This window comes from Mesorhizobium carmichaelinearum, assembly GCF_900199455.1.
Lineage (GTDB): Bacteria > Pseudomonadota > Alphaproteobacteria > Rhizobiales > Rhizobiaceae > Mesorhizobium > Mesorhizobium carmichaelinearum.
The window spans coordinates 1-43,128 of sequence record NZ_FZQR01000035.1 but is presented as its reverse complement, the minus strand read 5'-3'; the positions used below and the strand labels follow the sequence as shown (position 1 = coordinate 43,128).

Genomic DNA, 43,128 nt, shown 5'->3' with positions numbered 1-43,128 from the left:
CAAACCGGCCGACCTCAACCCGCAAACCCCCGCCTTCCATCACGACGGATCATCGCCGGCGCCCGACGAGGCTTGTCAAAATGCACTCCGAGGGCGGCCAGATCGCCGATGCAGGCCGCCGAAAGCCGATCGCCGTGCATCAAGCGGGCTAGGTGCATATGCTGTCTACAGTAGCGTCGTGTCCAATACCTTCAGCAACGTCACCGGCGTTGGCTTCAACGCCCAGCCCAGCAAGTCCAATCAGGTGGTTCTGGGCGATGGCAACATCGTCGAAGTCTCCACCACCGGCATTTGCATGTCGGCGCAGGCGTCTCCACCACCGGTGCAATCTCCGCCACCAACGGTTACATCAGCAACAAGCTTGGCATCGGCACCTCAAGCCCCAGCGGCACCCTGCACGTCTATGGTGCCACCAGTAGCAGCATTTACATTGGTCGCGCCGGGGCACCCAATACCTACGGCGTCATCGACTACCCGGGCTCAGCCATGGTCGTGGGCACCAACGGCGCCGATGGCTTGGTCTTGCGCACGAACGGCACCACGCGCCTAAGCGTCGATGCCACCGGCTACTTCAGCGCGAACGGCAACATGGGTATCGGCGGCATGATCGGCTACATCCCGTCGACCACCCTCCACGTCTCCGGCACCATCCGCATCGCCAACGGCGGAGAAACCTGCGACACCAACCGTTCCGGCGCCATCCGCTACAACGGCACCGCCTTCCAGGTCTGCTACGGCACCGGCGGCTGGGCCAACCTCGCCGATGCTTCCTCCACCGTCGCCACCGCCGACCGTATCACCTCCGGCACCGCCCAGGTCATTGCCAACGGCAACAGCGGATATGTCTCCCTCACAAACGGCGCCAGCACCTGGGGTTACCTGGGCGTCAGCCAGACCTATTTGGGCGCCGCCAATTTCGGCGGCAAGGTGGGCATAGGGACCGTTACTCCCGCGGTTGCTCTGGAAATCTCCGGCACCGTCTCCGCCACCGTCCTGCAACTGGCGGATGGCCCCGCCATCACCTGCGGCCCATCCACCTACGGCACCATGAAGATGGTCAACGGCCGTCCTTATTACTGCCGCCAGTAGAACAGTTTTAGGCGACTTTCCACTTATTCTGTGAATAAGCGGCTCATGGCTTGCCGACCACGCCGAACGAACGTAAAGACGCGCGTGCGGCAATCCGACGTTACTCGTCCATGGGTGTTTTATGCGCAGCGGTGAAGACTTGCGAAAACAGCGGCGTCGGCGTGTTCTCAAAGGGGCGACGATACTGACAGGTATATCAAAATCAGAGGTCAAGTGCACTGTTCGAAACATGCATTCCAAAGGTGCGGAGTTGCAGGTGTCAATCGAAGCGCGCGTTCCGGATGAATTCCTTCTCTACATCCCGATTGACGGCATAGGCTATAAGTCTGTTGTTAAGTGGCGACGAGCAGACAAGATCGGTGTGATGTTTTTGAGCACAGAACCGAAGCCGCATTGGCACTACGGTTAAGTATAGGTTTTCGAACCAGCCTTAGCTCCATTTTAAAGAGAGTAGTACACCGAGAGTCGTTTGCCCGCTCTTAGCCTTGCAATCGCTCACGAAGGTGCGGTCCATGGCAGTTCCATTGGTTTCGGATTTTGGTAATTGTCGGTTGCGAGGAAGCAGGTCGATGGAACGTTTCAAAGTCGAAGAGATGGACGGCTCAAAGATCGTCCGTAGCGTGTCAGTCGCGGCACAAAGCCATGTTCACGCAGTGGTGAAGGCGATACCGCGCCCCCTCAAGCCTGGTCGCGTACCTGGTGAGCCGTGGATACGCGTTACCGACCCCAGTGGTTCGTCCAGAGAGTTTTCTAGCGGATGCTAGCCCAACCCATGTCACTGCCCTCGCTCGCGAGCAGCTTGATAGTGTTCCTGTTGTGGTATGGAATGCTTACCGTTGGAGGAATGGGAGGTTACGACGTGTTCGAAGATGGCGAATCTGGCCGAAACGGAGACCAGACGTGTATGTTCTGGATCGTCGTAACCGTTTTCGCGATAGCATTCGCCACTTGGTGGACGGTGTAAGGAAAGAAGCCACGTGGGTGGACTGAGCGCACCTTTCCCTACTGTGTTCTCTGATGTTCTGACCAATGCGTCGCTGGCGAGTGGGGTTTTATGTACCGACCAATCGAGCGCAGGTAGGCAATGATCTCCGGTAGCAAAAAGTCACGATCGCCAAACTCTTTGCCTATGCGCTCGAGATTCCCCGGCGGCTGCCACCATCATCGACCATTGGGACACCACCAATCAACTCCCGCAGATGTCTTCCAGTGGCCAAGCTCCGCGGCCGCGCCCGAAGCAAAGCAGCAAGAGTGCAATAGTAAAGGTGCGTCACTCTATAAGGGCATCAAACAACGCGGTCTGTCGTGCATCTGTCACACACCACCCCTACACGCACACTGAGGCGTCCCGCAACTGACATTTCGGGGCAGCCAGTTGGGGTATGAAAAAATGCAAGACAGCTGCCTGTCAGGTCGCTGTGTCTATGGTCGTTACCATTCCGTCTGCCTGCTGTAGCCTTTCAACCGGCTACAGTTGGGGACGAGCGCGCGTGGCCGGCAAGTGAGATACATGACCAGATTTCCAAATCCGATGGTTGGGATATCCCACGAAGCCTTGGCGGGTCTGGTGGGCGAGGCGGTGCAACAGGCATTGACGCAGCATGGTGTCCTGCTTGACGCCGAGGCGCTCGTTTCCGTCAGCGCGATTGCGGGCAGTGTGGCCGCCGCCCTGCCCTTCCTGCCGCAGGCACAGTCGCTCGCGATCGGCTCTTTCAAGGGCGACTTGACTGCGCTCGCCTCCGAGTTCTTCCGCACGATGGCAAACAAGATCGCGCACAGCCACCCCGCCGAAGCGGACTACGCTTCGGGGAGGCCAGCGCCGGCGGCCGGACCCGGCCAGCCTGCGTTCCAACACGTTGCCGAGGGAGCCGCAGAGCTCCAATCGATGGTGATCGAGGACTGGGCGGGCGGAGTTGCCGGATCGACCTATTTGGAAGAGAAGCTCCGCATCCCGCGCTCCACGCTTCATCGCTGGCAAAGGCGCAACGAAGTCATTGCCTTGCGCAAGGGCGGCCGCAAGCATGTCTTCCCGCTGGCCCAGTTCATCGATGGCAGGCCGGCGCTAGGGATCAGTGAGGTGCTGTCCCTCATTCCCAATCCAAGGCTGGCCTGGTTTTGGTTGGCCCGCCCTTCGCCAGATCTCGACGGTCGCATTCCCATTGAAATGCTCAAGCACGACATGGTGCACGAGGTCATACTGGCCGCACGCGACTGTTCATCGACCGGCAGTATCAACTCTTCAGTTTGACGTTCTGATTTTCAAATCGATTAGATTGCAATTGTAATACCGGTTTACTTGGCGAGTAACATCTCGTTGTAAAACAGTCATAAATAGAATCAACTCAGGCTAGTCCACGTTTCGTTTGTACATCTTGTGCAATATGTGCCGAATTATGGCATATATTCGTGATATTCCTGCAACAATACTTCTTAAAAAGCCAAAGAGCCGCTTTCCAGTTTCAATCTCCGTTTGTGCACTGCAGCGAAGTCGGCCATGTCGAGCGCGAAGAAGCCGCACGGTGCGCGACTTTTTCAACGATGAGGACGGGGGTGGCAGGAAAGCCCAAGTGACCTGCCGAAGCCTGTCCTGAACCTTTGACTGGAGATTCAAGAAAATGAACATCAAGAGCCTTCTTCTCGGCTCCGCTGCGACCCTGATCGCAGTTTCCGGCGCCCGCGCCGCCGATGCGGTCGTCGTCGCCGAGCCGGAACCGGCCGAATACGTCAAGATCTGCGACGTCTATGGCGCAGGTTACTTCTACATTCCCGGCACCGAGACCTGCCTGCGCATCGGCGGCTATATCCGCTATGACGCCGGCGTGGGCGACATCGGCACGTTCGATGGCGCTAAGACCACCGACGTGCAAAACGGCAGCGAGAACAGCACCTGGTTTAAGAACACCCGCTTCACGTTGAAGACCTGGACCGGCCAGGAAACCGAGCTCGGCACGTTGAAGACCTACACCGAAACGCGCTTTAATTTCGGTGACAAAAACCTTGTCACTGATGCGCGCGGTAACGTCGACAGCAATCCCGCCGCCAACAAGCCGGTCGACCTGCATTTCGCGTGGATCCAGCTCGGCGGCCTGCGCGTCGGTAAGGATGAGACACCCTACGACGCGTTCATCGGCTATGCCGGCAATGTCATCCAGGACACGATCATCCCGTACGGGATCAAGGACACCAACGTCGTCAGCTACTACTTCGACGCTGGCAGCGGCTTCTCGGGCGTTGTCTCGCTGGAAGAAGGCTCCGGCGCCAACACGATCGACAGCTATGTTCCGCATGTCGTCGGCGGCTTGAAGTACAAGGCCGACTGGGGTGCGATCACCGGCGTTGTCGCCTATGACAGCAACTACGAGGAAGTGGCCGGCAAGGTTCGTTTGGACGTCAACGTCAGCAAGGAACTGTCGCTGTTCGTCATGGGCGGCTACGGCACCGACAACAACCTCACCGACCCCACCAACGCCGTCAACGCTCATGGCCGCGGCTTCTACAAGCCGTGGGGCGGCAACTGGGCCGTCTGGGGCGGTGGCACCTACAAGTTCAATGCCAAGACAGCGTTCAACGTCCAGGCTTCGGCCGATGACGACAAGAACATCGCTCTGGCTGCGAATGTCGCCTACACCATCGTTCCGGGCTTCACGATCACGACCGAAGTCGACTGGGACCATTTCGGTCACTTCGACGATGGCACTCCGTTCGGCAACTTCACCAAGGCCGACAAGAAGGATAGCGTTGGCGGCATCGTCCGTTTCCAGCGCAACTTCTGATCGAACCCCAGCCGATCAGAAGGGAAAGGCCCGCGACGTCGTCGCGGGCCTTTTTGTTTCGCCGAAAGCTGCCGTACCGACGCGAATGTGCCCTCCCGTAAGAAGCAACGCTCAGCCGGCTGGGAACGGGGCGAAGTGACCCGAGCCACGAAGCCTCGCGAGCAGGGTGATGGCCGTTCCGCGGTGGTCACCCCTCGCCTGCTCACTTAGCGGCGACGCATCCCAGGCAGCCAATTCTGCCACCAAAAGGGCTGTGTCTCCGTTGATCGAGGCGCATCTAAGCTGTCCGCTCTTCTCCATTACGATTATCGCTGTGCCGGTTTCGCCATACCCAATCCCAGCCATCCGCTGAACGCAGATATCACCGTCGACACGTACATCGAATAGAACCGCTCCTGCGGTTTTCTCCGCAGCGTCAGCCACACGATCACCGAACGGTTGATGCAGGCCCTCGCGATTGCCGAACGACTGCTCAAACAACGCCAATTCAACATGCTCCGCCACCATGGTAGCCAGGGTGCGCGCCGGCTGGCGTAATCCGCAATAGGCCAGGCCCAATTATCCACATCCCAGCCGCCGTCCCGCAGCCGCTGCGACCTCGCAGCTGCGCTCCTGGCCGGCGCCACCTTCGCCTGTCCGCCTCATGCCAAGCGCCTTATCATCGCTAAAGTAGCCGAAGTTAAATTTAGAGCGTTTCGGCTTGCCGGAAATTAGGGTCTCCGAGGATAGACCAGCATGGCTTTTGGGGTGCTGCAGGGAAGACTAATGCGTGGACGTGGATTGATTAGAGCGTTGCGCCAGGACGACGCTCGACAGGTGCGCGCGCGCATTGCCGAACTGGAGCTCGACCTCATGACGACCGCACCTTTGGGACGCCATCGACGTTTCGAAGCCGGACATGAACTTCGCAGGGCGAAGCTTCGCCTGGAGAAGCTCGAGGAATGCATGGGCGAACTATCGGAGAGCTCCGGACGATAGCGGAAGCTTCACCGCTCTTCGTCCGAGCCCCCGTCCGCGCATTTGGGTCGATCAACTGGCAAAGAATTCGTGCCGATTCTAGGAGTACTTTTGCGGCAAGGATTTCAAAAGCCGCTTGGATCCCGTAGAGTCAGCAGCCACACCACACGATCGAGATGGCAGCGAACCGCGTCGCGGGCGCGAACTGGCTCGTCCCACGGGTCGATTCCCAATATCTCCACCATCTCTTCTATGCTGGCTTCGTCGAACCACGCCCCCAGGAGCTTCAAATAGATGGGCTGATGCTCTCGACCGTAAGCAGTTAGGTGGTCCGACCAAAGGATATAGATAGAAACAGCAGACGCTTTATTAGGAATTTGCAATCTATACTCCGTGATATCTCGCTTTGCATAACCTCAGACCCCGCCTTTGACGCCCTTAGCCTATCGTCAATTGAGGCAAGTGCAACATTCTTTGGTCCCGCACTAACCGGGAGGTTGGTTTGGCGTGGCTACGCTTTGCCACCAAACGAAAGTTCGCTTTTCCCCTGCGTCATACAGAAAAGCCAAATATCCGACTTGATTGGAGAAAATCCAAATGGCATAGGTTGGGCGCATATCGTCTCTTTGACGGATATGAGAATATGGTGATTGAAGGAGCACGTCGATGCCCGGGGAACCAAACAATAATATGATTGAACTTACTGCCGATATCGTTGCCGCCTATGTCCAAAAGAACGCTGTTCCAGTGTCCGGATTGTCGGATTTGATCGCGAGCGTGAATTCGGCATTGTCGAATATTAGCCCGCCATCTCCCATAGTAGAACCCCCGCCCAAGCCGGCAGTTAACCCCAAAAGGTCGGTGTTTCCGGACTACATCATCAGCCTCGAGGACGGTAAGAAATACAAGTCGCTTAAACGCCATCTTGCGACCAGTCATGGGCTGACGCCTGATGAATACCGGGCGAAATGGGGATTGGCGAAGGACTATCCAATGGTGGCGCCGAGTTATTCGGCGACCCGTTCGGCTTTGGCCAAGTCGCTAGGCTTGGGAAGGAAGCCGTTTCCAGCCAAGAAACCTGCGACGAAACGTAAGGCCAGGGCCTGAGGTCTAGCCGCTATCGCATTCGGCACTCAACGCCACCCGTAAGGATGGCGTTGAGCATCGTGACGAACGTCACACCTGGATGCGGCCGAGGCGATGGAGCCCCGCTGGCATAGGCCGACAGCGGCCTGTCCGGCCTGAAATACAGGTCACGCTCGAACTAGGCGGCCACGAACGGCAGCGAGCTCTGAGAGGCTCAGACTACCGATCTCCGGGCCGCTAAGCCAAGGTCACAAAGACCAAATGCGTGGTCCGGGTCATCCGGATCGATTTCGGTCAGAAGCCAGGTCGCGCCGGCATCCCGCGTGAACAGTTTGACCACGGGGACGAAGTCGATTTCGTTGCCGGAGCCGCGGAGGCAGTTCGAAGTATCTCGCCTTTGATTTTGATTCACTCGACGCGTTGATTTGCGCGGAGGCAGTGGATGCGGGGACAGGCTGGTCTCTGGGACATTGACGAGCGATATGTCCGGCTGAGCGAGGCCGGCGATCCGCTGGAGAAGCTGAATGCGGTGGTGCCGTGGGAGGTTTTCCCGCAAGCCGCTCGGCAAGGCGCTGAAGCGCTCCGATGGCGCGAAGGGTGGCCAGCCGCCTTACGATCCGGTGATGATGTTCAAGATCATGGTTCTGCAGGCGCTCTACGGCCTGTCTAACGACCAGGCCGAGTTCCAGATCCAGGACCGACAATCCTTCATGCGCTTCCTCGGGCTGGGTCTCGGAGACAGGGTGCCGACGCCAAAACGATCTGGCTGTTCCGGGAGCATCTCACACAGCCGGCGCGGGGGACAACCTGTTCGCCCGTTTCGACAAGCGCCTCAGCAAGGCCGGCTACCTGGAGATGGGCGGGCATTTCGTCGATGCCACCATCGTGGCGGCCCGGAGCGCGCCCGGGAAATTCAAGGCCGGCGCCGGGCCGATGTGAAACCGTTCTCGGCAAAGGCGAGGTCGGCACGCGCCATGACGGCACGTCATGACCCGTAACCCATTCGATCACTGGCACGTCCGCGCGAAGCCGATCTGGAGCGGCCGAGCCGGCACGCCGCACCAGATTGTTGCAGTGCACATACCACTGTCACACATCAGCCCCAATGTGCTGTCGCGGGCGGGAAACATCTTCAAGCGGAGGTTCAAGAAATGTCCAAACCCACTGACAAGTCCAGCGCAACCGAGGCCACCGAATTTGCGGCCTTCGATCCCGGCAAGGCTACCGATCAACTTCGCGCCGTCGCAGACAAGGGCATGGAGCAAACGAACGAGGTGCTTCAAAAATTCAAGTCAGGCGCTGAAGAGACCCAGAAGGCGCTCGAGTCGAGCGCCGAAACGGCGAAGTCGGCCGGCAACGAGCTATCGCTGAAGATGATCGCGGCATTGCGCGCGAACGCCGAAGCTGACTTCTCGCACCTTGAGGCTCTGGCCCGTGTGAAGTCGCTGTCCGAAGTTTTTGAGTTGCACAGGATCTTTCTGCGCAAGCGCCTTGAAATGGGTGTCGAGCAAGTCAAGGACATCCAGGCGCTCACCGCTAGGGCGGCGGCCGACGTATCCAAGCCGGTCAAGGACGCCTTCGCGAAGGCGCTGAAGGGCCTCGAGGCCGCCTAGTTTTCTAGATGATCCAATCAATGTGGGAGCGCTCCTCGATTTCGGGGAGCATCCTGTGTTTTTTACCCATCATTTTGCCGGTCTGGGTCCGATGCGGACCACCTTCCGGCAGGTGTCGCCAAATTCGTTCCTGCCCTCGATCGTGATCGTCCATTCCACTGCCATCGCTGCCTCCTTGAAGAAGCGAAATGCAGCTTGTTGAGTCCAGTGCCGCCTCGGAAGCGTAGCTCTTCGCGGAGAACCGGGTCCGAGAAGATTTCGACGATCGCGCGGCTAATGATCAGATCCTGTTCGATCTGACGCTGATCGGCCCACGGAACGACGTTACCCCATGCAACAATATTTTGAGTCGGAATCACTCGTCCACCTCCGGCCTGCGGCGGACAATGACATGCCATTTGGAATTGCGCTCAATCGGCACTGGCGCAAAATCCGAATCGCGGGCCTCTTTTCTATAATAGACACGCTCACGATATACGCCGTCACCGCCATCAAAGGGCAGGTAGAAATATTCTGGCGGGACCGCAGCCGTTGCGATAGCGAGAATGTTCGGGAACTGTTCCATTGACCCCCCATGTGGCAACGAGAATAACTCTGACAGAGCCTGAGCGGAATGGATTTCGCCTGGTGGCGAAACCATGAAGCGGCCCCAGCGCCGACTTCGGAGATGGGGCTACGGCAGTCGAGGAAGGTTGCCCACCACCCCCGGTAAACGGTCATGGGCCGGTGCCGGAGGCTGCCCCTTCGGTGTTCGAGGCCGGAGATATGCTTATGCCGCCGCCCGAGGTGCCTGTGGCTGATGCCGGGCCATTCGAGCCAATCCATCCAGGCTCGGCATCGGATTGATCTGCAGAAGTGCGAAGCGAGATCCAGTTTAGCATTGATCCCTTGCGCCAGCAGGAATGGGGGATTAAGCGCTGCCAATGACCCGTAATTTCATCGCTCGGGTCTCGAGCAGATATGTTTCGACCCCTGCCACAAGATGCAGGCCTTCTTCAGTGATGGCTGCCCGCGAAAGACCCGGCTGGACGATGCGGACATCGAACTCATATCGGTAGTCCTGCCAGCCCGCCTTTAGCTTCTTGAGGAAAAGCTCGTCGAATCCTCATTATCGCTCAAACTTCGCTAAAGTCGTAGCGAAACCCACGAATATCCCAGAGCTCCGCTAAGGTGGGAGTTTCTTTCAAAAATCGCAGCACCTTCCTGGCTGCGATTATGTTGTAAGGGAAAATCCCAACAGACGAATGTCCACAATTGAGACGCAGGACCTCTGGCGAACGATTGCATTTCGTCAATGTCTCTATCACGCGATCCGTAGCTTCTGGACGTGCGATCGTATCGTTCTTGCCAAGCACGAACATCATATCCAGGTGAGGACGTGTGAGACCCCACGTGTGCATCTCTAGGTTAATTCGATCCCAAGCGGTTCTCAAATCCTCGAGTGACATGACTGGTTCAATACGACCACGTAACGACTTCATGGTCTCCGCAGTCCAAACAAGATCAGCAGGGCTCATTGGCGATACCATGAGAACCGCTTTATCAACCTTCTCTTCCTGGCTAGCGATCAGACCAGCAACCGTGCCACCTAAGCACATGCCCACAACGGAGATTTTATAATACCCCTTACTACAAAGCCAACGAACAATCTTACGGCCATCCAATACCGCCTGTCTCATCGACCGGACGGTACGTCCCAAACTCGCATTAAAAAAATTTTCCTCGGAATAGTCGTCGGAACCGCGGCTAAAGTGATAGGGAAGGGTCGCCTCAATAACTGTTATGCCTCTTGCAGCAAAGAACTTGGCGAATGCAGTGTAACGGTTACGCGCGTACCAATGATGAAACACAACAAGTGCATGACCTTTCGAGCCGCTGTCGGTAACTAGGCATTCAAATGTATTGTTTTCTCCATCTGCAGTTGTAATATCAGACTGAAAAGTAACACTATTTTCTTCTTCTCTTAACGGCTTAGGAGGCAAGATCGGGGAGAAAAACAGTTCCCCCTCGGAAATCTCCCTGAACGCCAATTCACCACCGCTAGCATATTTGTCCTCTGCCTCGTTAACTGCGAACGCCAAAGAGGTGTCATAACCAAACCCTATGGACCTGTGATCGATACGCTTCTGGCGTTGTAGTGACCTCAAGATGTGCTTGCGATCATGACGGCGCGCTAGATAACGAAACATATTTCTCTCCCATTTCTTGCAGATTGGAAACAGAATTTCATCATAAAATCAATGCTGAAGTCCCACTGCCGTACTATCCTGCCTCTACCGTAAGACCGTAAGCGACCGCCGGCAGCCATTCCCAAAGATCGCCGGGATTGCCCGTTGTGTGATCAGCCCATTTTCCCTGAGCTTCATCCACTCGACAAAGGCGCGGCTGGACATCTCTCCACGCGGCGGACAACGCCCGCAGAACGCTTCCCAACCTCACCATCGCGTGGTGCAGAGGAAAGGAGCGTTGGTCACGGCTTCAGCCTGGCCCCTTCCGTTTGCCGTGCGGACAGACGTTCCGTTTCGGCCTGTCGCGCATGTTCGCGTTCGCCCTCGCGCGCTGTCGCGTAAAGCTTGCCGGCAACGTCCAGCGCGCTTTGTTGCGTCTTTGGAACGGAAGCATGCTCAACGGCGGCGCCAGCGGTCGAGGCGCGCAGCAATGCGCGCGCTCCATCGACCGGTTGCCGGAAAATTTGCAACAGGAAACATGAGTATCAGCGCCAAGCCAGAGGCGCCTGATCGGCCAGACGCATTCCAGCTACCAGCACTGCCGGGGCTAGACGCCCCTTTTGTTGCCCCAGAGCAGAACATGAAGCTGCGGCAGGACGCGCGCCTCAAACCATCTGTCGCGGATCACCGTTTCCACCAGCCATTCCATGCGTTTCATGATGCCATCCATGTCAATGAACGCTTCTTCGTCGTCAGGGCGCGGCGGCGTGTGATTGCCAGGCTGCAGATACACGGGCAGTTGCGGATAACGCGCGGCGGCATCCTTGGCATAGGCATAGTCTCTTTCGTCGAACACGACGAGCTTGAGCACGATTTGCGGCTTATCCCGCGCCGCCTCGACGCACGCCTCGAACGCAGCCCAATCGGTCGTCATTTCGCTTGATGGCGGCTTTGGGCTTAGAACCAGGACATCGAGCTCGGCAAACCAGTTCCTGGCGACGGAACCTTGGGTTTCCAATGCAAAGCGGTAGCCTTTACGATGTCCGTATTCGATCAGCGCGCCGAGCGGCTGGATGGCCGGATTGCCGCCTGACAGCGACACCATCACCGGTCTGCCACCCGACAGCGCATTGACTTCTTGCCAGATCGCGTCTGTGGACATGGTCTTCCATTCATGGCGGAAGCGATTTTCCACGGCATGCAGGCTGTCGCACCAGGAACAGCGATAATCGCATCCGCCCGTTCGAACGAAAACCGTCGGCAAGCCGACCAGCACGCCTTCGCCCTGGATGGTCGGGCCGAAGATTTCGCTCACGCGGATTCCGGAATCCAACGTTGAGCTCATGGCCGGTATTCCGCCCAGGTTTTCGGTGTCTCGCTCACCCGCACAGCGGAAGTTTCCGGTAGCAGTCTCTTGCACCACTCGTAGAAGTGTTTGGCGAGACATTCCGCTGTGGCTTGGTCATGCCCCAGCACGTCGTTCAGATGACGATGGTCGAATGTCTCGTCAATGTAATGCTTGAGTACGGCGAGGTCATGATAGTCGCGCACAAAGCCATGTTCGTCCAGTTCGCCACCTGAAAGCTCCACCACGACGATATAGTTGTGGCCATGTAGACGCGCGCACTGATGACCAGGTGGCAGGGAGGTGAGCTGATGCGAGGCCGAGAAGTGGAACTCTTTGGTAATGCGGAACATCACGCGCTCCTTGTCTGGATGGCGTTGAGCCAGAAGTCCGCATCCTCATAGTCTGTCGGGTCGGCAATGCCGGCCAAATTGAATGCTTCACGCCGTTCGACGCATGTGCCGCAGCGACCGCAGTGACGTTCGCCGCCCTTATAGCAGGACCACGTCGCCTCGAACGGCGTATCGTACCTTGCCCCCTCGCTGACGATGTCGGCCTTCGACATATTCACATAGGGAGCGTAAAGGCGGATATCGGCGTAGCCGGCGAGCGCCTGGTTCTGCATCGTCTGAAAGGCATCGACAAAAGCGGGCCGGCAATCGGGATAGATGAAATGATCTCCGCCGTGGACGGCAATGGCCACCGCGTCGGCCTGCTGCACGGCGGCAACCCCGAAGGCGATAGCCAACATAATGGCGTTCCTGTTCGGCACCACGGTGATCCTCATGGAGTCTTCGGCATAATGTCCGTCGGGCACGTCCACAGTGTCAGTCAGCGCCGAGCCGCTCAGGTTGCGGCCGACATCGCCGATATCGACGATCTGGTGCCGAACACCCAGCCGTTTGGCGCACATAGAGGCAAAGCCGAGTTCCTTTTTGTGCCTCTGGCCGTAATCGAACGAAAGCAGGCCAATGAGTTTCTGCTCGGTTGCCACCCTGTGAGCGAGCGAAACAGAGTCCAATCCGCCGGAGCAGATGACGAGGGCATTCATGGTTTGGGTCCTTGTTTTGACCGGGTAAGGCTGCGACCGGAGATTTCTCTGCGCTCCCAGTACTCCAAGGGGTCGGCTTTGTGAATGGGAAGGGATTCGATTTAACGCAATGATTGTGCCGCTCGAGCCCAAACGGTAGTGCTGCGCAAATTGTCCTTTATGCGCGGTTGGGTGGCCGACAAGCGCAAGCAGCTGGGATTGACGGTGTCCCCGTTACCGTTGATAGCGCGGCAGAGACGCCCCTGGCCACGGACCTTGAAGCCGGCTACTGGCTGACACATTCCCTACTGCTTCAGCCGTGTCGACTGGGATTCTCGCGCACCAAGACGCTCGCTTTCGGCGATTCGCGCCATCTCGCGCTCGCCGCTACGAGCAGCGGCGTAAAACTTGGTGGCCTGGTCGAGCGAGGCCTGCGCCGATTTCGGCACCGATGGGTGCTCGAACGGCTTGCGAGCGGCGGAAGCGCGCAACATGGCGCGGGCGCCGTCCTCGCCGAAGCGGGCTTTGACCCCCTTGGCAAAACCCGCGACCTCACGTGCGATGTCGGGATCGGCCGACAGCGTCTTGACGGCCTCGGCGCGCCTGTTGTCGCCCTTCGCCGCAGCCACCTTGCCAAGTGCCTGCCTGGCGCCAGCAGAGAGGTTCGCAACCGGGGTGGCGTCCGCCTTCATCTGCTGTTCGACGCTCCCGCGATAATCCTGGGCGGCCCGGACCTCGGCTTGCGCCTCGCGGGTGATGTTAGGCCCGATCGCCGCGGCGGCCCGGACCGCCCCCTCACGTTCCTCGCGGGCTTTGGCCCCGGCAAAGAAGCCCTCGCGGCCACGCAATTCGCCGAGCTGGGCTGGATCGGAGGCGAGACGCCGCGCAGCACTCGTGGCGCCGTCGCGTGCGATGATCTGGCCGAGCCGCGCCGTGGCGGCCTTCGGATCGCGATAGGCTGTCTGGAGGTAGATCGTGCGGCCAGTCCGCTCGCGCTGCACCTGGGCATCCCCCGAAACAGCGGCGGCCACGCTCCTGTCGTCAAGGCCGCGCCCGAGACTGTCGCGGAAAATGCCGTCGGCGCCCTGCCCGTCGAACGCGGGCACCAAAATGTTGCTTTCGCTCGACCGCGCCGCGTGACTTGCCGCGTGACTTGGCGACTCATTTCCGGGCGACTCATTTCCGGTTGACGGTGCAGCCTCCCTGGTGCGGGCAGGCCGGGCGGCGTCTGCGGTGCGTTCCATCGTTCCCTCCTTGACAGTGGCATCCTTCCGCGCCGCCCCGTCATGACCGGGCGCCTGCGCCAGCCTGGTCCTCTGCTCGGGCGTCAGCTCATCCGCTGTCGCATAAGCCACTGACGCCGACTTGATTTCCTGACGGCCGATCTGGCGTGCCAGCTGCCTGAGATCGCGCGCCGTCTCGGTCGCCACGAACACCTTGGCGCTTTCCCGCTGCCTGGTCAGCGCGACATAGCTCGAGGCCGCCCGCCAGTGATGCGTGTGCATGAGATAGGTGTGATCCAGCGTCTTGCCCTGGCCCTTGTAGATGGTGCCGGCATAGCCGTGCCGAAACCCGGTAAACTCCGATGCGGACCACTCGACCTTTCGCCCCTCCCGACCCGACGCCGCATCGAGCGTCACGCCGATGCGGCCGAAGTTGCGATCGATCTTCGTAATGACGCCGGCATTGCCGTTGTAGATGCCGGCGCCCTTCAGCGTGTCGGTGAACTGCACGCGATCGCCCACGGCAAATGCCGCCTCGCCATGTTTGGTCGTGAAGATAAAATCCTCGCCAAGCTCACCACGCTCGCGGCGCACCGCGCGCATATCCTTGTTCAGCGCATCGACGTCCCTGTTGGTATAGGCGAACACGAACCGCGATGCGTTCGGATCCACCGCCGTATCCTTCGCCCATTGCCCGACCAGCTTTGCCCGCAGTTCCTCCTGCTTCGACGTCCAGATGACGGACTTGTTCCGAGCGAAGGCACGCAAGGCTGCCTCAAACCGCCCGTCGGCCAGATCGCGCGCCGCCTCGCGCTGCCAGTCGACGTTTTGCCGCGTGACCTGCGTGATTTCCGCCGAGCCGTGTTCCTTTTTCAGTTCGGTAAACAGCCCGCCGCGCTCGATCGAACCCAGCTGACGATCGTCGCCGGCCAGAATGATTTTGGCGCCGGAGAGCCGCGCTTCGCGCAACACCTCCCCAGTCACCTTCGCATCCATCATCGCCGCCTCGTCGACCACAACAAGCGTGCGGCGGTCCCACTGCACGCGCCCGTTTTTCAACCGGAACAGCTCGGCATGCACCGTCGAGCTTCTGGAAAACCCCTCCTCCTTCATTGTCTGCGCCACCGCGTTGGTTGGCGCCAGGCCAATCGCCCGGTAGCCCGACGCCTCATGCGCATCGCGAATGGAGCCGAGCGCAAAACTCTTTCCCGTTCCCGCACGCCCCTCGATGATCTTCAGCCCGCCCGATCCGGCCGCGTGCTCGAATGCGGCAAACTGGTCCGGTCGCAACGAACCCGATGCCGCGATGCGCTCCCGAATTCTTCCGCCCAGATCGGCATGCCGCAACGCCCCGACACGACGTCCGTCGGCCAGCGCCTCCCGCTCTTGATCGCGCACCGCGCGCGTCGTCCAGCGTCCAACCCCTTCGCCTGTTTCGCGCTCATGCAGCACCAACACATCCTCGCGCCCCAACACGCCCGCCTTCACCCCGGCTCGCTCGGCATCGTCGCGAATGTGCTTTTTCAAATGCCGGTCGAGATCGTATTCGGAAAAACTCGCCTGGTTGCGCGTCAGAACGGCAAGCACCTTTTCCGGATCGCGCGCCGCCTCCTCGTTGGCCCGCCGGATCTGCTCGGCCCGGACATTCGCCTCGGCATCGACCGCCCGCATCCGCACCGGACCGATATGTTCCTGTGGCACCGCGCTCGTCGCGTCGACCCGGATGCCAAACCCCTGTTCGGCAAAATAGCGGTTCTGGTGATCGCGCCACAATTCCCCCCAAGCCTCACCTTCCGCCACGATTGCCCTGCCGCCGCCACGCTTGATCACAGGATCGAGATCGCGCGCCTTCCTCGCCGCGAACCCGTCCTCGCCGAGCCGCCGTGTCGTGATCAGCAAATGCGCATGATAATTGGCGCGCTCACCCTCGCTCTCCGCCCCATGCGGCGCGTGCACGTCAAGCTGCACCGCCAGCCCCTTCGACACGAAATGTTCTTGCGCGAACGACCGCGCCAGCTCGACCCGGTCGTCATGACCCAGCTCGCTGTTGGCCGGCAGCGCCAGCACGATCTCGCGGGCAAGCTGCGCATCCTTGCGCTTCTCCATGGCCTCCGCCGCATTCCACAGCGCATCGCTCGACGCCAGCTCTGCGGGCGCCCCTTCCGGCAGCAACACCTCATGATGCTCCGGCGCCTCGCGGTGCTTGAAGTAGAAGACTTCGCCGGTGCGCTCCGCCTTGATCGCCTCGCGACCGTTATAGGCCGCCGAGCGCACGGCGCTGCCGCCGTCGGAACGGGAGATGTAACGGGCACGGGCGAAGGCGATAGCCATGTCGCCAGAGTGCCAGCTTCGCGAGAACGGCGCAAGCAAGCATTCAATGAATGCATATTGCGTCTGCAAATATCTGCAACCACGCATCCTCGGACGGCGTCGAAAAAAGAGGCTGGAAATGCCACCGGCGAAAAACGGCTACGCCAAAATGGCAAAACAGTTGACTTGGCGCTCAGGCTTGGCATTCTGCCAATGGGCTTGGGGACAGTGAATCGGAGGATCTCCGTCATGCCCAGAACGTCGCTCGCGGAGCGCATGTCCCGCCTCGAACAGCAAAAGGCACGCCTGGCCGAGCAGGAAGCAAAGATCAGGACCGACGAGCGCAAGCAGCGCACCAAACGGCTGATCGAAGCCGGAACCCTCGTCGAACAGGCCGGATTGCTCGACCTCAATGCCGACGCGCTCTATGGCGCCCTGCTCGCATTGTCGGCGAATGCACAGGACGAAAAGCAAATCACCGCATGGGCGTCGGCCGGAAACAAAGCGCTGGATCGCCAGATGAAGGTCGCCGCTGAAACCGTCGAACCGCTGACCGTCACCTTCCCTGCCGCCTTGCCCACCGCGTTTTCAACGCGTCTGCGCGGCGCCAGCCTGCGCTGGAACAAGGTCCTGCAGCACTGGGAAGGTCTGGCCGATCACGCGAGCGTCTGCGCGCTTGCAGCCGAGCATGATGGAACCGTCAGTCGCGTCGCAAAGGGATCGGGCCGTAATTCAATCGCTCACGATCCCGGCACCGCGCCGGCCAAACGAGCCGAACGCTCATAAGCCGGGCTCACCACAAAAATGCTCGGGCGCATCTCATACGATCTGGTCAAGACGGCATTCAAGGCGGCACTCGCGATCCTGCCGCTCGTCATCTGGTATCCCGCCTGGCGCTACACCCATGCGCTGTGGGCCGACCTTATGCTCGGCTGGTACCAGGACGGCCTTGCGCCGTCGTCCTTCTTCTACCAATTCGCCTATGCCGCCTGGCCATCGGTCGCGCTCTCGGGTCCCGCGCTGGCCATGGCGGCAGCTCTCCTGTTGCGGCGATCCGGATTGGCGCTGCCGGCAACGGCCATCGCCGGCGTCGTCGGCATGGCGGTTGCTACCGGGTTGACGGTGTGGCCAGAAGCGACGCGACTGCTTTCCTACCGTCCCGCCTCCGCCTGGTCCGACATCTTGCGCATCGCCGACATGGCGATCTTCTACGCCGGCGTCGTCGGCTTTCTCGCCACCGTCGCCGGCGTGCGCGCGCTGATCGGCAAGTCACTGCGCGGTCCAGGGATAAAAAAACCGGTCGAGCGGGCCACCTCCGATACTTTCGGCCATGCCGACTGGATGGATATTTCTGAAGCGCAGAACCTGTTCCGCGAAACACCACTGTCTGGATCGCAAAGGGGTCGAAACAAAATTGGCGGCGTCGTCATCGGCGAAGCCTACCGCGTCGATCAGGACGCGCCGGCGAGGCGCGGCAGACAATTCGATCCGCGTGATCGCGCCACCTGGGGCAAGGGCGGCAAGGCGCCGCTGCTCAGCTTCGACCTGTCATGGGGCGGCACCCACGGCCTCGTCTTCGCCGGCTCCGGATCCTACAAGACCGTCTCCGTCTGCGTGCCGACGATGCTTGGCTATCGCGGCCCGATCGTCACCCTCGATCCCTCCGCCGAACTCGCCCCGATGCTGACCGGGGCGCGCACCGCGATGGGACGGCGTGTCGTCTCGATCGATCCGCTCAAGGGCACCGGCGCCTTCAACGCGCTCGACTGGCTGAAGAAGGACTCGCCCCTGATCGATGGCGACATCCGCGCCGTCGTCGATTGGGTCTGTGGCGAAAGATCCGCCGCGACCCGCGACACCCATGCATCGTCCGGCAAGGCCTTCTTCGAAGGCCGCGGCAAGGCGATCGTCGAAACGTTGCTCTCCGACATCGTCTTCGACAACAACCTCGCCGAGGCCAAACGCAACCTCGTCACATTGGCCGAACGCCTCGCTCTTCCGGAGAAAAAGATGCGGGCAGAACTCGAGCGCATTCATGAACAGTCGTCCTCGCATCGCGGAAAACATCTCGCCGGTCAGCTGATGGGCCTCGTCGCCGAAACCTTTTCCGGCGTCTACGGCAACATGAGCGAGCAGACCGAATGGCTCGCCAATCCCGCCTACGCAAGACTGGTCTCCGGCAACAGTTTTGCCACCGCCGACCTCGTCGCCGGCAATCTCGACCTTTTCGTCAACATCCCGATGAAGGTGCTGGAATCGACGCCGGCGCTTGCCCGCGTCGTCGTCGGAGCGCTGCTCAACGCCGTCTATGAGGCCGACGGTTCCTTGCCCGGCGGCAGGATCGTCTTCCTGCTCGATGAGGTGGCGCGGCTGGGTTACATGAACTCGCTGGCGCGCGCCCGCGACGCCGGCCGCAAGTACGGCATCACTCTGGTCATGCTCTACCAGTCCGAAGGCCAGCTGCGCGAGCAGTGGGGTGAAGGCGGCAAGGCCTCCTGGTTCGAGAGCGCCTCATGGCGCTCCTATGCCGCGATCGGTTCGCTCGAACAGGCGCGCGCCGTCTCCGAGGCGCTCGGCGAACATGGCGTGATCTTCAACTCCGAGACAAGAAACCGCGGCAAGAGCGCCAGGCCGCTCGAGATCGGCACCGCCTCGACCGGCGCCTCGGAGCAGAAGTCGGAACGCGGCCGCCGGCTGGCGACCGTTTCCGAAATTCTCGCCGATACCCGCGCCGACGAACAGTTCATCTTCGTCCAGGGACGCAAACCGTTGCGCTGCGGCCGCGCGATCTATTTTCGCCGGCCCGAGATGGTCGCCAAAGTCGCCGCCAACCGCTTCGCGCCCAGCGCGGCGACGAATTGATCGGATCGCCGATGCACAGGTTCGGTCTCGCGCACATCCTCCTCGGTCTTGGTGGTCTGATCGTCGTTCTCGCCATCGCCGAGACCCATGCCGGCATCATCCTCGTCCTTGCGACCGCCGTCATGACCTGGCGGCTGGCGCATGCCGCCAGACATGGCGTGCCGGTGGCGCGCAATGTCTGGCGGGGAGGTGGGGGCCTCCAAGACGGTAATGAAAAAGGACCTGCCCTGTCGATCCGCCCGGCCAGACGCAGACCCCTCGATGAAATCCTCGCCGAGCTCGACGCCATGACCGGCTGGCAGTCCGTCAAGACCGAGGTCAGGAAACTGGTCGCCGTGCTGCAGGCGCAACAGCAGCGCCGCCGGCACGGCATCACGCCAGCGCCAGCCAGCCTGCATCTGGTCTTCCTCGGAAACCCCGGCACCGGCAAGACGACGGCCGCGCGCCTGATGGGCGAGATTTTTGCAGCGCTTGGCCTGCTCAAATCCGGTCATGTCGTCGAGGTAGACCGCTCCCGGCTCGTCGCCGGCTATGTCGGCCAGACGGCGATCACGACGCGGCAAGCGGTCGAGGCCGCGCTCGACGGCGTGCTGTTTATCGATGAGGCCTATAGCCTCGCGCCCGCTCATGGCGGCAATGATTTCGGCCGCGAGGCGATCGAGACCCTGTTAAAACTGATGGAGGACCATCGCGACCGCCTTTGCGTCATCGTCGCCGGCTACACGCAGGAGATGCGCCGCTTCCTCGCCAGCAATCCCGGGCTTGCCTCCCGCTTCACGCGAACGATCCTGTTCGAGGATTATGCGGCTGCGGAATTGACCGAGATTTTGCTAGGCCTGTCATCACGCGAAGGTTTTGTGCTCGATGAAGCAGCCATGCGGGCGGCAGAGCTTGCCGGTGTCCGCATGGAGGCCGAGCGCGGCGGCGACAAAAGTTTTGGCAATGCGCGCGCCGTGCGCACCCTGTGGGAGCGTACACGCGAGGCCCAGGCCGTGCGGCTCGCGACAACAGGTATCGGCTGCGCCAATCGCGACGCCATCATGAGCATCGCGCCGCAAGACTTCGAAGCGGCACTGGCGATGCAGGAACGACAGGGGGGCGAGACATGAGCGGGACGCCGCTGTTTTCTTCGGCACGCGCCACGCTTTTGCGCTGGACCAGACTCGTTCCCGGCCTGTTCAGGCACGATCCGCTGTTTCGCTATGCCAGCATCGCCGCCGTTCTGGCTTTGATCTTTTATGCTGTCAGTATCGGTCAGCAGGTCGCAGGACCCGACGCCGCCTCCAGCGCCAGAGAAAAGACCGCCCCGGTCGCGAGGGACTCACAAGGCAGTGCGCAACAGGGGAGCGCCGGCACTGCGGGCAACACGGCGACCGCCGGGCCCCCTGCCCCCGGATCGCCAGGCGCGCCATCGGCAACGACAGACACGGCGCCGATATCGCCGGGCCGCACGCTCGATCATCTCAAGGTCGAGCCCGCCGCGCGCGACAGTTTTGGAACCATGCCATGAGGAGAAAATCCCCGATGAGAAAATCAAAATCCTTGATCCTGCTCGGTTTCGCCAGCCTGGTCGGTATAACTGGCATCGCGGTCGCCCAGCAAGCGCCACCCGACACCACCGACCAAAGGCTCGAACGCATCGAGCACAAGCTCGACGACATCCTGCGGCGGCTCGACGCATCCGCAAACAGAGCACCAATGGCCGCCGGCTCCGGCGACTTGAACAGTCGTCCAGCCGCAGCGCCGGAGAAAAAGGCCGTATCGCAAAATGTGCAGTCCGGGCCGGCGACCGCCGAAACCGACACGTCATCCTACAAGCGCGGCGCCGTCGCCATCGCCCGCATCGCGCCGAACAAGGCCGACGCGCTGTCCGACATCCCCGCCGACAGCCTCGGCAGCTATGTCTATATCGGCGGATCCCTTCCGCTGAGCGAGCTCTCCCGCAACGGCGTCGTCTATGATGGCCTCGGCGCAGTCGAACTCCAGGGCTGGCTGAAAATCACCGACCCCGGGCGCACCCAGCTGGCGGTCGAATACCGCGCCACCACCGGCTCCAACGTCTTTCGCAGCCCCACCTGCATCGCCTCCATCTGGCTGCAGGATCGCCCGATCGGTTCCGAGCGCGCGGAAATCCCGATGCCGGCGCGTGAGGAAAAAACCGTCTCCATGCTCTACGGCGCCGACCTTAAGCCGGGCTTGTACAAGCTGCGCGCCTGGCTCGCCTGCACGCCGCCGCGCGACCTGCGCAAGCTCGATGCCGTGCTGCGCATCAAGGGGCCCAATGAAATGAACCTGCGCCTGATCAGCGACGCCGACCTGCTGCATCAGGGAGGCTGATTGCATGGCAAGAAAGAGCAGGAATGATATCGACTATGTTGTCAAACGCGGCCTTGTCGAAACGCGGGACGCCGAGATCGACAGGCCGATCCTGCGCAAGCCAGGTTTTGCCGGGATGCCTTCCTTCGGCGATATGGAAGACTGCCTCAGCCGGGAGATGCGCGCAAAACGAGCCGAACGGAAACTGACGCGCGAACAACTCGCCGCGATGATCGGACTGTCCACGCAGGTCTTTGGCCGCTATGAAAAAGCAATCTCCAAAATGCATGTGACGCGATTGATCCATATCTGCGAAGTTCTGGACGCCTCACCCGTTGACATGATTTTCCAGGCAGCACCGCATCTCTTCGGCAAGTCCGATGAAGAAGCCCGCACCCGGGCCGAGGCGCTGTCGGCCATCCAAAGCTTGCCCAAAAACCTGCTGGTGCTGCTTTTGCCGCTTCTCAACGAGCTGCGGTCGCGAACGTCACAATTCCCCGGCGTTGCGATCGCTGCGCCAACGGCGGACCTGGCGGCACGATTGGCCGAACTGGACAAGGTGACGGCAACAGAAGCGATCATGACGGCGCTGCGCGAGACGCTTGCGGGGCGCCAGAAACCGATCCTTTCAACAGGCGGCGACAACACGCCCGAAATGGCGCGTCGCAGAAAACAGACAAGAGCAAAAAAAGCCCCCGACCATGAGAGCCGCCCGTGAATGCCGCCGTCCTTTTTCAGGCCAGCGCCGGACATGGCGCTACTCCGGAAGCAGGTTGGCAGCAGCCTTGATACACATCGCCTCCGGCGAAAATGAACAACGACAAAAGGAGCATTCGACATGCATGAGGTTTACTTTCCCGGCCACGCCGGGCAGCCATGTATCGGCCACTACGCCATTGTGATCGACCGTTCGGGCACGTTTGCCCGTGCCGACATCGTCCTCGTCAGACGGCACGGCCATGAGGCGTCGTTCCTCAATGGCAATATCGGTCGAGATAAAGTCCTCAACCGCATTCTCATCAATGACCTGAACGGCGTCCGGCTCGACTGGATCAGGCTGTTCGTGCTGCACGAAAAAACCCCGGCCGGCGCGGCCGGGCGCCCTGATTTCTACGCCATCGAAATCAAGGACATCGTGCTCGACATCGATGATTACGTCGCAAAGGGCAACCCATGCACCGTCAGGCGGCGCAACCTCATCTGGCGCCTCTTTACCGGTGTCTCGCAAGACGTGTCGTATTGGAGCGGCCATATCGTCGGCGGCTGCGCCCGCTTCTCGACGTCGCTCGAAAACGCGCGCCAGCTCGACAACGCCGAAATCGAAAGCCTCAGCCTCAGGATTGGTCTTTTTCAAGCGGAACCAAAACCCGCTCCGTCCAACGCCAGCACTCGCCCGGAACCGCGCAACACCTGGTCCAGTTCGTCCTATCACTGAATGCAGACGCTCCTTGTTTTGTGTGACAAACGCATCTGCGGCTGGAGTGAGACGGAAAGCCGGCCGAGCCGCGGTGACCGTGGCGCTCGAGGATGCCCGCCGTGCGGGTCTGCTTGACGGCGACAAGACGGAACATCTCTCCTTCCGCGCTCCGAAAGCCCTGGTCGACGCCGCCCGGCGCGAGAGCGGGATCGAGTCTCCAACCGAGCTCGGCATCCTTGCGCTGGCCACACTCGCACAGCCCGATCCGGTTGCGTTTTTCCCTAAGCGCACACAGGGCAAGCTCGGCCCGGGCCACAAGCTTGAGTTCTAATCTGCGTGCCGCGCTGCGGCGCTACAAGCCAGAAAAGAACCGCGCCCGGCTGGCGCCAAGAACGCGCGGCCGGCCGGTCGGCGTCACGGATATCAGCCTGACCGGCCGGCCGACGCTGGTACCCGAACACCAACATCTATATCATGGCGGCGGCGGGCACACTGCCGGAGGCGGCACGGTTGCTGCTTGACCGTTCGCTGCTGTTTCACTGCTCGATTTGCCTGTCCGAACTCGCCAATGGCGTCGCCAATTACGATCCGGCGAAGCCGGATTGGCGCCGGGTCCGCGATTATTATACCGCGCTTTTCGATACCATCCCCGACAGCCGCATCCTGAGCCCGGACGATCAGGCCTGGATCGATGCCGGCGTCATCGCCGGCTCTCTGTCTCGCATCCAGAATTTTCATAAGGATCAGCGCAAGGAATGCCTGAACGACGCACTGATTGATCTCACCGCCGCCAAGGCCGGTCTGTCCGTGCTCACCGTCAACACTGTCGACTTCGATCTCATCCAGCAGCTTGCGCCTGGCGGGCGGTTTATCCATCTGTGAGCAACGAGCAATCGGGCTGCCGAAGGATAGGCAGCTGCCTGGATACCGCTGTCCCCTCAGGGTGATGAGGGACAGTTGCGGCTCGCTGGGACGCGCAAAAAAAGGGCCTGCGACGGATGCTCTCCGTCGCAGGCCCTTTTTTTGCGCGTTCGCCTAATCAGGCCGATGGAGACGTTTCAGCAATTCCCCGACGATTCCTTCATGCTGCGGACGATCGCCGGTAGCGGCCTGTCATCCGCCAGCTTGTGGCGACGTCGGGCGGCAGCGGCATGAAATCATAGCCGTGCGCCATGGCGGCGTGGTGAAGATCGTCAAGCATCTCAAACGCCTGACCGTGAGTGCCAAGCCACAGCGCCGGTTCGTCGGTCTCTTCGTGAGGGAATGCCTGCAGGAAGTAGGTTCGCAGCGGCGGGTCGTAGCCGATGATGGCCTCGCGGTCGGAGCGGCTGTGTCCGGTGACGGTGCCAGTGACTGTGATCGTATAGCGGCTCATCGTAGCCTCCTTGTTCCGGGAAGGTGAGGTGAAGGGGCCGGCCCCCTTTCGAAGCCGGCCCGTTCGTGGCTGTCACTGGGGATTGTTCCAGAGGATGACCTTCTTGTTCTCCTCGCCACCCGGGGCGGGGGCGAGATTGCCGAAGATCACGCCGATCTCGGGGGCTTCCAGCTTGACCGAGAGGTACTCCTCTCCCGAACGCTGGGAGATCCGGTGCCAGCCTGCTCCGATCTCGAAGCCCGTGCGCTTGTTGACGATCCGGTAGTCGGGCGCGTCCTCGCGCGACTTGTTGGTGTTCGGGATAAGGGTGATCGGGGCGTTGACCCGGAGCGTGGCAAAGACGCCTTCCATCGAGCCGTCGGCCTTGGTGGTGAGGTTTGCGATCGTGGTGGCCATGGTAGTTCTCCTTCGGTTGCATCGGGACCATTCCCGATGGCGCCAAAGGAGAGGGCCGTCCTGCTGCGGTCATCTCGGCGAAAATTCTGGAAAATTCTATTTGCCGAAAAATAGCGGGCAGGCCCTTCGCCTGCCGCGGACAAAAAACAGAAATCGAATTTTCCTGAATATTCGCCGAGTGTACCCCCAACGGGGGTTGACCGCACAAAGCAGGCGGTCGTCTACAAAGGCGACATGAAACGGGAATGGCCCCGGATGCGGCAGATGGACAAGAACCCAGGCCGCCATCGCTTGACCGCCAACGCAACGCTGCCGGATCGTCGGGATACTTGCCGCGCACCTCCCGGGTCATGTCGCATGTGTCGTCAATACCCCGAACAGCAACACGGCGCGTGAACCGCCTTGCGTCTTCGGTATGGCGGCAGAGCGGTTTCGAGATCGGAGCCGGCTGGCGACGAATTTCACGCCATCGATGGGCGGTGCCTCGAAGCCAAGTTGGATGACCGCCCAAGACAGGATGTTCGGCACGCTTGCCCCCCGCTTCAGATGCGAGATGGATCAAGATGATCACCCTCGACAGACGCCCCGCCGTGCGCGTGTGGGCCGGCTTCGAATTGGGGCCGGCGCCGGCCGTTCATACAGCGGAGGTGGGGGCGCAGGGGCGGGGTCAAGCATATCGGATCGAGCCTGCCGGACAGCCGGTGGACCGCGCGTACATCATCCTGGCAACGCCAGACGCTCCTCTGGCGTCATGCGGGCTTCCACCTGCCGGCGGACGTCCGGACCAGCATGGCGGAGCATGGCGCACCAGTCTTGCACATTGTACGCGGTCGCCAGGCTGCCCCTGGCCAGATCGTAAATGACACACGGCTTGTTTGCCATGGCGAGCCGAAGCACGTTGACGACCGTGCCGGGCGATGCGCCGTCCCAGACCATCATCCCAAAGTCGGCGCGCCGCGCCATCTCCCGGTCTTTGCCGGCGTGGACCCAGTATCCTGTGGCATCGTCAGGAGAAGGAACCTGGTAGGCGGCCCAGTCGCCCAGATTGTTTTGGGGTTCCTTGCCGGCATGGAAGACGCCGACATGCTCGTACCTGTAGCCCGCGAGCAGGCCCTGCGCCTCGGCATCGGCTCCCGACGCGTCGCCAATCAGCACGCCGTGCTCGGCAGCGACGATCGCGCCGATGCGAGTGATGGCAGGTTCCGGCAGCTCGAATATCTCGCTTGATCCACCTATGAATATCATCGACATCGTGACTTCCCTTCTCTCCAGCGGCCCCCGCCCCCGCGCCGGCCGCCCTCTCCCTCTGGCCCTGCGCGAGGGATCGTCACCCGAAGGCCGAGACGGCGAAGCCGGCGCGGGGAGCGGCGGACGCCGCGACTAGAGCCCGGCCGGCCGCAGGCCGGCGCGCCCGGATCGGATGGGCCGCCGAGAGACGAACTGTCGAGGCAACCCGCTACCGAGATGGCGGCGATCGCCGACGAGTTGTCCAATCAGGAGGCAGGCTATCGGATCTGATGGTCACCCGGTGCGGATCGCGTGGCGCGCTGTTCGGCTGGATCACACGCGGCGCGAGTCCATAGTAGCCGACCACGCCTCCATCGTCGTGAACGACCAGAGCACGTGTGAAGCCGCGGGCCTGATTGGCAGCGCAAAACCGTTCAGCCAGGCATCGAGCGCCGGTTTGCCGCAGTCGAATGCGCCGAGCCGGTGCGAATCGTCCAGCAGTCCGATACCGGAAAGCGCCACCTATCGTTCCCACGGCGCTGACATGCGCAGCCGCTCGGCGCCTTGGGCGACGGAGCCGCGGCCGGTGCCGGGATTGCCTGCATGAAGGCGGCATGGGAGTGCGGATGACGGTTTCGATCGAGGCCAGGCGCCGGGTTCCGTTCGCTGACACAGGCGATCGACACGCCAACGCCAGCGGGGCGAATGATGATACAGATGGTCGGTTCCTTCGCTGAATTCGAGCGCGCCATGATCCGCGAATGCACCTCCGCCGGGCTCGCGCAAGCCAGGTCCGAGGGCCGACTCGGCGGCGGCCGCAGGAAGCTCGATGCAAAGAAACGACTGGAAATTGCCGAAAGAGTCTTGTCGGGCCGCAAGTCCGGTGCCGAAATGGCCAGGCTCTACAATATCAGCGAGCCGACCGTCTCGCGCATCGTCGCCGCCTACCGCCAGACAAGGAGAACCCATGAAAGCCAGCCGTGACCTGTCAGGCCTCGTCAAGTTCCTGAGCCGCGATGACTGGACGTTTCATTTCGAGGAGGTGATGGGCGACCATTTCTGGCCCGTCATGGATGAATTCGATCTCGACCGTGAGGAGATCGGCGAAGCACTTGGCGATCACTGGAGCATGACTTTGTGGGGATGCGTCTTCGAGGACTTCCTCACGCAGGTCTTCGAACCCGACGGGCAAACCTTTGTCGATGCCTATCTCAAACGCCGTGGCTGGAAGGAGAGCGCCCAAGCCAAGGCCTACATGAAGGCGCTCAGCGTTTCCGTCATGAGCCTTTACGAGGTCAGCGAGATCGTTCCCGGAAAATCCTTTCTCGCACGCGATCTGATCCGCGGCGGCGAACCCATCCTGATCAGCGAAGGGACGGCCACCCAGACCCTGAAACGATGGGAGCGGATCGCCGCGCGGATCGTGACGATCGGAGGCAACCACATTATTGCCGGCGGCCTGCTGCCTTTCTCGCTGGAAGCTTCGGATGCGTTGCTGGAGGGGCTGAAGGTACTGCCCGGCAAGCGGCACCGTTCCAAAGCCAAACCATCACTCGACGACAACATGCTGCGCGTGGCCGCTCCCCTGTTCACCCACGCCTTCCTGTTCGATAACCTTCCCAAGGCCTTCGGAGAAACGCAGCCGTTCGTCCACAACAGTGACGGCGATGAAATCGTCTTTCACGAGGTGCGCTTTCCGCTTGCAACCGGAACAACGCAGGAAGACATCGCCGCTCGGCTCGAAGGGGTTCCGAATCTGCGCCAGGAGAATGCGCAATTCTGGAACTGGCTGGGCCAGCGGCCACAAAGCCACCGAATGAAAGCCCGTGCGCCGAATGCCATTGCGGCAGGTGTCACGATGGAAGACGGCACGCCGGTGCTCGGCAATCTCGAGCTGAAGGGCCGCTTGCTGGTCCTTTCGGCCAATTCCGCCGCGCGCGCCGCCAAAGGAACCACCCTTCTGGAGAACGTGCTCGGCCAGATGGTGCGCGCGCCGCTGACGACAATCCAGACCATCGAGCAGATGAAGGCCTCCCGAAAGGGGCGAGAGACATCGTCCGACGAGATTCCACTCGAGGTCGCCACGCCGCTCGTCCACGCTATGCTCGACAAACAATATCGCGAAGTCCTCGACGAGCCGGTCGGCATGCTCGGAGACATCGCGCCACGGGCAGCCATACGGACGAAGAAAGGCCGGGAAAAGGTCGTCGAATGGCTCAAATATCTCGAATACCGGTCCGCAAGCTCCCAAAATCCGCAAGACCCGATGGCAACCTACGACTTCGGCTGGCTGTGGCGCGAGCTCAACGTTGAAAACCTTCGCCGCTAGGTCCTACCGCATTTCTGTGTCCCAATAATGTACTGAAGCGGTTCCGTTCAGGGATCGCAGTCTGGGCTTCATGCGGCGCGGCGCGGCGCATGAACTCGGTGCGCGACAGGCCGAGCAGTTCCGCGCCGCGGTCGATGGTGGTGAGATCGTCGTCGCGGAACTGCATCGAGACGGATGTCTTCTTCCTCGGGGCTTTGATGGTCATGGCGCGCTGTAGGTGACGACAACGCGCGCTGCGATACACCGCTGCCAAGCGAGTGCGTCCCGTGCCCCATGCCATTGGTCGCTTTGAGCAGCGCTGTGCGACTGGTTCGGACAGGTGCACGCGACGAATCCGACCGAGAGCGGTCGGATTCGTCGACGTGGGGATGGAAGCGAGTCCCGAGCGCGGACGCAAGGAAGGCGGCGCTCACGCGCCGTCCTCTGTGAACCGCCAGACGGGGATGCCCAGGCGGCGGGCCTTGTCGGCGAGGTTCTGTGTGATGCCGGATCCGGGGAAGACGATCATGCCGTAGGGCATCACCGAGAGCAGCTGGTCGTTGCGGCGGAACGGAGCGGCCTTGGCGTGACGGTTCCAGTCCGGCTTGAAGGCGATCTGCGTGACCTTGCGGTTCTCGGCCCAGCAGGCGGCGATGCGCTCGGCCCCGCGCGGGCTGCCACCGTGGAGCAGGACCATGTCTGGATGCTTCTCACGGGCCTTGTCGAGCGCGTCCCAGATCCTATCGTGATCGTTAAAGTCGAGGCCGCCGGCGAAAGCGATCTTGGTGCCGGCCGGCACCAGCACCTCGGTGTCTGCGCGGCGGCGGGCGGCAAGGAAGTCTCTGGAGTCGATCACCGCCGCTGTCATCGCCTGATGGGACACCTTGGATCCGGTGCGCGGCCGCCATGCCGATCCGGTCTGCGCCTCGTAGAGGTCGGCGGCTTCGTCGCGCATGATTTCCAGCACGTTGCGACGCTCGATGTAGGTGATGCCTTCGCCCGTGAGCCGTTCCAGCTCGACGGACTTCACCTCCGAGCCGTCCTGTTCGCTCTGGCTCGAACGCTGCGCCTCCTCGTTGCGGTCGAGGCTGCGGGCGACGCGTTCGGCGGCGCGATGGAAGACGTTGGTAAAAGACCAGAGCAGGTCGTCGAGATCGGGTTCGAGCCTGGTGTCGCCGAGCATGCCGGCAAAGGTTTCGACGATCCCGGCGAGACCGGCCCGGATCACCTCGTCGTCGGGCAGCGGGCGCGGGTCCGGCTCGTCCTGATGCGGACGATGGCCGTACATCTGCAGTTCGAGGATGACGCGGTCGGTCGGCGATGAGGCGTGATAGGGCTCGTAGGCGTCGTCGAAAGGAAGCTCGTAGGTCATGGCGTGTCTCCGTCGGTCGTGGCCGCGCCGATCGCGGCCTGACAGCGCATCCCCGCCGCGCCCGGGCGCGGCCGCACCGAAGGCCGAAGCGCAAGCGGAGGACGGCGCAGCCGTTGCGGCCGTGACCGGGGGGTGGCAGGGGTCGCCTCTCAGGCAGGCCGCGGGCGCGGCCCCTCCGGCGGACCGCCGCCACGCCTGCAACCTTCCGGTGACGCCGCCCCTGCCCGCCTGCCGGACAACTTGCCGGTTTGGGCCGCTCATCCGGACGGCAGAAAGAGACGGGCATCATCCGGGATGAGCTGGCCCCGCAGCCAAGCCACGAGGCGGGCCGGGCCGAGCTGCCGGAGATCGTCGTTGAAGTCGCCGAGCCGCGGCTGCAGCACCAGGGCGAGGATCCCGGCCTCGCCTGCTCGCCGGCTGAGACGCTCGATGCCATGCCGGCCGGCGGCGTCCGCATCGCCCGCGATGTAGAGGCGGGTACAGCCGGGCGGGAAGATCAGGCCGGCGAGGTGATTGGCCGAGGTGGCGGCTGCCACCGGCAGGGCCGGCATCACCGTCCGGAGCGAGGCCATCGTCTCAAAACCCTCGCCGGCAGCCATGACCGGAACAGGCGTACCGGGCTGGAGGCCAAGCCAGATGCCGTTACCCAGAAGGTGGCCCAGCGAGCGACGGGGATCGACGAGATGCGCCTTGCCATTGCCCGCAGGATCAAGCCAGGTCCGTTGCAGGCCGGTGATGCGACCATCGAGGCCGCTGACCGCCGCGATCAGGGCGGGAAGCGTCTGCGTCTCGCCAGTCACGAGATTCCGGTAATAGCAGGCGGGATGGAAGCGCAGGGCGCGCTCGCGCGTGGAAAGCAGAATGCCGCGGCCGGCAATGTAACGCTCGGCCAGCGTGCCGGCGATCGGCTGAGACATGGCGAACAGGCGACGCGCGGCGTCGGGCGAACCGCGTGCCGCGGCAGGTTGGCGCTGCGCTCCAAGGGTCTGAGACTGCAGTCGGGACCGCGGCATGGCGAGGAAGCGGCGCGCCTCGTCCGCGACATCGCGAAAGTGCGTGAGGTCGCAGCTCTCGCGGATCACGTCGAGAAGATCGCCGTGCTGAGCGGAGGCGGCATCGGTCCAGTGCCCGGCAGCGCCGGGACCGGCTTCCGGGCCGCTGAGCCGGACGAACATCGACCGGCCCGGCGTGTTGCGAACATCGCCCACCATCCAATAGCGACCCTGACGCCGGCCGTTGGAGAGGTAGTGGCGGCAGACTGCCTCGGCATCGCGGGCGAGACGGCGCGCCAGCTCGGAAGCATCGCGGGGCATCATCCGACCTCCCGCGCACTGAGATTATGTTGCGCAAAGGCCGTCGACCGCCGCCAGAACCAGGCCCCATCGCTGGCGCGCAACATAATCCCCGGCGCAACATATTCGACCCATTTGCCTGCTGGTCCTTTCGCATTGGCTTTCAGGCGGACGTGCATGGAGCGGCCGCGCGTGTTGCGCACGTCGCCGACGATCCAGTGATTGCCCGAGCGATGACCGTTGGAAAGATACTCACGGCACACCGCCTCGGCATGATCGCCAAGGCGGTGTGCCAGATCGGAAGCCGAGCCGGTCATGGTCGCGGCCCCTCAAGCTGCGCATCGGTGCCGCCGAAACCTTCGGTCATGGCGGTACGCAGGAAAGCGGTGGTGACAGGCTTGCCCTGCTCGAGAAAAGGTAAAATCTGCGTCGCCGCCTGATAGATCGCCTGGGCGTTGCCGAAGGCGACGGGTGCCGGCGTACCGACGGGAGCGGCCGTCCGGGCGACGGCCGATGTGGTTGTGACGATGTTCATGGAGATGTCCTTGGCGAGAGGGAGTGGCCACCGCGCCGGCACGCTCTCCGCACCGGCCGGGCCGATCTTCCCCCGGCCCCGGTCTGCCTCTGGCGCGATCACCAAACGGCTTACGCAGCGCGCAAGGCCATGGGGTCAATGCGCAGACAGGGAGATGGCGGCGAAGCCGCGCAGGTGATGCGACGGTTCAGGATTGGAAGGGACGTCTTTGAAGAGGGAGCGCCTGACCTGCAGTCTGCACTGGCGAACGCCTATGCCCGCAGGCAGCGTCCACTATGCCTGTGCCGAGAGCCGCAGGCTTCCAGAGAGAATTGTTGCTGTGGAGAGCAGATCCGAATCCGGCCGGCTCGCAAATTGTCGGAGAGATCACGTTGATGGTCGTGTCCGAGAACTGGATTCCTTCCGAGACGGCCCTGAAAAGGGTTCGTCGATGCGCTCGGCCGGCTTCGCGAGAACAGCGTGAAGGGATTGCGCTACGACCTGCAACCCGGCCAGCCGATCGATCTCCTTGTCCCCCCGGCTGGAGCGGACGAAGTGTTCGAGGATACACGGCAGGATATGATCGCGAACCGGCCGGAGAATGGCGCGTGGACATGGCGGGTCGGCGATGCCGATATGCCATCACAGCCACTTCGACCGTTGCGCCGAGCCGTTGTTGGAGGTTTCAGATGATCTTAGACGAGGCCTAATCTCTTCTTCAGCTCGGCATTCTCCTTGCGCAGATGTTCGGCAAGCATGCCTTTCAGTCGCTCGTTCTCTTCCTCGAGCGCGAGCAGATCCTTGAGATCGCCGCTATCCTGGGCAGGCGCTGCGGCCTTCTTCCAGAGATAATAGGTCTGTTCGGATATACCCGCCTGACCGACGGCACTTCTCATGGTGTCGCCGCCGGCGACCGACTTCTCGATTTGCGTAAGCTTCTGCGAGCGTTCGATTTGGGAGTGGACCTTTCGTCCGGTCCGAACTGCTATAGCTGGGACCTCGGCTGCCTTCAAAACAGGCTTGGCGCCATTCGTTCGCGCAGGCTTATTGGGCGCAGCCTTTGCCTTTCTCGGCCGTAAGGTTTTCTTTTTCGTGTCGAGCGGGTTCGGCGTGGCAGATGCTTCCATAGTAACTTGGCGTGATTGAGCTTCCTGAGGATCGGCCATGTAAGGCTCCGCTTTCTGATTGGGTTGATCTTCTGCATCGATAGACCCGACGACGGTGTCAACCGGCCGAGGATTTGGCAGAAACACTACCTCTGCATCCCTGGCCACCTCGGCCGCAATAGCGGACAGGTCAACATCACCCCAAATGGGACGACCCTGTTTTTGAACGCCGCGCTTTTGTTTAACCTCTACGATGAATGGTCGGATCTGTTGCTTCATATGCCTTTCCTGGTGAGAAACGATTTGCCGATAGATCGCTGTCTCTCGGGTAGAGCTTTATCGAAAGAGCCCGCGGGAGGGCAAGTATCGTTTTCAACCGATTAATACTCGTGAGGATGGCACGCTGGCGTCTCGTTTGGCAATGGCTTCTGTTTCGTGCGGCTGGTTGAACGATGCATCGAACCCGGCCTTCCCGCGGGCGCGACTTTGCCGAGCGGCACCGGCCAGCTTGCGCGTGGGAACATCGGCAGGCCATTCGGCCGCGGCTTCGATGGAAAGCTGAGGTAGCGCTGGAGATTGGCCGCGAGGCGGGGCATTCCGGACCTCGCCAAGCAATTGTCGACGGCGCAGGTCCGGCGTGGCCGAGGTCGAATGCGCTTCATAGATGCGCTCGTTCGCCAGTGGCGGCTGCTTAGGAGGGGTCCGCATCGTTGCCCCCTCTCCTCTTGGCGTGTGCGCGTATCGCCGACATGCGGCTGTCGATCTCATCGTCCGACAGGTCCTCGAGCCGTTTCAGGATTGTGCCGTCGCGGCCGCCATCGACCAGCACTGCACGCTTGCCGTGGTGCTCGACGGGCCAGGCTTCGGGATTGATTTCGCCGGCAATTCCCTTGAAGTCGGGATGGGTCGTGTTCCAGATCGCCTCGAGCTTTTCCTCTCGGGTCATGCTGTCGGTGGCGCCCGTCTCGTGGGCGATGATGGCGGCGCGCATGGCGTCCGGGCTGTGCTTGTCGGAAAGGTTACAGAAACCGTGGAACCAGCGTTCGCGGCCGCGGATCCTTATCGCGAAGAAGACGCTGGTGACGTAGCCGGCCTTGTATTCGGACATGCCGAACATGCCGGTCCGCTGAAACAGCGGCGGCAGGAGGCCGAGCATGAAATGGTATGCTGACGCTTCCACCTCAAACCACTCACCCTCGTAGGGGGTGCCGGATGAAGGATCGATGCCGGGGGTGCCACGGTGCCTGTTGAACAGCTGAAACATCTGCTCGCGGCTGGCGATCCCGTTGTGGACTTTGCGGAAAGCTGAACGGTGTGACATGGCTTTGCTTTCGGAATGGCCGCGCCAGCCGCTCGCGCGGCATGTCGCGGGCAGTGGAGATCGGCGGTTTTGAAGGGAGTGTCGAAGTGGGGCTGGACGTCGGCGAACCGAGCCGGCAGCGGGGGACGATTGGCGGGAGGGCGTCGTTTAGATGACGGCGAACTTGCGGGTTTCGAGACGGGTCATCGCTCTTTGCCTCGATCTGACATGGGAAAAGCACCGTCAGCGATTTCGCGTCGGCGGTGCCGTGGGTTGTCGGCGCAAAAGGGTCTGCGGCCGATCAGGCGGCGCGGAATTGGGACGCGTTCGAATCGCGACGGCTTACGCCGGTGATGGCGCGGACGGCGGCCGCAAGGGCGGGAATATCGTCGAGCATGGCGAGCGCGACGAAGTGGTTCGGGCCGCCGCTGTAGTCCTTGCGGCCCTTACAAGTCCGGATCAGAATGCCGTGGCCGGACGAAAGCCCGAACTGGCCGACCTGGATGTAGGCGCACGCGTGATGCAAGGTTACTTCACCAGAGACAGCTACCCCAGCCCTGTTGGACCGGAGGTCGTAGCTGCCGGACGGCAGGTCGAGTTCGGCGGCGAGCTTCCTCAGCCTTGAACGGACCGTAGTATGAAAGCGTCTCTTTTGCTGCTCGTCGTAAGAGCAGCTCTTGTCCCACCGGAACATATCGATCTCCATGATGCGAAAGTGCCCGGACATCGCTGCCGCGATCCCAGGCTGTTAAGCGTGCTGAAACAGGAACGGGGCCCGGCGTCATTGCCGGGCCCAAATGTGGCTCAATGGCGCTGCCTACTCAGCAGCCTCGAGCTGTTCGCTCGCGTCGCCGCCTTCGGAAGCGGGATCGTCGGTCGAGGATTCCGCGTCGGCCTCGAGGAACGCCGGCAGGTCATCCGCCGCCTCATCGAGTTCCTCGGTGCCGAGCACCTCGCTATCCGTCACCTGATCGACGAGATCGGAGGCGCCGCCATCGGAACGACGCAACGGCTCTGGCAGCCAGTTCGATCCCTCGAGAAGTCGGGCGGCCTCACGGGCCATGATCTCCTTCTTCATGTGGTCGATCAGCTGCGCGGAGTCTTGGCCACGGGCTTCGCGGACAGCCTGCAGAATCCGCGCCTTGGTGAGGCGCCCGAGGAACTCGACCGTGGGCGTCCAGCCGGCGTCGACCATATCGAACTGAAGTGAGTTGGCCAGGACGTCGGCATGCTCGAGCGCCCGCGGCCGCCTGTTCCACGGTTCGACCACCGCATTGAGGGTCAGCGAGACGCAGTGGGCGAACAGCGCCTTGCGGCTTGCCTCGTCGAGGCCGAGAAGGAAGTCCCACAGGCCGTCCGTCTCATCGGGCAGCTCACGGTCCCAGGCTTCGTGCCGCTCGGCGATTTCCTTCGCCCAGGAGGTCTCGGCAAGCCCGTCGACCTGACTGAAGCTGGCGCTCTTCAGGCTGATCTCAAGGCAGCTGTCCGGCGCGAAGCGATAGAAGACCTGCAGGACGAAGGCATGGAGTGCCGCGACGAAGGCGATGTCGACGTCGCCGGCGAGCGCATTGCGTAGCGCCAGCGTCCGCTGCGCGGTCAGGTCGAAGACGAGCCGATCGGGCAGCGGCTTGATGCCGTCCTCCTCGCCGTCGTCGCCAGAGCCGTCATCCACCGGCTTGCCGTTGACGACAACACCATCGCCATCGTCGTCGCCGTCGCCGTTAGACCGGGCTTCGCCCTCGGCGTCCCCTTCCTCGCGCTCATCGCCACCGCCGGTCTCGGGACGGGGCTCGTCCTCGGCGCGCACGAAACCGGCCTCGACCTGGAGCTTGCCGTGCGCGGCAAGCGTCACGAACACACCGGCAATGCTCTTCTGGGCGGGGTCGTAGCTTTGAGGACGGTCGTCGATCGCATCGAGCTCGGCGCCCAGCTGGTCGAGCTTCGCCTCGATTGCCTCGTCGGCATCCTCGGCCGCGGCATAGTCGGCATCGAGCTTGTCGTGTTCGGCCTTCAGCGCGTCGTAGCGTTTGATCTCCTCGGCGCTGAGCTCCTGGGCCTCGGCGTAGATGCGCCGCATGCCGGAAGTGTGGCCATAGGGAAAGCTGATCGCCGCCTCGACCCATTTCCAGCCTTCCGCACGGATCGCCTCGGCATCCACCTTCAGCTTGTCGAAGACCAGCTGCTCGAGGAGCGCTGCATCCTGGAACCAGCCGCCGGAATCCTGCTCGAACAGGTCGCGAAGGATGACGCCGCCGGCTGCCTCATAGGCTTCCGCGCCGACATAGACGGCCCGGCGATCGTCTGCGCGTACCGTCGGTCAGCAGGCGCCTGATGTAGTAGGGTTCCTGCGTGTGCGAGTTGGATATCCGCTCCCAGATCTGCTCCTGGCGCGCGTGGTCGTCCGAGATCGAGAACGCAATGACCTGCTCGAGCCGGATTTCGTCCTTCTCGTAGAGATCGAGAAGCCTCAGTGACACCGATGCCAGCCGTAGGCGCTGCCTCACCGTCGCCGGCGACACGAAGAAGCGGTCGCCGATCTCGTCCGGATCGAGGCCCTGATCGCTCAGCGTCTTGAAGGCCCGGAACTGGTCGAGCGGATGAAGGTCGGCGCGCCGCAGGTTTTCGGCAAGCGAATCCTCTTCGGCCGAGGTCTCTTGCCTGCGGTTGACGATGCAGGGGATCGGCTCGTTCTTCGCCAGGCGCTTTTGCTTGATGAGGATGCCGAGGGCGAGATAACGCCGGCCGCCGGCGGGCACCTCGAACGTGCCGGTTTCCTCGCCATCGCCGTCGAGCACGGGACGGACGTTCAGGCTTTGCAGGAGCTTGCGCCGGCTGATGTCCTCGGCAAGCTGCTCGACGGAAACGCCGTCCTTGATGCGCCTGACATTCTTCTGCGATAGCATCAGCTTGTCGTAGGGGATGTTCTCTGCGGCGTTCATTGCGATCTTCTGAATGGCCTTTGCCATGGTCAGGGTCTCCATGACGGGCGGCCCGGGGCCACTCCCCGAACCTCCAAGCCCGTCACGAAACCTCCCCTCCCCCTCTGCCTCTGCTGGCCTCGCGCGAGCGCCAGCCGCGCAGTCAGCCGCGCGCTGTGGAGGGAGGGCGCATCGCCGGCACGGTATGGATCAGGCTGCGAGATCGAGCAGCTTCTTGGCCTTGCCTTCCATATCCAGCCGCACGTCCTGATGCTGCTTGTCCCGAGCGACGCGCGTAATGCCCTGGACAAAATCGAAGACCGTCTCGGGCGGCCGCCCCTCCTCCGTGAGCACGGTATCGATGATCTTGGTGGTCTCGGTTTTTGAAAAACCCCGCTTGCGCAGGAAGCTCTGGCGATCATCATCGTCTCGGGCGACGATCCGTTCTCGCGCGGCCTTGATGCCGTTGACAAAGGGCATCGGCGAAGAGTCCGCGAACTGGATCAGCGCCGGCTCCGCTTCGAGGGCGAAGCGCGAAGCGGCATATTTGGAGTGCCGGATGGTGATTTCCTCGAAATCTTCGACGCCCCATAAATTGCGGTTCTGACACACGGCGCGCAGATAGAAGCTGGCGATTCCGAGCGTACGGGCACCAACTTCGGAGTTCCAGCAATAGAAACCACGGAAGTAGAGATCCGGCTCTCCGTTCGGCAGCCTGCCGGCTTCAATCGGATTGAGGTCGTCGACCAGAAACAGGAAGACGTCACGATCAGACGCATAAAGCGTCGTTGTGTCCTTCGAGATATCGACATTGGGATTGTAGATTCCCGTCGACCAGTCGAGCACGCCCGGAACTTTCCAGCGCGTGTCGCCCGTGCCGTTGCCGGCGATCTTTCGCACGGCCTCAACAAGTTCGTGGTCGAAGATCCTGCCGTAGTCAGGACCCGTTACCGCCCGCAGTTCGAGGCGGCCGTTCTCGATCTCCAGCGTCTTCACCTGTTCGGCCCGGTGCGAGGTCAGGCCGTACTGGAGATTGATGCCGGCAAGCGGCGCGGGGAGCTGGCGCAGATAGTTCGCTGGGGCGCCGACCAGGCTTGCAAGTTGGCCAAAACTCCAATGCGTCGGGGCGACAGGGGCATCCGCATCGGGCAGGATCAGCGTGAGGCGTTCGGCATCGTCGCGGCTGGCTTCGACGCGGATCGCCTCGCTCTCGACGATGCGCGTGCGGCTGCGCTCGGACCGCCTCTTCACCGAATTGTGGAGATCGGTCAGGGACAGGTACCGTTCGTCGGAAGGCCTGTTGAGCCATTCCGACGACACGCGGCTGATGCGTTGGCCGCGGGTGACATCGACCTTGTAGCCGGCGCGCGTGGGCGCTTGAATTTCGATCTGGGTCATGGGTTTTCTCCGTGACGGGCGCCAGGAGACTCTCTCCCGGCCCTCGACCCGCCGCCACCGACCCCGGCCGCCCTCTCCCTCTTCGAAGCACTCACCGCGGCCGGGCATAGCGCCGGCGCCGCGGCAGGGCGCCCGCGTCAGGGATGCCCGCCCGAAGGATGAAGACCGCGGCGGGTGGGCTTCAGCGAAGCCCGCAGCCCGTTCCCGAAGGGAGACGCCCCTGGACCAACGGCCACACCGCCGGGCATTCCAAAAGGGAGGCGCAACTTCAAAGGCCCGACCTAATTCCGGCCCTCGAACTCTCGGGGTTGCTTCGCGCAGAGATCCGTGAATCATTGGTGCTTGGGGATGCGGCGGCATCCGGAGCAATGGAGGCGATGCGACGGTTCAGGATTGGTGACAAGGTCGTTGAGGAATCGGCAACAGATCTGCGGAGCGTGCTCGCCGAAGCATATCGGCGCAGTATACGGCCGCTCTGCCTGTGCAAGGAGCCTTTGTCTGCGATGTACATCGCGTAGGTCGGGGATCAGCATGTCATCAAGCGGATGCTGCTCTCCGGTGGGGGGCACAACCCCTCCTGTGCATCCTATGAGCCGCCCGACGAGCTGTCGGGTCTCGGTGTGCGGATGGCAGCGCCATCCAGCTCGATCCCGAGAGCGGCATGGCGGCGCTCAAGCTGGATTTCAGCCTGTCAAAGTCGGCTCCCGATCCGCGCCGTTCAGGCACAATCGCCGGACGCGATCTGGAGGGTGAACTGGTGCCGATGATGGAATCCGAAGGCATCGGCCTGATGGTATGGAGTCCGCTGGCGGGCGGTTTTCTGTCAGGCAAATATAGCCGCGACGGCGCTAAGGAAGGCGACAACCGCCGTGCCACCTTCGATTTCCCGCCGGTCAATGAGGAACGCGGCTACGACGTTATCGACGCGATGAAGGCGATCGCGGAAGCCAAGGGCGTCTCGATCGCCCGGAACGCACTCGCTTGGCTGCTCCTCCAAAAGGCTGTCACCAGCGTAATCATCGGTGCCAAGAAGCCAGAGCAACTCGATAACAACATTGCCGCGACCGTGGTGGCGCTGACCGACGCCGAACTTAAAACACTCGATGAGGTCAGCAAGCTGCCCGCGGAATATCCCGGCTGGGTATTCGAGTTCCAGAGCAAGGTCCGTGGTGACCAGCTTAAGCAGGAACCGCGCGGGGCCTGAGAGCGCCAGCTTCCAGTTAAAGGCGGAGACAGTCGGCCAACATCAGCGGGACCTAATCGAGAGAGTGTTGGAAACTCGAAACGAGTCAGGCCCGGATGCCTTTGGATAGGTGGCTTGGGCATAGGGTATGCCACGTGGCATACTCATGCCCTTCCGATTGGGAGCATGTCGCGGGACGGCCAGAGGTTGGCGCACGCCACCCAGCCCGCTCAGGGCCACGATTTAAAACGTGTTCGCGATTGTCATTTCGGGAATGGTCCTTTCGGAGTGGAGAACGGGACGCGACACCCCGGAGTTGCGCTTTCGCCGAACGATACCCGCTGGCCCATAATATTCGACAAACCCTGTCGCTTTGATGGGATACCGCCTTGTTCTGCGCATCCGCGATTTGCCTTCGAAGCGCCTTTACGTGTTTAATCCCGCAGTGACGCCCAAGGATCTGCGCAAGCTGGTCGGCGGTAAAATCCGCGAGGAACTGATCGTTGCGAACTGGCCTGACCTATTCCGCTGCGCCGCGACCATGGCTGCCGGCAAGATCAAGCCGAGCCAGTTGCTCCGCAAGCTTGCCTCGTACCCGCGCCAGAACGATCTGGCGGTTGCGCTGCGTGAGGTCGGCCGTGTGGGGCGAACACTCTTTATAATAGAGTGGATCCTCGACACGGACATGCAGCGGCGCGCCCAGATCCGGCTCAACAAGGGCGAGGCCCACCATGCTCTGAAAAATTTGTTGCGCATCGGCCGCCAGGGCGAAATCCGTGACCGCACCACTGAAGGGGCAGCATTACCGGATTGCTGGCCTCAATTTGCTCACCGCAATCATCATCTACTGGAACACCGTCCACCTCGGTCACGCAGTCGCCGAACGGCGAAACGAAGGGCTGGATGTACCGCCGTAATTTCTGGTGCACATCTCTCCGCTGGGTTGGGCGCGCATATTACTAACGGGCGAATATCTCTGGCCCAAAGCTGCAAGCGCTTAGGGTGTCATTTCGCCCCCAGCCGCAACCGACCCCTCATTGTGAATTCGTCTTGGCGCTAGACAGCTTCTCGACAGCTGACGGTCTTAGCATCAGGTGTGGATAGCCTCGATGCGCGGCCATGAAAGATTCATCTCGTCAAGGGAGAGGGATGTGGAGTCCAATTATAAGTCGTGGGACGGTTACGATATAAATCAGTACACTGCCATGCGAGCGCAGCAGCGGCTGAGGCAACAATCGGGCAATATGCCTGAAGCTGCAGGGAACTTTGAGCATCTGCTGGACAAGCTGCAAATCAATTCGTCTGATACGAGCTCCGCAGAGTCTGGTTCGCCTGATACTCGCCCCACAGACGCGCAAGGGATCCAGCGCGCTGATATCGGCGGTTCGATGCGGATGCCATCGCAGTCCGGCCTGCGGGATGACCGGTTCGGCAGTACGCGCTTTAGCGTGGACCTCCCTCGCGCACGCCTTGATGGCTCGACTGAAGGGGCATCGCGGTCCGGCTTGCATGACAGGGGGGTCAGCAGCACGCGCTACACCTCGCCGTCAGAAACGCAGCCTACGATGCGGCCGAAAGATGGCAAGAGCCGTGGACTGTGGTCGCGTTTCAAGTCAGGCGTTGACAAAGCCTTCGGCGGGAGTCGTCGCGAAAAGGCATCCGGCGACTCGGCGGCTGACGAGGTCTATGTCTATTCAGAGCTTCGCATGGATTTTGCCAAGCGCAGCCGCCCGTCCGCTGCGGACCTGGGGCTCATTGAAGAATTCAAGGTGGCGTTGGGCCGCGAGAACCGGCCTAGGACCATTGAAAACTACGTGACCGCTCTCAAAATGTTCAGCGAGTTCCTTCAATCCAAAGACGTGACACTGGAGGACCTGCTTGGCGACGCTGATTTGTTGAAAGCCTGTAAGGATGACTTCATGAAGGTGGCGGGCAGCAATAGCAGGAACAATTTGGGTGGGGCATTGGGCAAGCTCCAGAACTTCCGCGCCGGAAATCCCTTATTCGCCCAACCCATGCATCCCCATCAACCCATGCATCCCGAAGACGAGCGCCTTATCGGGCAATTCAAGGTGGCGTTGGGCCGCGAGAACCGTGTGCCTAGGACCATTAATAGCTACGTGGTCGCTCTCAAAATGTTCAGCGAGTTCCTTCAATCCAAAGACGTCACACTGGAGGACCTGCTTGGCGACGCTGATTTGTTGAAAGCCTGTAAGGATGACTTCATGAAGGTGGCGGGCAGCAATAACAGGAAAAGTTTGGGTGGGGCATTGGGCAACCTCCAGAACTTCCGCGCCGGAAATCCCTTATCCGCCCCGTGGGTGCACGCGGAACGTCAACCCATGCATCCCGAAGACGAGCGCCTTATCGGGCAATTCAAGGTGGCGTTGGGCCGCGAGGGCCGTGTGCCTGCGACCATTAATACCTACGTGGTCGCTCTCAAAATGTTCAGCGAGTTCCTTCACTCCAGAGACGTGACACTGGAGGACCTGCTTGGCGACGCTGATTTGTTGAAAGCCTGTAAGGATGACTTCATGAAGGTGGCGGGCAGCAATAGCAGGAGATATTTGAGTCTGGCATTGGGCAAGCTCCAGAACTTCCGCGCCGGAAAATCCTTATCCGCCCAAACCATGCATCCCGAAGACGAGCGCCTTATCGGGCAATTCGAGGCCTCAGTCCGAGCGTACGAAGTTGTTCCCGACGGTACCATCGGCCGGGGGCGCGGAAGGGTTCCGGAGGCTACGCTCACTAACACTTTAGTGACTCTTAGGGGGTTTGCTCGTTGGCTCGGAGCAGAGAACAGGCGGCCCTTGAGTACCAGGGCTTTTGACGAGCCAATGTCACTAGCCGCCGACATCGAGGATTACAGGGCAGGCGGTTGGGACGATCATGACCGTCTCAAGACGGGACTGTCTCATCTCCGGAGGTTGGGGTCTGAGGGGGGGCTCCAAACATTCGGTCCCGGGCCCCGCCTGATGGGGCGCCAAAAAAACCATCCTTATCTCGACGACGCCCTCATTATCGATCGCTTCTACAACGAAGCCATCCGCAACCTTGGACCCGACTCGACCGTCGAACAGAGAAAACTCGTCTCAATGATGTGTTCCAAGCAACGCAAGTTTAGTGATTGGCTTCAAAGGGAGGATAGGGGGAGCCTAGCGAGCCGACTCAACGGCAGTCCTCGGCAGCAACAGTCGGTGAAAGCAGATTACAAGGACTTCAGAAAAGCCACAAGACTGGCATGCGGCCAACTCGATGAGCTTCGAAAGTGCCTGCAAGTCGCCGAGGCGAATAGAGCGCTGGGGTTGTCTCCGCCCGAGGGCGCCCGGCAGTCCAGCGCATTTGACGAGCTTCCCTCGGCACCAGCCACGCCGAGCTCGGGGGCTCGGGATTTTCTCAGGAAGTTCAATGAGGACCCTGACTGGCAGCCCAGCGCCCCGTCGCACGTGGAAAGCTTTGATCAGGAGCGCTTTTGGCAGGGGGTCGACCAGGCCGAGCGGCCGGGCCGGGCCGGCGCGACGTCCGCATGGCCAGTGGAGGTGCCCTCCGA

General features: G+C 61.7%; 46 protein-coding genes and 5 pseudogenes. 26 read left to right on the top strand and 25 right to left on the bottom strand.

The genetic code is table 11. The features are described from left to right. Positions 1-291: 291 nt before the first annotated feature. Both CKW40_RS36985 and CKW40_RS44925 read left to right on the top strand, forming a co-directional pair. Positions 292-1,089, top strand: a complete 798-nt coding sequence (locus tag CKW40_RS36985) for a hypothetical protein (protein WP_095204614.1) — start codon at positions 292-294, stop codon at positions 1,087-1,089. Positions 1,090-1,210: 121 nt separating this feature from the next. Then, positions 1,211-1,498, top strand: coding sequence for a PilZ domain-containing protein (locus CKW40_RS44925; RefSeq protein WP_095204613.1), 288 nt, complete (start codon positions 1,211-1,213; stop codon positions 1,496-1,498). Between the two features lie 593 nt (positions 1,499-2,091). Here the strand turns inward: CKW40_RS44925 and CKW40_RS46210 are convergent. After that, the gene (locus tag CKW40_RS46210; RefSeq protein ID WP_500684304.1) at positions 2,092-2,220 is read right to left on the bottom strand and encodes a Y4lK-related protein; all 129 of its coding nucleotides are present in this window, start codon (positions 2,218-2,220) and stop codon (positions 2,092-2,094) included. Positions 2,221-2,599: 379 nt separating this feature from the next. On the opposite strand from CKW40_RS46210, the gene CKW40_RS36970 reads away from it, so the two are divergent. Together CKW40_RS36970 and CKW40_RS36965 are read left to right on the top strand one after the other, a co-directional pair. Next, positions 2,600-3,337 (top strand): antitoxin Xre/MbcA/ParS-like domain-containing protein, encoded by a 738-nt coding sequence (locus tag CKW40_RS36970; protein WP_095204611.1) that lies wholly within the window; start codon positions 2,600-2,602, stop codon positions 3,335-3,337. 367 nt (positions 3,338-3,704) lie between these two features. Then, the gene (locus CKW40_RS36965) at positions 3,705-4,862 is read left to right on the top strand and encodes a porin (protein WP_095204610.1); all 1,158 of its coding nucleotides are present in this window, start codon (positions 3,705-3,707) and stop codon (positions 4,860-4,862) included. Between the two features lie 111 nt (positions 4,863-4,973). Here CKW40_RS36965 and CKW40_RS36960 read toward each other — a convergent pair whose 3' ends face one another. After that, complete coding sequence (locus CKW40_RS36960; protein WP_095204609.1) at positions 4,974-5,369, bottom strand: hypothetical protein; 396 nt, start codon at positions 5,367-5,369, stop codon at positions 4,974-4,976. A 575-nt stretch (positions 5,370-5,944) separates the two neighbouring features. Next, positions 5,945-6,202, bottom strand: a complete 258-nt coding sequence (locus CKW40_RS36950) for a hypothetical protein (protein WP_095204608.1) — start codon at positions 6,200-6,202, stop codon at positions 5,945-5,947. A gap of 283 nt (positions 6,203-6,485) precedes the next feature. On the opposite strand from CKW40_RS36950, the gene CKW40_RS36945 reads away from it, so the two are divergent. Further along, positions 6,486-6,926 (top strand): Ros/MucR family transcriptional regulator, encoded by a 441-nt coding sequence (locus tag CKW40_RS36945; RefSeq protein WP_095204607.1) that lies wholly within the window; start codon positions 6,486-6,488, stop codon positions 6,924-6,926. 193 nt (positions 6,927-7,119) lie between these two features. Here the strand turns inward: CKW40_RS36945 and CKW40_RS46080 are convergent, their stop codons facing one another. Then, a complete protein-coding gene (locus CKW40_RS46080; RefSeq protein WP_439331030.1) occupies positions 7,120-7,245 on the bottom strand; it encodes a DUF2958 domain-containing protein in 126 nt (41 codons plus the stop codon). Between the two features lie 184 nt (positions 7,246-7,429). Here CKW40_RS46080 and CKW40_RS44145 point away from each other — a divergent pair, with 184 nt between their 5' ends. Both CKW40_RS44145 and CKW40_RS36930 read left to right on the top strand, forming a co-directional pair. Next, the gene (locus CKW40_RS44145; RefSeq protein WP_244571440.1) at positions 7,430-7,903 is read left to right on the top strand and encodes a transposase; all 474 of its coding nucleotides are present in this window, start codon (positions 7,430-7,432) and stop codon (positions 7,901-7,903) included. Positions 7,904-8,056: 153 nt separating this feature from the next. Further along, the gene (locus tag CKW40_RS36930; protein ID WP_095204606.1) at positions 8,057-8,518 is read left to right on the top strand and encodes a phasin; all 462 of its coding nucleotides are present in this window, start codon (positions 8,057-8,059) and stop codon (positions 8,516-8,518) included. A gap of 355 nt (positions 8,519-8,873) precedes the next feature. Here CKW40_RS36930 and CKW40_RS36920 read toward each other — a convergent pair whose 3' ends face one another. Together CKW40_RS36920 and CKW40_RS36910 are read right to left on the bottom strand one after the other, a co-directional pair. Next, positions 8,874-9,083, bottom strand: coding sequence for a hypothetical protein (locus tag CKW40_RS36920; protein ID WP_095204604.1), 210 nt, complete (start codon positions 9,081-9,083; stop codon positions 8,874-8,876). Between the two features lie 550 nt (positions 9,084-9,633). Beyond that, positions 9,634-10,707: an alpha/beta hydrolase family protein gene (locus tag CKW40_RS36910; RefSeq protein ID WP_095204603.1), complete on the bottom strand. Its 1,074-nt coding sequence runs from the start codon at positions 10,705-10,707 to the stop codon at positions 9,634-9,636. A 347-nt stretch (positions 10,708-11,054) separates the two neighbouring features. Here CKW40_RS36910 and CKW40_RS44140 point away from each other — a divergent pair, with 347 nt between their 5' ends. Further along, positions 11,055-11,228 carry a hypothetical protein gene (locus CKW40_RS44140; protein WP_179298248.1) on the top strand — a complete coding sequence of 58 codons (174 nt, stop codon included), beginning with the start codon at positions 11,055-11,057 and terminating at the stop codon, positions 11,226-11,228. Positions 11,229-11,293: 65 nt separating this feature from the next. Here the strand turns inward: CKW40_RS44140 and queE are convergent, their stop codons facing one another. The 4 genes from queE to CKW40_RS36885 form a co-directional block, all read right to left on the bottom strand. Continuing rightward, positions 11,294-12,031: a 7-carboxy-7-deazaguanine synthase QueE gene (gene queE / locus CKW40_RS36900; RefSeq protein ID WP_095204601.1), complete on the bottom strand. Its 738-nt coding sequence runs from the start codon at positions 12,029-12,031 to the stop codon at positions 11,294-11,296. Then, the gene (gene queD, locus CKW40_RS36895; RefSeq protein ID WP_095204600.1) at positions 12,028-12,384 is read right to left on the bottom strand and encodes a 6-carboxytetrahydropterin synthase QueD; all 357 of its coding nucleotides are present in this window, start codon (positions 12,382-12,384) and stop codon (positions 12,028-12,030) included. Before queD ends, queE begins: the two co-directional genes overlap by 4 nt. Then, positions 12,384-13,082, bottom strand: coding sequence for a 7-cyano-7-deazaguanine synthase QueC (gene queC, locus CKW40_RS36890; RefSeq protein WP_095204599.1), 699 nt, complete (start codon positions 13,080-13,082; stop codon positions 12,384-12,386). Before queC ends, queD begins: the two co-directional genes overlap by 1 nt. Before the next feature lie 284 nt (positions 13,083-13,366). After that, complete coding sequence (locus CKW40_RS36885; protein WP_095204619.1) at positions 13,367-16,615, bottom strand: AAA family ATPase; 3,249 nt, start codon at positions 16,613-16,615, stop codon at positions 13,367-13,369. A 57-nt stretch (positions 16,616-16,672) separates the two neighbouring features. Between CKW40_RS36885 and traD the strand changes: the two genes are divergently transcribed. The 10 genes from traD (at position 16,673) to CKW40_RS36840 (ending at position 24,071) form a co-directional block, all read left to right on the top strand. Further along, the gene (gene traD, locus CKW40_RS36880; protein WP_244571439.1) at positions 16,673-17,380 is read left to right on the top strand and encodes a conjugal transfer protein TraD; all 708 of its coding nucleotides are present in this window, start codon (positions 16,673-16,675) and stop codon (positions 17,378-17,380) included. 18 nt (positions 17,381-17,398) lie between these two features. Continuing rightward, on the top strand, positions 17,399-19,456 hold the full coding sequence (locus CKW40_RS36875; protein WP_095204597.1) for a type IV secretory system conjugative DNA transfer family protein: 2,058 nt from the start codon (positions 17,399-17,401) through the stop codon (positions 19,454-19,456). A gap of 11 nt (positions 19,457-19,467) precedes the next feature. Then, a complete protein-coding gene (locus CKW40_RS36870; protein WP_095204618.1) occupies positions 19,468-20,565 on the top strand; it encodes an AAA family ATPase in 1,098 nt (365 codons plus the stop codon). Further along, on the top strand, positions 20,562-20,966 hold the full coding sequence (locus tag CKW40_RS36865; RefSeq protein WP_095204596.1) for a hypothetical protein: 405 nt from the start codon (positions 20,562-20,564) through the stop codon (positions 20,964-20,966). Before CKW40_RS36870 ends, CKW40_RS36865 begins: the two co-directional genes overlap by 4 nt. 14 nt (positions 20,967-20,980) lie before the next feature. Beyond that, positions 20,981-21,793: a hypothetical protein gene (locus tag CKW40_RS36860; RefSeq protein ID WP_095204595.1), complete on the top strand. Its 813-nt coding sequence runs from the start codon at positions 20,981-20,983 to the stop codon at positions 21,791-21,793. 4 nt (positions 21,794-21,797) lie between these two features. After that, on the top strand, positions 21,798-22,490 hold the full coding sequence (locus CKW40_RS36855) for a helix-turn-helix transcriptional regulator (protein ID WP_095204594.1): 693 nt from the start codon (positions 21,798-21,800) through the stop codon (positions 22,488-22,490). Between the two features lie 180 nt (positions 22,491-22,670). Next, a complete protein-coding gene (locus CKW40_RS36850) occupies positions 22,671-23,207 on the top strand; it encodes a hypothetical protein (RefSeq protein WP_179298247.1) in 537 nt (178 codons plus the stop codon). Positions 23,208-23,253: 46 nt separating this feature from the next. Continuing rightward, complete coding sequence (locus tag CKW40_RS36845; RefSeq protein WP_179298246.1) at positions 23,254-23,520, top strand: hypothetical protein; 267 nt, start codon at positions 23,254-23,256, stop codon at positions 23,518-23,520. After that, positions 23,510-23,710 (top strand): hypothetical protein, encoded by a 201-nt coding sequence (locus tag CKW40_RS44915; RefSeq protein ID WP_244571438.1) that lies wholly within the window; start codon positions 23,510-23,512, stop codon positions 23,708-23,710. The genes CKW40_RS36845 and CKW40_RS44915 overlap by 11 nt, the downstream gene beginning before the upstream one ends. Next, positions 23,700-24,071, top strand: a complete 372-nt coding sequence (locus tag CKW40_RS36840; protein WP_244571437.1) for a type II toxin-antitoxin system VapC family toxin — start codon at positions 23,700-23,702, stop codon at positions 24,069-24,071. Before CKW40_RS44915 ends, CKW40_RS36840 begins: the two co-directional genes overlap by 11 nt. A 199-nt stretch (positions 24,072-24,270) precedes the next feature. On the opposite strand, the gene CKW40_RS36835 is transcribed toward CKW40_RS36840, so the two are convergent. From CKW40_RS36835 to CKW40_RS36820, 4 genes are all read right to left on the bottom strand, one after another. Continuing rightward, positions 24,271-24,564: a hypothetical protein gene (locus tag CKW40_RS36835; RefSeq protein WP_244571436.1), complete on the bottom strand. Its 294-nt coding sequence runs from the start codon at positions 24,562-24,564 to the stop codon at positions 24,271-24,273. A gap of 72 nt (positions 24,565-24,636) precedes the next feature. After that, positions 24,637-24,960 carry a DUF736 domain-containing protein gene (locus tag CKW40_RS36830; protein ID WP_006205585.1) on the bottom strand — a complete coding sequence of 108 codons (324 nt, stop codon included), beginning with the start codon at positions 24,958-24,960 and terminating at the stop codon, positions 24,637-24,639. Between the two features lie 717 nt (positions 24,961-25,677). Next, positions 25,678-26,211 (bottom strand): hypothetical protein, encoded by a 534-nt coding sequence (locus CKW40_RS36825; RefSeq protein ID WP_095204592.1) that lies wholly within the window; start codon positions 26,209-26,211, stop codon positions 25,678-25,680. Positions 26,212-26,520: 309 nt separating this feature from the next. Next, the gene (locus tag CKW40_RS36820; RefSeq protein WP_095204591.1) at positions 26,521-26,709 is read right to left on the bottom strand and encodes a hypothetical protein; all 189 of its coding nucleotides are present in this window, start codon (positions 26,707-26,709) and stop codon (positions 26,521-26,523) included. A gap of 135 nt (positions 26,710-26,844) precedes the next feature. On the opposite strand from CKW40_RS36820, the pseudogene CKW40_RS46075 reads away from it, so the two are divergent. The 3 genes and pseudogenes from CKW40_RS46075 to CKW40_RS36810 all read left to right on the top strand — a co-directional run. Further along, positions 26,845-26,979, top strand: a pseudogene (locus CKW40_RS46075) (recombinase family protein); the annotation flags it as partial. Between the two features lie 51 nt (positions 26,980-27,030). Next, positions 27,031-27,171, top strand: coding sequence for a helix-turn-helix domain-containing protein (locus CKW40_RS46070; protein WP_439331031.1), 141 nt, complete (start codon positions 27,031-27,033; stop codon positions 27,169-27,171). Further along, entirely contained in the window at positions 27,155-28,516 is a 1,362-nt protein-coding gene (locus tag CKW40_RS36810) for a DUF7986 domain-containing protein (protein WP_095204590.1), read from the top strand. Before CKW40_RS46070 ends, CKW40_RS36810 begins: the two co-directional genes overlap by 17 nt. Here CKW40_RS36810 and CKW40_RS36805 read toward each other — a convergent pair. The 5 genes from CKW40_RS36805 to CKW40_RS36785 form a co-directional block, all read right to left on the bottom strand. Beyond that, positions 28,491-28,721: a type II toxin-antitoxin system TacA family antitoxin gene (locus CKW40_RS36805; RefSeq protein WP_095204589.1), complete on the bottom strand. Its 231-nt coding sequence runs from the start codon at positions 28,719-28,721 to the stop codon at positions 28,491-28,493. The two genes, CKW40_RS36810 and CKW40_RS36805, sit on opposite strands and share 26 nt — an antisense overlap. 204 nt (positions 28,722-28,925) lie before the next feature. After that, complete coding sequence (locus CKW40_RS36800) at positions 28,926-29,867, bottom strand: DUF2493 domain-containing protein (RefSeq protein ID WP_095204588.1); 942 nt, start codon at positions 29,865-29,867, stop codon at positions 28,926-28,928. Positions 29,868-30,124: 257 nt separating this feature from the next. Next, positions 30,125-31,180: a DUF7146 domain-containing protein gene (locus CKW40_RS36795; RefSeq protein WP_095204617.1), complete on the bottom strand. Its 1,056-nt coding sequence runs from the start codon at positions 31,178-31,180 to the stop codon at positions 30,125-30,127. Continuing rightward, positions 31,180-31,476 (bottom strand): hypothetical protein, encoded by a 297-nt coding sequence (locus CKW40_RS46065; RefSeq protein ID WP_095204587.1) that lies wholly within the window; start codon positions 31,474-31,476, stop codon positions 31,180-31,182. The genes CKW40_RS36795 and CKW40_RS46065 overlap by 1 nt, the downstream gene beginning before the upstream one ends. Further along, positions 31,473-31,694, bottom strand: coding sequence for a hypothetical protein (locus tag CKW40_RS36785; protein ID WP_143748449.1), 222 nt, complete (start codon positions 31,692-31,694; stop codon positions 31,473-31,475). Before CKW40_RS36785 ends, CKW40_RS46065 begins: the two co-directional genes overlap by 4 nt. A gap of 129 nt (positions 31,695-31,823) precedes the next feature. Here CKW40_RS36785 and CKW40_RS45490 point away from each other — a divergent pair, with 129 nt between their 5' ends. Further along, positions 31,824-32,069: a DUF1173 family protein gene (locus CKW40_RS45490; RefSeq protein ID WP_342202965.1), complete on the top strand. Its 246-nt coding sequence runs from the start codon at positions 31,824-31,826 to the stop codon at positions 32,067-32,069. Positions 32,070-32,368: 299 nt separating this feature from the next. Here the strand turns inward: CKW40_RS45490 and CKW40_RS44135 are convergent, their stop codons facing one another. From CKW40_RS44135 to CKW40_RS36760, 6 genes and pseudogenes are all read right to left on the bottom strand, one after another. Further along, positions 32,369-33,058 (bottom strand): transposase, encoded by a 690-nt coding sequence (locus tag CKW40_RS44135; RefSeq protein ID WP_179298245.1) that lies wholly within the window; start codon positions 33,056-33,058, stop codon positions 32,369-32,371. Between the two features lie 93 nt (positions 33,059-33,151). Beyond that, positions 33,152-33,487 (bottom strand): hypothetical protein, encoded by a 336-nt coding sequence (locus CKW40_RS43330; RefSeq protein WP_143748448.1) that lies wholly within the window; start codon positions 33,485-33,487, stop codon positions 33,152-33,154. Next, on the bottom strand, positions 33,471-34,100 hold the full coding sequence (locus CKW40_RS36775) for a DUF1419 domain-containing protein (RefSeq protein ID WP_095204585.1): 630 nt from the start codon (positions 34,098-34,100) through the stop codon (positions 33,471-33,473). Before CKW40_RS36775 ends, CKW40_RS43330 begins: the two co-directional genes overlap by 17 nt. Before the next feature lie 280 nt (positions 34,101-34,380). Next, positions 34,381-34,773, bottom strand: coding sequence for a hypothetical protein (locus tag CKW40_RS36770; RefSeq protein WP_095204615.1), 393 nt, complete (start codon positions 34,771-34,773; stop codon positions 34,381-34,383). Positions 34,774-34,896: 123 nt separating this feature from the next. Beyond that, positions 34,897-37,045 (bottom strand): annotated as a pseudogene (locus CKW40_RS36765) (ParB/RepB/Spo0J family partition protein). 162 nt (positions 37,046-37,207) lie between these two features. Continuing rightward, complete coding sequence (locus tag CKW40_RS36760) at positions 37,208-38,395, bottom strand: DUF932 domain-containing protein (protein WP_095204584.1); 1,188 nt, start codon at positions 38,393-38,395, stop codon at positions 37,208-37,210. A 143-nt stretch (positions 38,396-38,538) separates the two neighbouring features. Here CKW40_RS36760 and CKW40_RS45650 point away from each other — a divergent pair. From CKW40_RS45650 to CKW40_RS36740, 4 genes and pseudogenes are all read left to right on the top strand, one after another. Next, a pseudogene (locus CKW40_RS45650) lies at positions 38,539-39,162 on the top strand (DUF1173 family protein). Next, on the top strand, positions 39,057-39,599 hold the full coding sequence (locus CKW40_RS36750) for an aldo/keto reductase (RefSeq protein ID WP_342202964.1): 543 nt from the start codon (positions 39,057-39,059) through the stop codon (positions 39,597-39,599). Before CKW40_RS45650 ends, CKW40_RS36750 begins: the two are co-directional and overlap by 106 nt. 373 nt (positions 39,600-39,972) lie before the next feature. Further along, a pseudogene (locus CKW40_RS36745) lies at positions 39,973-40,579 on the top strand (Tn3 family transposase); the annotation flags it as partial. Between the two features lie 150 nt (positions 40,580-40,729). Beyond that, positions 40,730-43,128, top strand: a pseudogene (locus CKW40_RS36740) (phage integrase SAM-like domain-containing protein); the annotation flags it as partial.

What these genes read in the sequence shown, in the direction of transcription:
- CKW40_RS36810 (WP_095204590.1), top strand. Translation starts at nt 27,155, where the DNA reads ATGAAAGCCAGCCGTGACCTGTCAGGCCTCGTCAAGTTCCTGAGCCGC.
- CKW40_RS36770 (WP_095204615.1), bottom strand. Translation starts at nt 34,773, where the DNA reads ATGTTCCGGTGGGACAAGAGCTGCTCTTACGACGAGCAGCAAAAGAGA.
- CKW40_RS36920 (WP_095204604.1), bottom strand. Translation starts at nt 9,083, where the DNA reads ATGGAACAGTTCCCGAACATTCTCGCTATCGCAACGGCTGCGGTCCCG.
- CKW40_RS36960 (WP_095204609.1), bottom strand. Translation starts at nt 5,369, where the DNA reads ATGGTGGCGGAGCATGTTGAATTGGCGTTGTTTGAGCAGTCGTTCGGC.
- queC (WP_095204599.1), bottom strand. Translation starts at nt 13,082, where the DNA reads ATGAATGCCCTCGTCATCTGCTCCGGCGGATTGGACTCTGTTTCGCTC.
- CKW40_RS36855 (WP_095204594.1), top strand. Translation starts at nt 21,798, where the DNA reads ATGGCAAGAAAGAGCAGGAATGATATCGACTATGTTGTCAAACGCGGC.
- CKW40_RS36805 (WP_095204589.1), bottom strand. Translation starts at nt 28,721, where the DNA reads ATGACCATCAAAGCCCCGAGGAAGAAGACATCCGTCTCGATGCAGTTC.
- CKW40_RS36865 (WP_095204596.1), top strand. Translation starts at nt 20,562, where the DNA reads ATGAGCGGGACGCCGCTGTTTTCTTCGGCACGCGCCACGCTTTTGCGC.
- queE (WP_095204601.1), bottom strand. Translation starts at nt 12,031, where the DNA reads ATGAGCTCAACGTTGGATTCCGGAATCCGCGTGAGCGAAATCTTCGGC.
- CKW40_RS45490 (WP_342202965.1), top strand. Translation starts at nt 31,824, where the DNA reads ATGGGGTCAATGCGCAGACAGGGAGATGGCGGCGAAGCCGCGCAGGTG.
- CKW40_RS36785 (WP_143748449.1), bottom strand. Translation starts at nt 31,694, where the DNA reads ATGAACATCGTCACAACCACATCGGCCGTCGCCCGGACGGCCGCTCCC.
- CKW40_RS36795 (WP_095204617.1), bottom strand. Translation starts at nt 31,180, where the DNA reads ATGCCCCGCGATGCTTCCGAGCTGGCGCGCCGTCTCGCCCGCGATGCC.
- CKW40_RS36930 (WP_095204606.1), top strand. Translation starts at nt 8,057, where the DNA reads ATGTCCAAACCCACTGACAAGTCCAGCGCAACCGAGGCCACCGAATTT.
- CKW40_RS44145 (WP_244571440.1), top strand. Translation starts at nt 7,430, where the DNA reads ATGCGGTGGTGCCGTGGGAGGTTTTCCCGCAAGCCGCTCGGCAAGGCG.
- CKW40_RS36830 (WP_006205585.1), bottom strand. Translation starts at nt 24,960, where the DNA reads ATGGCCACCACGATCGCAAACCTCACCACCAAGGCCGACGGCTCGATG.
- CKW40_RS36885 (WP_095204619.1), bottom strand. Translation starts at nt 16,615, where the DNA reads ATGGCTATCGCCTTCGCCCGTGCCCGTTACATCTCCCGTTCCGACGGC.
- CKW40_RS44135 (WP_179298245.1), bottom strand. Translation starts at nt 33,058, where the DNA reads ATGAAGCAACAGATCCGACCATTCATCGTAGAGGTTAAACAAAAGCGC.
- CKW40_RS36825 (WP_095204592.1), bottom strand. Translation starts at nt 26,211, where the DNA reads ATGTCGATGATATTCATAGGTGGATCAAGCGAGATATTCGAGCTGCCG.
- CKW40_RS36970 (WP_095204611.1), top strand. Translation starts at nt 2,600, where the DNA reads ATGACCAGATTTCCAAATCCGATGGTTGGGATATCCCACGAAGCCTTG.
- CKW40_RS36965 (WP_095204610.1), top strand. Translation starts at nt 3,705, where the DNA reads ATGAACATCAAGAGCCTTCTTCTCGGCTCCGCTGCGACCCTGATCGCA.
- CKW40_RS36750 (WP_342202964.1), top strand. Translation starts at nt 39,057, where the DNA reads ATGGCGGCGCTCAAGCTGGATTTCAGCCTGTCAAAGTCGGCTCCCGAT.
- CKW40_RS44925 (WP_095204613.1), top strand. Translation starts at nt 1,211, where the DNA reads ATGCGCAGCGGTGAAGACTTGCGAAAACAGCGGCGTCGGCGTGTTCTC.
- CKW40_RS36800 (WP_095204588.1), bottom strand. Translation starts at nt 29,867, where the DNA reads ATGACCTACGAGCTTCCTTTCGACGACGCCTACGAGCCCTATCACGCC.
- CKW40_RS44140 (WP_179298248.1), top strand. Translation starts at nt 11,055, where the DNA reads ATGTTCGCGTTCGCCCTCGCGCGCTGTCGCGTAAAGCTTGCCGGCAAC.
- CKW40_RS36910 (WP_095204603.1), bottom strand. Translation starts at nt 10,707, where the DNA reads ATGTTTCGTTATCTAGCGCGCCGTCATGATCGCAAGCACATCTTGAGG.
- CKW40_RS36775 (WP_095204585.1), bottom strand. Translation starts at nt 34,100, where the DNA reads ATGTCACACCGTTCAGCTTTCCGCAAAGTCCACAACGGGATCGCCAGC.
- CKW40_RS36760 (WP_095204584.1), bottom strand. Translation starts at nt 38,395, where the DNA reads ATGACCCAGATCGAAATTCAAGCGCCCACGCGCGCCGGCTACAAGGTC.
- CKW40_RS36945 (WP_095204607.1), top strand. Translation starts at nt 6,486, where the DNA reads ATGCCCGGGGAACCAAACAATAATATGATTGAACTTACTGCCGATATC.
- CKW40_RS43330 (WP_143748448.1), bottom strand. Translation starts at nt 33,487, where the DNA reads ATGCGGACCCCTCCTAAGCAGCCGCCACTGGCGAACGAGCGCATCTAT.
- CKW40_RS36875 (WP_095204597.1), top strand. Translation starts at nt 17,399, where the DNA reads ATGCTCGGGCGCATCTCATACGATCTGGTCAAGACGGCATTCAAGGCG.
- queD (WP_095204600.1), bottom strand. Translation starts at nt 12,384, where the DNA reads ATGTTCCGCATTACCAAAGAGTTCCACTTCTCGGCCTCGCATCAGCTC.
- CKW40_RS46065 (WP_095204587.1), bottom strand. Translation starts at nt 31,476, where the DNA reads ATGACCGGCTCGGCTTCCGATCTGGCACACCGCCTTGGCGATCATGCC.
- CKW40_RS36860 (WP_095204595.1), top strand. Translation starts at nt 20,981, where the DNA reads ATGAGAAAATCAAAATCCTTGATCCTGCTCGGTTTCGCCAGCCTGGTC.
- CKW40_RS36835 (WP_244571436.1), bottom strand. Translation starts at nt 24,564, where the DNA reads ATGAGCCGCTATACGATCACAGTCACTGGCACCGTCACCGGACACAGC.
- CKW40_RS36870 (WP_095204618.1), top strand. Translation starts at nt 19,468, where the DNA reads ATGCACAGGTTCGGTCTCGCGCACATCCTCCTCGGTCTTGGTGGTCTG.